Origin of the sequence: Collinsella aerofaciens, assembly GCF_015554145.1 — a bacterium.
GTDB classification, from domain to species: domain Bacteria; phylum Actinomycetota; class Coriobacteriia; order Coriobacteriales; family Coriobacteriaceae; genus Collinsella; species Collinsella aerofaciens_AA.
This window is the reverse complement of sequence record NZ_JADNHZ010000012.1, coordinates 1-57671: the sequence shown is the minus strand read 5'-3', so window position 1 is coordinate 57671 and position 57671 is coordinate 1. Positions and strand designations below refer to the sequence as shown.

48 protein-coding genes (1 of these 48 running past the window's edge) are annotated in these 57671 nt (G+C 61.2%); 37 read left to right on the top strand and 11 right to left on the bottom strand.

Features of this window, described 5'->3' with window-relative positions:
* The 4 genes from I2E13_RS06355 to I2E13_RS06340 form a co-directional block, all read right to left on the bottom strand.
* A protein-coding gene (locus I2E13_RS06355) for a Tex family protein (RefSeq protein WP_195404548.1) crosses the window boundary here: on the bottom strand, nt 1-1571 show its 5' portion. The gene continues 577 nt to the left of window position 1, outside the view; 1571 of the gene's 2148 nt are visible here — the first part of the coding sequence; the start codon lies at nt 1569-1571; the stop codon falls past the left edge of the window.
* Between the two features lie 411 nt (nt 1572-1982).
* Nucleotides 1983-3023, bottom strand: coding sequence for a Gfo/Idh/MocA family protein (locus I2E13_RS06350; protein ID WP_118206225.1), 1041 nt, complete (start codon nt 3021-3023; stop codon nt 1983-1985).
* A gap of 69 nt (nt 3024-3092) precedes the next feature.
* A complete protein-coding gene (locus I2E13_RS06345; protein ID WP_195404547.1) occupies nt 3093-4349 on the bottom strand; it encodes an MFS transporter in 1257 nt (418 codons plus the stop codon).
* 85 nt (nt 4350-4434) lie between these two features.
* Nucleotides 4435-5316, bottom strand: coding sequence for an SDR family NAD(P)-dependent oxidoreductase (locus I2E13_RS06340; RefSeq protein ID WP_117843256.1), 882 nt, complete (start codon nt 5314-5316; stop codon nt 4435-4437).
* A gap of 232 nt (nt 5317-5548) precedes the next feature.
* On the opposite strand from I2E13_RS06340, the gene I2E13_RS06335 reads away from it, so the two are divergent.
* Complete coding sequence (locus tag I2E13_RS06335) at nt 5549-6427, top strand: LysR family transcriptional regulator (protein WP_195404546.1); 879 nt, start codon at nt 5549-5551, stop codon at nt 6425-6427.
* Nucleotides 6428-6547: 120 nt separating this feature from the next.
* Nucleotides 6548-7639, top strand: coding sequence for a GGDEF domain-containing protein (locus tag I2E13_RS11200; RefSeq protein ID WP_271817616.1), 1092 nt, complete (start codon nt 6548-6550; stop codon nt 7637-7639).
* A 220-nt stretch (nt 7640-7859) separates the two neighbouring features.
* Here I2E13_RS11200 and I2E13_RS06325 read toward each other — a convergent pair whose 3' ends face one another.
* The 3 genes from I2E13_RS06325 to I2E13_RS06315 are packed head-to-tail and all read right to left on the bottom strand — an operon-like array spanning nt 7860 to nt 12115.
* Nucleotides 7860-9779, bottom strand: a complete 1920-nt coding sequence (locus I2E13_RS06325; protein ID WP_195404545.1) for an ABC transporter ATP-binding protein — start codon at nt 9777-9779, stop codon at nt 7860-7862.
* Entirely contained in the window at nt 9772-11616 is a 1845-nt protein-coding gene (locus I2E13_RS06320) for an ABC transporter ATP-binding protein (RefSeq protein WP_229057857.1), read from the bottom strand. Before I2E13_RS06320 ends, I2E13_RS06325 begins: the two co-directional genes overlap by 8 nt.
* Complete coding sequence (locus I2E13_RS06315) at nt 11609-12115, bottom strand: MarR family winged helix-turn-helix transcriptional regulator (protein WP_117655367.1); 507 nt, start codon at nt 12113-12115, stop codon at nt 11609-11611. Before I2E13_RS06315 ends, I2E13_RS06320 begins: the two co-directional genes overlap by 8 nt.
* Before the next feature lie 560 nt (nt 12116-12675).
* Between I2E13_RS06315 and I2E13_RS06310 the strand changes: the two genes are divergently transcribed.
* Entirely contained in the window at nt 12676-13500 is an 825-nt protein-coding gene (locus tag I2E13_RS06310; protein WP_195404544.1) for a PfkB family carbohydrate kinase, read from the top strand.
* Complete coding sequence (locus tag I2E13_RS06305; RefSeq protein WP_229057856.1) at nt 13493-13822, top strand: TIGR04076 family protein; 330 nt, start codon at nt 13493-13495, stop codon at nt 13820-13822. The genes I2E13_RS06310 and I2E13_RS06305 overlap by 8 nt, the downstream gene beginning before the upstream one ends.
* A 132-nt stretch (nt 13823-13954) precedes the next feature.
* Here the strand turns inward: I2E13_RS06305 and I2E13_RS06300 are convergent, their stop codons facing one another.
* The gene (locus tag I2E13_RS06300; RefSeq protein WP_195404543.1) at nt 13955-14401 is read right to left on the bottom strand and encodes a low molecular weight protein-tyrosine-phosphatase; all 447 of its coding nucleotides are present in this window, start codon (nt 14399-14401) and stop codon (nt 13955-13957) included.
* A gap of 51 nt (nt 14402-14452) precedes the next feature.
* The gene (locus I2E13_RS06295) at nt 14453-15697 is read right to left on the bottom strand and encodes an MFS transporter (protein WP_271817615.1); all 1245 of its coding nucleotides are present in this window, start codon (nt 15695-15697) and stop codon (nt 14453-14455) included.
* Between the two features lie 152 nt (nt 15698-15849).
* Here I2E13_RS06295 and idi point away from each other — a divergent pair, with 152 nt between their 5' ends.
* From idi to I2E13_RS06235, 12 genes are all read left to right on the top strand, one after another.
* Complete coding sequence (gene idi, locus I2E13_RS06290) at nt 15850-16797, top strand: isopentenyl-diphosphate Delta-isomerase (protein ID WP_195404542.1); 948 nt, start codon at nt 15850-15852, stop codon at nt 16795-16797.
* Nucleotides 16798-17040: 243 nt separating this feature from the next.
* Nucleotides 17041-18498 carry an SLC13 family permease gene (locus tag I2E13_RS06285; protein ID WP_229057854.1) on the top strand — a complete coding sequence of 486 codons (1458 nt, stop codon included), beginning with the start codon at nt 17041-17043 and terminating at the stop codon, nt 18496-18498.
* Nucleotides 18499-18595: 97 nt separating this feature from the next.
* Nucleotides 18596-20083, top strand: a complete 1488-nt coding sequence (locus I2E13_RS06280) for a UbiD family decarboxylase (RefSeq protein WP_195404541.1) — start codon at nt 18596-18598, stop codon at nt 20081-20083.
* 33 nt (nt 20084-20116) lie between these two features.
* Complete coding sequence (locus tag I2E13_RS06275; RefSeq protein ID WP_195404540.1) at nt 20117-20695, top strand: UbiX family flavin prenyltransferase; 579 nt, start codon at nt 20117-20119, stop codon at nt 20693-20695.
* 29 nt (nt 20696-20724) lie between these two features.
* A complete protein-coding gene (locus I2E13_RS06270) occupies nt 20725-21657 on the top strand; it encodes a MerR family transcriptional regulator (RefSeq protein ID WP_229057853.1) in 933 nt (310 codons plus the stop codon).
* 195 nt (nt 21658-21852) lie between these two features.
* Complete coding sequence (locus tag I2E13_RS06265; protein WP_117635557.1) at nt 21853-22728, top strand: hypothetical protein; 876 nt, start codon at nt 21853-21855, stop codon at nt 22726-22728.
* A gap of 79 nt (nt 22729-22807) precedes the next feature.
* Nucleotides 22808-23701 (top strand): aldose 1-epimerase family protein, encoded by an 894-nt coding sequence (locus tag I2E13_RS06260; RefSeq protein ID WP_117770541.1) that lies wholly within the window; start codon nt 22808-22810, stop codon nt 23699-23701.
* A gap of 280 nt (nt 23702-23981) precedes the next feature.
* A complete protein-coding gene (locus I2E13_RS06255; RefSeq protein ID WP_117640968.1) occupies nt 23982-24908 on the top strand; it encodes a transporter substrate-binding domain-containing protein in 927 nt (308 codons plus the stop codon).
* A gap of 9 nt (nt 24909-24917) precedes the next feature.
* Nucleotides 24918-26066 carry an amino acid ABC transporter permease gene (locus tag I2E13_RS06250; protein ID WP_195404538.1) on the top strand — a complete coding sequence of 383 codons (1149 nt, stop codon included), beginning with the start codon at nt 24918-24920 and terminating at the stop codon, nt 26064-26066.
* Between the two features lie 22 nt (nt 26067-26088).
* Nucleotides 26089-26874 carry an amino acid ABC transporter ATP-binding protein gene (locus tag I2E13_RS06245; RefSeq protein ID WP_148331840.1) on the top strand — a complete coding sequence of 262 codons (786 nt, stop codon included), beginning with the start codon at nt 26089-26091 and terminating at the stop codon, nt 26872-26874.
* A 72-nt stretch (nt 26875-26946) separates the two neighbouring features.
* Nucleotides 26947-28374 carry a M20/M25/M40 family metallo-hydrolase gene (locus I2E13_RS06240; RefSeq protein ID WP_195404537.1) on the top strand — a complete coding sequence of 476 codons (1428 nt, stop codon included), beginning with the start codon at nt 26947-26949 and terminating at the stop codon, nt 28372-28374.
* A 295-nt stretch (nt 28375-28669) separates the two neighbouring features.
* Entirely contained in the window at nt 28670-35413 is a 6744-nt protein-coding gene (locus I2E13_RS06235) for a Spy0128 family protein (protein ID WP_195404536.1), read from the top strand.
* An 81-nt stretch (nt 35414-35494) separates the two neighbouring features.
* Here the strand turns inward: I2E13_RS06235 and I2E13_RS10920 are convergent, their stop codons facing one another.
* Nucleotides 35495-35653, bottom strand: coding sequence for a hypothetical protein (locus I2E13_RS10920; RefSeq protein WP_158567811.1), 159 nt, complete (start codon nt 35651-35653; stop codon nt 35495-35497).
* Nucleotides 35654-36161: 508 nt separating this feature from the next.
* On the opposite strand from I2E13_RS10920, the gene prfA reads away from it, so the two are divergent.
* The 18 genes from prfA (at nt 36162) to I2E13_RS06145 (ending at nt 52778) form a co-directional block, all read left to right on the top strand.
* Nucleotides 36162-37229: a peptide chain release factor 1 gene (gene prfA / locus I2E13_RS06230; protein ID WP_055252487.1), complete on the top strand. Its 1068-nt coding sequence runs from the start codon at nt 36162-36164 to the stop codon at nt 37227-37229.
* 589 nt (nt 37230-37818) lie between these two features.
* A complete protein-coding gene (locus tag I2E13_RS06225) occupies nt 37819-39078 on the top strand; it encodes a N5-glutamine methyltransferase family protein (RefSeq protein WP_195404535.1) in 1260 nt (419 codons plus the stop codon).
* A gap of 68 nt (nt 39079-39146) precedes the next feature.
* Nucleotides 39147-39332, top strand: a complete 186-nt coding sequence (locus I2E13_RS11260; protein WP_089573106.1) for a type II toxin-antitoxin system HicA family toxin — start codon at nt 39147-39149, stop codon at nt 39330-39332.
* Nucleotides 39299-39790, top strand: coding sequence for a type II toxin-antitoxin system HicB family antitoxin (locus tag I2E13_RS06215; protein WP_195404534.1), 492 nt, complete (start codon nt 39299-39301; stop codon nt 39788-39790). Before I2E13_RS11260 ends, I2E13_RS06215 begins: the two co-directional genes overlap by 34 nt.
* Nucleotides 39791-39924: 134 nt before the next feature.
* Nucleotides 39925-40668, top strand: coding sequence for an L-threonylcarbamoyladenylate synthase (locus I2E13_RS06210; protein ID WP_089573104.1), 744 nt, complete (start codon nt 39925-39927; stop codon nt 40666-40668).
* A gap of 13 nt (nt 40669-40681) precedes the next feature.
* The gene (gene glpK / locus I2E13_RS06205; RefSeq protein WP_195404533.1) at nt 40682-42223 is read left to right on the top strand and encodes a glycerol kinase GlpK; all 1542 of its coding nucleotides are present in this window, start codon (nt 40682-40684) and stop codon (nt 42221-42223) included.
* Nucleotides 42224-42346: 123 nt separating this feature from the next.
* Nucleotides 42347-42994, top strand: coding sequence for a uracil phosphoribosyltransferase (gene upp, locus I2E13_RS06200; protein WP_040359658.1), 648 nt, complete (start codon nt 42347-42349; stop codon nt 42992-42994).
* Between the two features lie 280 nt (nt 42995-43274).
* On the top strand, nt 43275-43586 hold the full coding sequence (locus I2E13_RS06195) for a hypothetical protein (protein ID WP_117803918.1): 312 nt from the start codon (nt 43275-43277) through the stop codon (nt 43584-43586).
* A gap of 3 nt (nt 43587-43589) precedes the next feature.
* The gene (gene atpB / locus I2E13_RS06190) at nt 43590-44393 is read left to right on the top strand and encodes a F0F1 ATP synthase subunit A (protein WP_022094263.1); all 804 of its coding nucleotides are present in this window, start codon (nt 43590-43592) and stop codon (nt 44391-44393) included.
* A 124-nt stretch (nt 44394-44517) separates the two neighbouring features.
* Nucleotides 44518-44712 (top strand): ATP synthase subunit c family protein, encoded by a 195-nt coding sequence (locus tag I2E13_RS06185; RefSeq protein WP_022094262.1) that lies wholly within the window; start codon nt 44518-44520, stop codon nt 44710-44712.
* A 15-nt stretch (nt 44713-44727) separates the two neighbouring features.
* A complete protein-coding gene (gene atpF / locus I2E13_RS06180; protein ID WP_006235712.1) occupies nt 44728-45330 on the top strand; it encodes a F0F1 ATP synthase subunit B in 603 nt (200 codons plus the stop codon).
* Nucleotides 45320-45796, top strand: a complete 477-nt coding sequence (locus tag I2E13_RS06175) for a F0F1 ATP synthase subunit delta (protein ID WP_006235713.1) — start codon at nt 45320-45322, stop codon at nt 45794-45796. The genes atpF and I2E13_RS06175 overlap by 11 nt, the downstream gene beginning before the upstream one ends.
* Entirely contained in the window at nt 45796-47394 is a 1599-nt protein-coding gene (gene atpA, locus I2E13_RS06170; RefSeq protein ID WP_035138794.1) for a F0F1 ATP synthase subunit alpha, read from the top strand. Before I2E13_RS06175 ends, atpA begins: the two co-directional genes overlap by 1 nt.
* A gap of 5 nt (nt 47395-47399) precedes the next feature.
* Nucleotides 47400-48308, top strand: coding sequence for an ATP synthase F1 subunit gamma (atpG, locus tag I2E13_RS06165; protein WP_006235716.1), 909 nt, complete (start codon nt 47400-47402; stop codon nt 48306-48308).
* Complete coding sequence (atpD, locus tag I2E13_RS06160) at nt 48308-49762, top strand: F0F1 ATP synthase subunit beta (RefSeq protein WP_006235717.1); 1455 nt, start codon at nt 48308-48310, stop codon at nt 49760-49762. The genes atpG and atpD overlap by 1 nt, the downstream gene beginning before the upstream one ends.
* Before the next feature lie 3 nt (nt 49763-49765).
* On the top strand, nt 49766-50158 hold the full coding sequence (atpC, locus tag I2E13_RS06155; RefSeq protein ID WP_006235718.1) for an ATP synthase F1 subunit epsilon: 393 nt from the start codon (nt 49766-49768) through the stop codon (nt 50156-50158).
* A gap of 88 nt (nt 50159-50246) precedes the next feature.
* Nucleotides 50247-51530: a UDP-N-acetylglucosamine 1-carboxyvinyltransferase gene (murA, locus tag I2E13_RS06150; RefSeq protein ID WP_035138796.1), complete on the top strand. Its 1284-nt coding sequence runs from the start codon at nt 50247-50249 to the stop codon at nt 51528-51530.
* Between the two features lie 12 nt (nt 51531-51542).
* The gene (locus I2E13_RS06145; protein ID WP_089573100.1) at nt 51543-52778 is read left to right on the top strand and encodes an LCP family protein; all 1236 of its coding nucleotides are present in this window, start codon (nt 51543-51545) and stop codon (nt 52776-52778) included.
* Nucleotides 52779-53216: 438 nt separating this feature from the next.
* Here I2E13_RS06145 and pepT read toward each other — a convergent pair whose 3' ends face one another.
* The gene (gene pepT / locus I2E13_RS06140; protein WP_118450615.1) at nt 53217-54464 is read right to left on the bottom strand and encodes a peptidase T; all 1248 of its coding nucleotides are present in this window, start codon (nt 54462-54464) and stop codon (nt 53217-53219) included.
* A gap of 120 nt (nt 54465-54584) precedes the next feature.
* On the opposite strand from pepT, the gene I2E13_RS06135 reads away from it, so the two are divergent.
* From I2E13_RS06135 to I2E13_RS06125, 3 genes are all read left to right on the top strand, one after another.
* A complete protein-coding gene (locus I2E13_RS06135) occupies nt 54585-55007 on the top strand; it encodes a metal-dependent transcriptional regulator (protein ID WP_040359600.1) in 423 nt (140 codons plus the stop codon).
* Nucleotides 55008-55017: 10 nt separating this feature from the next.
* Nucleotides 55018-55911: a homocysteine S-methyltransferase family protein gene (locus tag I2E13_RS06130; protein ID WP_055252635.1), complete on the top strand. Its 894-nt coding sequence runs from the start codon at nt 55018-55020 to the stop codon at nt 55909-55911.
* Nucleotides 55912-56070: 159 nt separating this feature from the next.
* Complete coding sequence (locus tag I2E13_RS06125) at nt 56071-57471, top strand: phosphoglucomutase/phosphomannomutase family protein (protein WP_055252637.1); 1401 nt, start codon at nt 56071-56073, stop codon at nt 57469-57471.
* Nucleotides 57472-57671 lie beyond the last annotated feature (200 nt).

The following is a 57671-nucleotide window of genomic DNA, read 5'->3' as shown; positions in this document are numbered from 1 at the left end:
AGCTGGCGGCGATCGGTAAAGGCGCCGTTTTCCTCGCGGTAGGCCACGATGTTCTTGGCCACGTTCGGCGTGATGCCCGATACGTATCCCAGCAGGCTCGCACTCGCGGTGTTCACGTCGACGCCCACACGGTTGACGACGTCCTCCACCACGTGGCCCAGGGTGCGCGAGAGCTCAGCCTGGTCAAGGTCGTGCTGGTACTGGCCCACGCCGATGGACTGGGGCGGAATCTTGACGAGCTCTGCCAGCGGGTCTTGCAGGCGGCGGCCCAGGCTCATGGCGCCACGCACGGTGACGTCCAAATCGGGATATTCCTGGCTGGCGAGCTCGGAAGCGGAGTACACCGACGCGCCGGCCTCGTTAACGATGGTGTAGCGAAGGCTGGGCGCCTGCTCGGCAATGAACTCCGAGACGACTTCCTCGGTCTCGCGGCTGGCGGTGCCGTTGCCGATGACGATGGTGTTGACGCCGTCCTTCTTGACGAGGCGGGCGAGCTCGCGCTTGGTGCCGGCGACGTCGTGGCGCGGCTTGGTGGGGTAGACCACGCCGTGGTCGAGTAACTTGCCGGTCTCGTCCATGACGGCGACCTTGCAGCCGGTGCGGTAGCCCGGGTCGAGCGCGAGCACGCGGGCGCCGCGGACGGGGCGTGCCGAGAGCAGGCCCTCGAGATTCTTCGCAAAGACGTTGATGGCCTCGGTCTGGGCGCGAACGGTGAGCTTGGCGCGGGCCTCGCGCTCCAGTGAGGGGGCCATGAGGCGCTTGTAGCCGTCGCCGATGGCGGCATCGAAGACAGGCGCGAAGACGCCCTGGCGTCGGGGCCAACGGCTGCCGAGGCGTGCCGTGGCGGCGGCGCCGTCGACGTTCACGCGCACGCGGAGCTTGCCCTCGCGCTCACCGCGGTCGATAGCCAGCACACGGTGGTTAGGGATGCGGCGCAGCGGTTCGTCATAGCTGTAGTACGGCTCGTAGGGGGTCTTCTCGGTGGGGTCGGTGGCCTCGACGACGATATCGGCGGTGTTTTGCGTAAAGGCGCGCAGGTCGGCGACGTTCTCAGGGTCTTCGGCCACCGTCTCGGCCACGATGTCGGCGGCGCCGGCGAGCGCCTTCTCGGGCGTGTCGAAGCCGGCCTCCCCGTTGACGTATGCCGTGGCGGCGTCGAGCGCGCTGCCCTTGGCCGAGGCCTGCATGATGATCATATTGGCAAGCGGCTCCAGGCCTGCCTCGCGGGCCTTCTGCGCGCGGGTCATGCGCTTTTTGCGGTAGGGCTTGTAGAGGTCCTCGACACGCTGGAGCTGCGTGGCCTCGCGGATCTGTGCCTCGAGCTCGGGCGTGAGCTTGCCTTGGGCGTCGATGAGCAGAATGACGTCCTCTTTACGCTGCTCAAGATTGCGCAGGTAGGACAGGCGCTCGTCGAGTGCGCGCAGGGCGACGTCGTCCATGCCGCCCGTGGCTTCCTTGCGGTAGCGCGAGATAAATGGGATGGTGTTGCCCTCGTCGATGAGCTTGACGGCCGCCTCGACGTTGGCGGCCTTAAGGTTGAGCTCGCGGGCGAGCTGGGCGATAAGATCCATGGGACTCCTTGCGTTTAAGGTGCGTTTGCAGCACAGGGCTACCAAGGATACCACCCGCCCCAAAAGACTGTTTTGGGGCCGCGCCACGAAAGCGGCCTATCTACTACGTTTGAACCGTATGGGTCGACCATCCCCCGGTTTTCCGAGAATACGCAAGCCGTCTACCTGCGGCTTTTATTTCGCGAAATTTGGCATGGTTAAGGGCGATCGGTTAAACGTAGTAGATAGGCGCGTTTCGTGGCGAACGAATCAAGCCGAGGTGCAAAATAGCCCCCGCCCCAGAAAAATCGTCGGCAAGGTAGCAAAATGCCCCGCGGGCAGGAGGCTGCTCGCGGGGCAAAGAAGAGGGGCTTATTTGTGGCGGACCGAGGGGCTCGGCATGGGGTTTCCGCCGCGGCCGCTCTTAAGGCATTACAGCTCGACGAGCTGACCGGTCTCGGCGGCCTCCTTGATGGCGTTAAGCAGCGTGAGCGTCTTGACGTTGTCGGCGGGGGTCACGACGGGCTCGACCTCGCGGCGGACGACCTTCACAAAGTGCTTGAGCTGCATCTTGTGCGGCAGCGCTGGGTCGACGGCCGGAATCTCCATCTGCAGCGGCTTGTGCCAGTTGGAGGCGCCATCGTAGGAGAACTGGTGCAGGCGGGGCAGCGACAGGGCGCCCTTGGTGCCGCCGATAAAGTAGGCGTCGGCGTCGAAGGGACGGTACTGCGGGTCCTCGCGAGCGGTTGCCTCCCAGTTCCAGGGGCTGGCGGTGGCGTCGGAGATGGTCATGCTCGCGAGCGCGCCATCGGCAAAGCGGACGTTGACCACGGCGGAGTCCTCGGTCTCAAAACCGCGGGCGGCGCTGGACTGCATGCCCTGGACGGCAACGGGCTCGCCCAGCAGGTAACGGAGCAGGTCGACGTCGTGCACTAGGTTGACCAGGATCGGGCCGGCACCCTTCTTGCGGCGCCACTCGACATCGAAGTACTCGTCGTTCTTATAGATCATGTAGTGGAAGCTCGACACGGTGAGCTTACCCAGCTCGCCGGACTCGATGATCTCCTTGGCCTTGTTCACAAACGGGTTGTGGCGACGGTGCTGACCCACGAGCACGGGCACACCGGCGGTCTCGGCCTCGGCGGCGAAGGCCTGGGCATCCTCGAGATCGTTGGAGATCGGCTTTTCGACCAGCGGCACGATGTTGCGCTTAATGGCCTCGCGGGCAACGCCCAGGTGCAGGTCGTTGGGGGTGGCGATGATGACGGCCTCGGGCTTGACCTCGTCCATCATCTGGGCGGGATCGGTAAAGAACGGCACGCCGGCGGCCTCGGCCGTGGCACGGGCGCCCTCAAAGGCGTCGGCGATGGCGACGAGCTCGGCCTCGGGCTCCTCGGTGACAAAGCGGATGTGGTTGCGGCCCATGGCGCCGGCGCCGATGACGGCAATGCGGACGGGGTTGAGCTCAGACATTTCGACTCCTTAATACTGGTGGCTGGCGGAATGCGGCAAAGGGACAGTCCCTTTGCCGCATCGATAAAACTAGGCGGACTTCTTTTTGCTGTCGGAGACCATCATGTAGACGGTGAGCACGACGGCGATGGCGGCGATCACGATGGCGCCGTAGAAGGACTGCTGGTAGGCGGCGCTGCCGGCCTCGGCGTGATACAGCACGGCGGTGATGGGCTGGCTGATCCAGGTAGAAGCGGCGTAGCCCAAAAACATGATGCCGTAGTTGACGCCGATGTTGCTGGTGCCAAAGGCGCCACCGGTGAGCGGCGGGTAGATGACGAGCAGGGCGCCAAAGCTAAAGCCGAGCAGGGCGAGTGCCACAAAGAACATGCTCTGCGTAAAGCTCATCGACATGATGACGAGCGCGACGATGGTGACGACAAGGCTGATGAGCAGCGACTTGTAGGCGCCGAGCTTGTCGATGATCTGGCCAAAGGACAGACGGCCGACCAGGTTGGCGCAGGTGTTGACGGAGACGACCACGCCGCCGAGGGCGACGGCCGCGGCGCTCGTGGGGTCGGCGAAGAGCTGGACAGCGGCGATGGAGGCAACCTTGCCCACAAGCAGGGTGCCCGCGGTGGCGGCGAAGGCGAAGGTGGCGATGAGGACCCAGAAGCGCGGGGTTTTGACCATCTCGCCCGGGGTGAGGTCGCCGAAGGTGCCGGCGTGCGCGCCGCCCTTGGGGGCCTCGAAGCCCTCGGGCAGCCAACCGGCCTCGGGGGCCTTCAGGAACAGGGCGGAGGCGGCGATCGTCACAAAGAAGATGACGCCGAGTGCCTTAAGGGCGCCAAAGATGCCAAGGCTCGGGATGAGCAGCGAGGCGAGCACCGGGGACAGCACGGCGGGGCCGGCGGTCGAAGCGGCCAGGGTGATGCCGGAGGCGAGGCCCTTTTTGTCGATGAACCACTTTTGGCCGGTGGTGAGCGCGGGGTTGTAGCCCAGGCCGTTGCCGATGGCGGCGACGAGCGAGAACCACAGGTAGAACTGCCACGGCTCGGTGACGGTGCCGGACATGAACCAGCCCACGCCGTAGCACACGGCGGCAGCGATCATGACGTTGCGCGGGCCGATCTTATCGGAGATGCGGCCGGCGAAGATGCCCGTCACGGCCATGATGGTCTGAAAGACCGGGAAGGCCCAGGTAAGGGCGCTGGACCACTCGGGGTAGACGGCGAGCAGGTTCTTGGACACGACGGAGTACAGCGCGATGGAGCTGATGAAGAACATGGTGACGCACGCGGCGGAAAGCACGACGGCGCGACCCTTGTTGGAGTTGGTGGAAGCCATGGGACTCTTTCTAATCGATGCGGGGGGAGGGGAGGGGCAAACGCCGCTGAGGTGCTTGCCCCGCGCCCCTTTCTACCGGGTTGGTTTACTGGTCGGTCGGCTTGGCGACGCCGGACTCATCGGACCAAAGCTCGACACCCTTGTTCTTGAGGTAATTGTCGGCATAGGCGCGACGGCCGCCGGGCTTGGCGGTGAGGTCGCCCATCATGTTGGAGAAGCCGCCGTCGACCTTGATGGCGTCGCCGGTGGTAAAGTCTGAGCGCGTGGACGCCAGGAACATGACGGCGTTGGCGATATCGCTGACCTCGCCGATGCGGCGCGTGGCGATCAGACGGCTGCGGCTCTTTTCGACCTCGGGGTCGGCGTAGAAGTTGGCCGACATCGGGGTCTTAACGAAGCAAGGCTCGACGCAGTTAGAGCGCACGCCGTAGGGGCCCCACTCGGCGGCGAGCATCTTGGACATCATGTTGACGCCGGCCTTGGTGGAGCTGTACACGCCCGAGAACGTCTCGGGAGAGTGGCTGGCAACGGTCGAGATGTGCACCAGGCGGCCCTGGCCGGCCTTGATCATCTCGCGACCAAAGCGCTGCGAGGTGATGAAGTAGCCGGTGAGGTTGACGTTGATGACCTCGTTCCAGTCGGAGAGCGGCAGGTCCTCCATGGCTGCGAAGCGCAGGATGCCGGCGGTGTTGACGAGAACGTCGACGCGGCCGAAGTTGGCGATGGTGGCGTCGACGGCGGCCTGAACCTCGGCCTCGTCGGTGGCGTTCATCTTGTAGCCCTCGGCGTGAATGCCAAACTCGGCAGCAAGGTCGGCGGCAGCGGCCTTGACCTTCTCCTCGTCCAGGTCGAGCAGGACGACGTTAGCGCCATTGCGGGCGAACTCTCGGCAAATCTCGACGCCCATGCCGCCGAGCGCGCCAGTCACGGCGCAGACATCGCCCTCGAGCTTAAGCCAATTGCTCATAGGAACTTCCCTTCTTGTGCCTCCCGGTGGGTCGCTCCCATTAACCGACCCACGTGGTTTTCGCTGGTTATCGTATGCTTAGCGTTCGCGCAGGTGAATTGCATATTTGTTAGAATGGCGTAAACCTATGGTTTATAGCTTGCAAGACGACTGGTCCTTATTGAGTGTGTGGCCTGCCAAAACAACCTCCTTCGGCAGCGCATGGACATACGTCTGGAAACGGGAGATTGACGTGTACGATCGACGACTCGAGGCAATAACGGCCGCCGCGGAGCTGGGAAGTTTCTCGCGTGCGGCGGCAAAACTGCGCGTGTCGACCCCGGCGCTTGTCAAACAGGTGTCGGGATTCGAGGCCGAGTTTGGCATCACGCTGTTTGAGCGCTCACATTCGGGCGTCAAGGTGACGCCGGCGGGCGCGCTGCTGGTGGACGACGCGCGCTCGATCATGCGCCAATCCGAGGACGCGCTGCGCCGCGCCCGACGCGCGGCGGGCGATGGCGGTGCCGTGCGCCTGGGTGTGTCGATGATGTGCCCGGGGCGCCAGACGCTGTCGATGTGGTCGGGCATCCACGATCTGGAACCGTCTCTGCGATTTGAGATCGTGCCGGTAAGCGATCTCTATGACGAGCGCGAATCCGTCATGCGCAGCTTGGGCCGCGAGGTGGATGTGGTGCAGTCGAGTTTTTCTACCCCGCGCTGGGGCGACGCCTGCCAAAAGCTTCGCATCGTTAACGTGCCGTTTTATATCGACGTGCCGCGCACGAGCCCGCTGGCGCGCAAGACACGCATTACGGTCGCCGACTTGGAGGGCATGCGCCTGCGCGTGCTCCGCCACGGCAACGACGCTATGGACAGCCTGCGTATCGATCTTTTGGCAGACGGCGGCGTGGACGTGATCGATGTGGATAACTTCGACTTTGCGCTCTTTAACGAAGCCGAGGAAAAGGGTGACGCGGTGCTCACCTGCGGCGCATGGTCGGGTGTGCACCCGGCCTTTGTGGGCGTGCCGTTCCTATGCGGCCGCGAGGTGCCGGTCTTCTTGCACTACCCGCTTGAGCCCACCCTCCAAGTCCAAAAATTCGTCAACGCCATGGCACAACTTCTCAAATAGCTATCGTGTCGATGATTCTTTAATCCCCGTCCTAGAAAAATCATCTGGTAGAGTTGACCTCACGTGAATTTCAGCACACTGCGTATCACCTGTGCTTTTGTCATTTGGGGGAGTGAACTTGTGAATACTTCTGTCGCCAAGAAAGCCAGCCGGGCGATGCGTCTGCTCATGATGGTGCTCACGGCAGTTCTCATCTTCTTCTTCATCAATGTTATGCTGCTCGTCTCCGACATCCAGGGCACGGCGCGCGTGGTCAACTACGCCGGTCTGGTGCGCGGCACCACGCAGCGAATCGTTAAGCTCGAGGACGCAGGCCAGCCACAAGACGACCTGCTCAAGGCCGTTGATTCATACATTAATGGTTTGCGCTACGGAAGCGACGACCTCAATCTCGTCCGTCTGGATGACGATGAGTATCAGGCAAGGATGACCGAACTCGCGAGCTATTTTGACGAGCTTCGAACCGAGATTACCCGCGTGCGCGAAGTCGGCTACGAGAACACCGACATCATTGCCATGAGCGAGGAGTTCTTTGGTATTTGTGACGATGCCACGAGGCTCGCTGAGGACTACTCCCAGGAGAAGGCTACGGCGCTCAACTATCTCGAGGGCTTGGTGATCATCGACATCGTGGGCTTGGTGACGACCTTTGCGGTCGAACTTGTTCGCGCGGTGCGCACTGCCGCACTCAATCGCGAGCTGCAGAGCAAAGTTTATCTCGACGAAGCTACGGGACTGCCCAACAAGAACAAGTGCGAGGAAATCTTGGGCCAGGAGCATCCCGTTTCCGCTGAAGCGCCCGTTGCGCTGTGTGTCTTCGATCTAAATAATCTGCATACGGTCAATAACCGCTTTGGCAACGAGAAAGGCGACGAATACATTCGTTCTTTTGCCCATCAGCTGGGGCGTGTGGCGTCAGAGACCTGCTTTGTGGGTCGCGACGGCGGCGATGAGTTTATCGCGGTGCTGTGGGATGCCGATCGGTCTGCCGTGGAGTCCTGTCTCGCTCGGATTAGTGTGAGCGTGAACGAGTATTCCGAGGCCCACCCCGACATGCCTATCAGCTATGCGGTGGGTTATGCGCTTTCTAGTGATTATGATGAACCGCCCACGATGCGCGAGCTCTTTTCCCAGGCCGACAAAAACATGTACATCGACAAGAACCGCATAAAGACGGCCGAGGCAGCCGGTCCGCAACGCGAGGACCGGTAGCCTGTAACAGAGGACGGCTACAAAAAGAGGCCCTGGCCATTTGGCCAGGGCCTCACAAACTTTCACCCCGTTCTAAATGGCTGGCTGATTGCGCGCAGGAGGGTGCCCCGGGGGCGGCGGGGTATTTCCTCCGCGCGCAGTTTCGCAGCGCAGCGAGAATGTTTGAGCACGGAGGAAATACCCCGCCCGTCCCCGGGGCACCCTCCGTCAGTAATCGGTCCTACTCCAGCTCAAACGCTCCGGTGTAGAGCTGGTAGTAATACCCGCGCTTGGCGATCAGTTCGTCGTGGTTGCCGCGCTCGATGATACGGCCGTGGTCCAGACAGATGATCGCGTCGGAGTTACGCACGGTGGACAGGCGGTGTGCGATGACAAACGTCGTGCGGCCCTCCATGAGCTTATCCATGCCCGCCTGCACGATGGCCTCGGTGCGGGTGTCGATGGAGCTCGTGGCCTCGTCTAGAATCATCGCCGGCGGATCGGCGACGGCGGCGCGGGCGATCGAAATTAGCTGACGCTGGCCCTGCGACAGCTGTGCGCCGTTGCCGGTGAGCATCGTGTCGTAGCCGTCGGGCAGGCGGGTGATAAAGTCGTCTGCGCCCGCGAGCTTGGCCGCCGCGATGCACTCCTCGTCGGTCGCATCCAGGTTGCCGTAGCGGATGTTGTCCATCACGGTGCCGGTGAACAGGTTCACGTCCTGCAGCACGACGCCCAGCGAGCGGCGCAGATCGGCCTTGCGGATCTTATTGACGTTGATGCCGTCGTAGCGAATCTTGCCGTCGGCGATGTCATAGAAGCGGTTGATGAGGTTGGTGATGGTCGTCTTACCGGCACCGGTGGCGCCGACAAACGCGACCTTCTGACCCGGCTTGGCAAACACGGACACGCCGTGCAGGACCTCGTGGTCGGGGGTGTAGCCAAAGTCGACGTTGTCCATGACCAAGTCGCCGCGCAGCGGGACGTACTCGATCTCGCCGGTTGCGCGGTGCGGATGTTTCCACGCCCACATGCCGGTGTGGTGGTCAGCCTCCTCGAACTCCCAAGTCTCGGGGTTCACCTGTGCGTTGACGAGCGTCACGTAGCCTTCGTCGGCCTCGGGCTTCTCGTCGATGAGCTCAAAGATGCGGTCGGCGCCGGCGAGGCCCATGACCACGGCGTTGATCTGCTGCGAGATCTGGCCGATCTGTCCGCAGAACTGCTTGGTCATGTTGAGGAACGGCACCACGACGGCGATGGACAGCGCCATGCCCGAGATGCTCAGGTTGGGCACGCCCAGCGCCAGGAAAATGCCGCCCGCCAGTGCGACCAGCACGTAGAGCAGGTTGCCCAGGTTCATAAGGATGGGCATGAGGATGTTGGCGTACATGTTGGCCTTCTGGGAGACCTCGAAGAGCTTTTCGTTGCGCTCGTCAAAATCGGCCTCGGCGGCAGGCTCGTGGCAGAACGCCTTGACGACCTTCTGGCCGTTCATGACCTCCTCGATATGGCCCTCGACCACGCCGAGCTCGGTCTGCTGCGCAATGAAGAAGCGCGCGGAGTTGGAGCCGAGCAGCTTGGTCATAAAGGTCATAAAGGCGACGCCGGCGATGATGACCAGGCACATCCACACGCTGTAGTACAGCATGATAAAGAACACCGTGACGATGATGATGATCGTCATGAGCAGGTTGGGCAGCGACTGGCTGATCATCTGACGCAGCGTGTCGATGTCGTTGGTGTAGTGGCTCATGATATCGCCGCGCTGGTGCGTGTCGAAGTAGCGGATCGGCAGGTCCTGCATGCGGTTGAACATCATCTCGCGCAGCTTCTCCAGCGAGCCCTGCGTGACGATAGCCATGGCGCGGTTCCAGAAGAGCGAGGACAGGACGCCGACGCCGTAGATGCAGGCGAGGGTGGTCACGAGCTGTGCGATCTTGGGCTGCGCGGCTTCCCAATCGCCCGACTGCCACGATTCGCCAATAATTTGCAGGGCGCTCTGCAGGAAGGTCGCGCCGATGGAGTTGATGATGGCGCAGAGCACCACGCCGGCGACGACGAGGGGCAAAAGCACGGGATAGAAGCCAAAGAGCGTCTTGATGAGGCGCGACATGGTGCCGCCCTTGCGGTTGAGCGCGCGCTCGGCGGTCGTTGCCTTACTCATGGGCCTCGCCTCCTTCCTGGGTCTGAGCTTGCGTTGCGGTCATGTCGGTGTTGTCTGCCGCCGTGTTCGCGTCGCCAGAGACGTCGCCGGCGTCTTGCGTACCTTCGGCAGACATCTTGTTTTGCGAGGTAAAGGTCTCGCGGTAGATCTCGCTCGTCTTGAGCAGCTCTTCGTGGTTGCCGATCTGTGCGATGCGGCCGCCCTCCATGACAATGATGCGGTCTGCGTCCTGCACGGAGCTGATGCGCTGGGCGATGATGATCTTGGTCGTGTTGGGCAGATAGCTTGCCAGACCTGCGCGAATCTTTGCGTCGGTCTTGGTGTCGACGGCGCTGGTGGAGTCGTCCAGGATCAAGATCTTGGGGCGACGCAGCAGGGCGCGTGCAATGCACAGGCGCTGCTTCTGACCGCCCGAAACATTAGAGCCGCCCTGTTCGATCCAGGTGTCGTAGCCCTTGGGGAAACCGTCGACAAACTCGTCGGCGCAGGCCAGATGAGCTGCCTCGCGGACTTCCTCGTCGGTGGCGTTCGGGTCGCCCCAACGCAGGTTCTCGGCGATGGTGCCGCTAAACAGCACGTTTTTCTGCAGCACCATGGCGACCTGGTGACGCAGCGCGTCCAGGTCGTAGTCGCGCACGTCCACGCCGCCCACGCGCACAGCGCCTTCGGTGGTGTCGTACAGGCGGGCGATGAGGTTGACGAGCGTGGACTTGGCCGAGCCGGTGCCGCCGATGATGCCGATGGTCTCGCCGCTCGTAATGTGCAGGTCGATATCGTCGAGCGCCTGGCGCTTCGCATGCTTGGAATACTTAAAACTCACGTGGTCAAAGTCGATGGAACCGTCGGCAACCTCGAGCACGGGCTCGGCGGGATCGGCGATCGTGGGCTCGGCGGCCAGCACCTCGGCAATGCGGTGGGCCGATTCGTCGGCCATGGTCACCATGACAAAGATCATCGACAGCTGCATCAGGCTCATGAGAATCTGGAAACCATAGGTAAAGGTCGAGGAGAGCTGGCCCACGTCGAACAGCGTGCCCTGGCTTGTGATGATGAGCTTGGAGCCCAGGTAGATGATGACGACAAACGCGCCGTTGACGCAGATGTTCATCATGGGGTTGTTAAAGGCGAGCAGCTTCTCGGCGCGGGTGAAGTCCATCTGGACGTCGCGCGCGGCGGTCGCGAACTTCTCCTTCTCAAAGTCTTCGCGCACATAGCTCTTGACCACGCGCATGCCGGTGACGTTTTCCTCGACGGACTCGTTAAGGGCATCGTACTTGTGGAACACGCGCGAGAAGATGGGGCGCACCTTAAAGATGATAAAGAACAGTCCAAAGCCCAGCAGCGGAATGATGACCAGGTAGACCATGGCGACGCTGCCGCCCATGATAAATGCCATGGTAAAGGCGAAGATCAAGACCAGCGGCGCGCGCACGGCGATACGGATGATCATCATAAAGGCCTGCTGAACGTTGTTGATGTCGGTGGTCAGACGCGTGACGAGTGAGGAACTCGAGAACTCATCGATGTTGGCAAAGCTGAACGTCTGGATCTTGTAGAACAGGTCGTGACGCAGGTTCTTGGCGAACCCGCAGCTCGCATGGCTGCAGGTGACGCCGGCCGCGGCGCCAAAAGCAAGCGACGTCAGCGCGATGAGCACCAAAAAGCCTGCGGTGGGAAGCATCTCGGCTACGGTGGCGCCGTCTTTGATAGCGTCGATCAGGTTGGCGGTGATGAATGGAATCAGCATCTCGCAGAGCACCTCGCCAAGCACGAGCAACGGCGTGGCAACGGTGACTTTCATATAGTCGCGGATGCTGCCCATGAGGGTTTTAATCATCCAGTTCCTCCCAGGTTACGCGGATTTTATCGAGCATTTCGGCGAGGTCCTCGCGCTCGTCATGGGTGAGCGCGCTAAAGGCCTGCTCTCTAAAGCGAATGCGGGCTGCCTGCTCTACGTGGGCCTTTTCCCATCCCGCTTCGGTCAGGCGAATGGTGAGCTGCCGCCGGTCTTTGGGATTGCGGCTGCGCTCGATAAGGCCGGCGCATTCGATCTTGGAGAGAATCTCGGAAAGCGAACCGGGCTTAAGATCAAAGTGCAGGCCTAGTTCCTGCTGTGACATCTCGCCGTTTGGCTGCTTGGCGAGCAAGCAGACGATGGGGGCCTTTCCCGAGGCGCCGCCGCCGTGAAAGTGCAGAAAGTGGCCGCAGAAGCCCAGCCCGTTTAGGATGTGCTTGGCGAGCGCGTCTGATTGGGACTGTGCCGCGGGCGCATCTGCGGGTTCATGGGGGTCGCCGCCCGGCGTGTGGGGGCAGAGGCCGATGTGGTCATCGCACATGGTGTCGCTCCTTTCTTTAGTTAGGTAGTGAAATTGTTTTGTGCCTAACTAATTTAGGAGTGCAAGAAATAAATGTCAAGGTACCAAACTTATTAAGTTACGGCGTTTGGTAAAACGCCGTAACCGCTCGACGCTGCAAACGCTCCTAAGCGGCAATCTGATCCCTTGGGGACGAAGGAAAAGGTATCGTTTTGGGCTGCGATGATGCCTTTCGAAGCGGCTTTGCCAAAAACTATGCCTAATTACTACGATGAATCCGGCATCCCCGACCATAACAGCTGTTTCTGAAAAAGCGCAAGCTATCTACCTGCGGTTTTGTTGGAGTGAAATTTGTTGTGGTTGGAGGTGGGCGGTTAAACGTAGTAAATAGGCATAGTTTTGAAATGGCGCTATATGAGTAGTATCAACTAGGCCGTTATGGAGCAAACAGCCCCCATTTCCGAAACCTTTCCGCAACAATTTGCCCTTCGTACCGCTCGCCTCTGCCCACAACGCCTCCTGCGCTACACTTAGTCGCACTGTGGCGCTGCTGCGCCGCGCCCGAAACAAGGGAGACCCTCATGAAGAATACTCAGCTGCTGCTGATTAACGATATGTGCGGCTACGGCAAGGTCGCGCTTTCCGCCATGCTGCCGGTGCTGTCGCACATGGGCTACCGTATCCATAACCTGCCGACGGCACTTGTGTCCGATACGCTCAACTATCCCAAGTTCTACATCCACGACACCACCGAGTACGTGCGCCAGAGCCTCGCCATCTGGGAGGAGCTCGGCTTTGAGTTCGACGCCATCTCCACCGGCTTTATCGTGACCGAGGAAGAGACGCGTATCATCTCGGACTTTTGCCACCGCCGTGCGCAAAAGGGCACCAAGGTGTTCGTCGACCCCATCATGGGCGACAACGGCAAGCTCTATGCCGGTGTGCCCGAGTCCACGATTGGCCTTATGCGGCACCTGCTGGAGTGCGCAGACTACGCGGTGCCCAACTACACCGAGGCCTGTCTGCTCACCGATACGCCTATTGCAGAACAGATCACGCCCGATGAGGCCCGCGCCCTTGTGGACGCCGTGAGCGAGCTGGGTGCCAAGTCGGTGGTCATTACGAGCGCCGTGGTCAATGGCACGAACGCGGTTATCGGTTACGACCATGTGGCGGGGGAGTACTTCACGATCCCCTTCGAGCTGATCCCGGTGTACTTCCCGGGTACGGGCGATACGTTCTCGGCCGTGCTTATGGGTCGCGTGATGAGCGGTTGGACGCTTCAGCGCGCCACGGCCGATGCCATGCGCGTGGTGGCCGAGCTTATCGAGCGCAATGCTGCGCAGGAGGATAAGTCTGCCGGCCTGCCCATCGAGGCCTGCCTGGATGTGATTGACCATGAGTAACGCTGGCGAGGGCGGCGTCAAGCCTGCGGGCGAGAACAGGCCGCTCGGCGCGCCGCGTGGCAAGCGGCCGCGTATCCGCGTGAGCTGCGTGGACCAGCTGGGGACGTGCCGCTGCCACCATGGTCACAAGCCGGGCGACGTCTTTGACTTTGACCGAGACCGCGGCAAGATGTGCGCCATGGCCTGTCACGTGGGCTTTCCCTATATCGATATCCTGCGCTATGGCGGAACCGTGCCTGGCAACGAGCCCGGCACAGCAAAGTTCTGCTGCCCCGAGGTCGATACGCTGAACGTTTGGCTTGCCGAGATCGTCGACGGATAGGTGAGCGTGGATTTTCTCCCGTTTAGAGCGCACTTGAATGCTCAAAGTGGGAGAAAATCCACGCTCATTTTTCATGCGGGAGATTATCCACGCTCGTTTCGCGCCGAAGGCGTGGCCCGCGACCTCGCTTGCCTACAGCTGCTCGAGCATAGCAGTGCAACCGTCGAGTACGCCGCGGTAGGTGGCATCGAAGTTGCCGGTGTACCAGGGATCGGCCACGTCGCCGGGGCGCTCGGTCCAATCGAGCAAGCGCGTAATCTTGCCGTAGGGGTCGTCGCCAAAGATGCGACGCAGGCCGCGCGCGTTCTCAGCATCCATATAGACAATGTGATCCCAGTCGCCATACTCTGCTCGACGCACCTGGCGGGCACGGTGCGCAACGACGGGAATCCCGACTTCGCGCAGCTTGGCGACCGTGCCATGATGCGGCGGGTTGCCGATCTCCTCAGTTGAGGTCGCTGCGGAATCGATGACAAACTCCGCCTCGCGCCCAGCGCGGCGCACGAGCTCGGTAAACACCGACTCAGCCATCGTCGAGCGGCAGATGTTCCCATGGCAGATAAACAGTACACGTTGCATATGCGGTTTCCTTTCGATCGCCATCATCGAGCTCGAGTATCGCATCTGCGCTTACGCCCTCGCTCGCTTGCGCTCCCAGCGAGCCAGCTTAATCGTCACTAGCGCAAGCGCCCAGGCTACGAGCGAGAACGCAGCGCCCACGGCGCCCACGTAGGCAATGCCAACGCTGCTCACCACGGCGCCGCCTACTGCGGTGCCAAACGAAATGCCGACGTTAAACGCCATGGGTTCTACCGAGCTCGCGAGCACCATCGACTTGGGATGGCGGCTGCGCGCCACGTCCATAAAGTGCGTGATGCATGACACCGAGAACAGGTACATGAGCAGCGCTAGGCTAAAGACAAAGACCAGCGCGAGCGGCATGGTGTCGCCCACGGCAAACAGCCCGAGTAACGCCGCAGCTTGCAGCACAAACGTCACAAGCAGCGCCTTCATGCCAAAGCGCGCGTCGATCCATCCGCCCAAGATGTTCGAGACTAGGCAGAACACGCCGTAGGCCATAAGCGTGGTGCTCGCCTGAACAGTGCCCATGCCCAGCACCTGCTCAAGATAAGGCGTCACGTAGCCGTAGAACACATAGACCGATCCCACGCCAAACAAAAAGATGAGCATGCCGGTGATGATGCTCGGTTCGCGTAGCAGACTCGCCTGCTCGCGGAAGGTAGCGGGTTCGTCGGTCTGTCCGGCGCGCGGCATAAACGCCACGAGCGCTCCGCAGATCAAAACGGCAAAGGTCAGCGTACCGTACATGGCCACGTGCCAGTCGAGCGTGTCGGCCACAAGCTTGCCAATCGAGGTCACAAAGACCATCGCCACGGAAAACGCGCCGTACACGACCGAGATGGCAAGCGAAGTTTGCTGCGGGGACAGCAGCTCGGGGATGTACGTCACGCCCACGGCGAGCAGCGCGCCCGAGACGGATCCCAGGACAATGCGCGAGATAAACAGTACCTGGAAGTTGGGCGCCAACGCCATGACCAGATTGCCGAGCACAAAGATAATGCTGTAGCACACGAGCAGCTGGTAACGACGGAAGCGCCCCGTGCTGAGCGCAAGCACCGGCGTCGCGATGGCGTAGACCAGTGCAAAAACGCTGATGAGCTGGCCCGCAGCGGCAAGCGATATGCCGAGTTCCGTCGCCAAGTCACTTTCGATGCCGATGACCACGAACTCGGAGCAGCCGAGCGAGAATCCCAGCAGCACGAGCAGCGCCAGGCAGAGCCTGGTGCGCGCGGGGGAGAGCGCGGCGGCGGTTGACTTACTTTTAGGCGTGGTTGCGGCGGTCAAGGTTGTCACTCCAATGTCGCATGAATAAGCGGGATTCAATCCCTGCAACTCTAACAGAATGTGTCAGGTGCCTGCCTCCTTTGTCGCAGGCTGCGCTTGCCTGTATAGTCGCAATACAGGCGAAGATGGTCTCAGGTACATTGCGGGCGACAGGAGATCCCATGGGTATGCACACGACAAAGGTTGTAGTGGGCGAGGGCAAGTTTGCGCTCGAGGCCCAGTTGACGGTGACGCCGCGAGGTATGGCGGTGTACGCCTGCTCGCCGGAGTTTGCGCACCTGGGCGCCACGGCGCAGGCCATTCCTCGCCCCGAGCCCGGCCGTACGGCGACGGTGAGCATCCTGGCCGTTCCGTGCCATCGAGACGAGATCCCGGCGCACGATATTGCGGCGGCGCTGGCCACGCGCTTTGGCGTGCCGGTAGTTGCAAGCACGGGTTTTCATGTGGAGAACGCGACCGCGGACGACTTGCGGCGCATGCTCGATACCACCAAGGAACTCATCGCCGCGCTCGAGGAGGCCGCAGCCCGCATTCTGCGCGCCGGCTGGGATGAGGGCGGCGCAGGCGCCGAGGTCGTGGCGGTCGATGCTGCGACCGGCGAGGCACTTGGCCCCGTCGATCGCATCGAAGCCCATACGGGGGAGGGCGTCCTGCATCAGGCATTTCTGACGCTTCTGGTCGAGGGCCAGGGCGAAGACGCGCGCCTGCTGCTCTGTCGCCGCAGTCCGCTCAAGCGCCTGTGGGGCGGGGTGCTGGCCGATAGCTGCGCCGGCCATCCGCTCCCCGGGGAAGACGTCGCGGCCGCCACGGCGCGTCGCATCAACGAAGAGCTTGGCATCACGCGCGGGCCCGATCAGCTCAAGCACCTCGGTCACGTGGTGTACCGCGAGGACCACGGCGACGGCCGCTGCGAGTGCGAATGGTGCGAGGTCTACCTTGCCCATGTTGAGCCGGGCGAGCTGCATATCAACCAAGAGGAGATCTCGGAAGTGCGCCGCGTGGCCCCGTCCGAGCTTAAAGGCTACCTGCAGGGTCACCCCGAGCAGCTGGCCCCCTGGCTCCGCGAGGCCCTCAGCGACCCATCCATCCGTACGGATCTCGCTATGTGAAACAAAAGACAGTCCCTTTGCCACATCCAAACCGTCACAACATTCGATGAAAATCTCGAAATCGAGGAAAAGCGTCGAATGTTGTGACGGTTTTGCCCAGAGGATCGCTTCTCATCCAAAAATCCCGCTTGACTGTATTGCCACAACACAGCGCAACGTAAGGGGTGTCCGATAACGGGCGCCCCTTTTCAAGTGGCAACGTGGCCGCGAATCCGGAGCGCCCCCAACAAGAAAGGTGGAGAGATGGAAGCGGAAAAGAAGGCGTTTAAGATCACCAAGCGCGAAATTGGCTTTGTGCTGGGTATCGTTGTCTTTTTGCTGGTGAAGTTTCTTCCTTTGGCGGAGCTGAGCTCGACGGTCGAGCTCACGGTCGGCGCTCAGACCTGTCTGGCACTGACGCTCGCCACGGTGGTGTTCTGGGCATGCGGCGTGGCGCAGCCGGGCTTTGTGGGCCTGCTCTACTGCGCGCTGCTTGTTCTGTTCAAGGTGTGCGTGGACGACACGGGCGCCGCGAGCATCTCGGCGACAGTCGCCTCCACGTTTAGCTCGTGGACCAAAGCCACCATGTGGCTCGTCATTGGTGCCTACCTCATCGCCAGCGCGGTCAAGGAGTCGGGCCTGGGCGAGCGCATCGCCTATGCGTTTATGCTCAAGTTCGTGCGCGACGCCAAGTCGCTCATCATCTCGATCTTCGCTCTCACCTTTGTGCTGTCGCTGCTGATCCCGCATCCGTTCCCCCGCGCCTTCCTCATCCTCGCCGTCGTCTCGGTCATCGCCGAGTCCGCCGGCTACGGTGACGACGACAAGGGTAAGCTCGGCTTCCTCGTGTTTGCCGCTGCTGCCCCGGGCTCCATGTTCTTCCTGACGGGCGACTCCACACTCAACCCGCTCGTTGCGCAGTACAGCGCCGAGGCCGGCGGCATGAGCCCGTCCTTTGTCGACTGGTTCCTGTACATGAGCGTGCCTATGCTGGTCGCGCTGCTGTGCACCCTGTTCTTGGGTCTCTTCCTCTTTAAGCCCAGCAAGGAGCTCGTCTACGATCGCGAGCAGATCGTGGCCAAGCAGGCCGCGCTCGGCAAGCTCTCCGTCAAGGAGATCCGCACCATCGTGTGGCTTGTCATCGCCATCGCGCTGTGGCTCACCGTCTCGGGCGATTACATCGGCTGGGTGACACTTGCCATCGGCGTCGCGCTCGCCATGCCCATCATCGGCGAGGTCCTCACTCCCGCCAGCTGGAACGCTGTCGACATCAAGTCCCTCATGTTCCTGACGGCCGCCATGGCCGTGGGTTCCGTGGGCGGCGCCACCGGCATGAACGCCTGGATCGCCGACGTCGTACTCCCCAGCTCCGTGCCCGAGAACATCTTCCTGTTCGCCCTGCTTGTCGCCGCGCTCTCCATGGTCATCCACATGTTCATGGGCTCGGTCATGGCCGTGCTCGGCGTGTGCGTGCCGGCGTTCATCAGCTTCGCGGCCGGCTCCAGCGTGAGCCCGCTCGCCGTGGCGCTCATCGTCTTCACGTCCATCAACATCCACTACATCCTGCCGTTCCACAACCTGCCGATCCTTATCGGCGAGGGCAAGGACGCCGGCGGCTACACCTCCAAAGAGGCCATGCGCATGGGCATTCCCCTCACCGCGGTCGTCTTTGCCGTCGTGCTGGTCGAGGCCGCCTGGTTCCACCTCTTTGGCCTGATGTAAACGGTCGAGCGCCTCATCTATGAGCGCCGCGGCCCCACTACGTTACCCAGCCCGGCGGCATCCCCGCCGCCGGGCACTCTCCCGAAAGGAGCATGCTATGTCCACTACCGATGCTTCCCAGATCCACGACCTGCGCTCCGCACTCGACTTTTTGCGCGAGATGCCGGGCCAGCTGCTCGAGACCGACACCCAGGTCGACCCGGACGCCGAGGTCTCGGGCGTCTATCGCCACGTCGGTGCCGGCGGCACCGTTATGCGTCCGACCAAAGAGGGTCCGGCGATGGTCTTCAACAACGTCAAGGGCTTTGACGATGCCAAGGTCTGCATCGGCATGCTTGCCAGCCGCAAGCGCGTTGCCGCCCTGCTCGATCTGGACGAGGAGCACCTGGGCCTCGAGATCGGTAAGCGCTTCGAGAACCTGATCGCGCCCGAGCAGATCGCCGAGGGCAAGCATGTCGACTGCCAGGAGGTCGTGTACAAGGCGACCGACGAGGGCTTTGACCTGCGCAAGATCGTTCCCGCTCCCACCAACACGCCCGTCGATGGTGGCCCCTACATCACCATGGGCCTCGCCTACGGCACGAGCCCCGACGGCTCCCAGTCCGACGTGACCATCCACCGCTTCTCCTGCGTCGACAAGGATAAGCTTGCCATGTGGATTACCCCCGGCAGCCGTCACCTGGGCGCGTTCTTTGACGAGTACTGCCAGCGCGGCGAAGACATGCCCATCTCCATCTCCATCGGTTTGGACCCCGCCGTGTACATGTGCTGCGGTTTTGAGGCTCCCACCACACCGCTCGGCTTCAACGAGCTGCAAATTGCCGGCGCCCTGCGCGGCCACGCTGTCGAGCTTGCCGACTGCGTCACCGTTCCGCAGAAGTGCATCGCCAATGCCGAGTACGTGCTCGAGGGCTACCTCATGCACGACGAGACCATCAACGAGGACGTCAACGGCCACGGCTACGCCATGCCCGAGTTCCCCGGCTACACCGGCGGCGCCAAGGTCTGCCCGGTGATCAAGATCACCGCCGTCACCACGCGTGTCAACCCCATTATGGAGAGCTGCATCGGCCCTTCGCACGAGCACGTGTCCATGGCCGGTATCCCCACCGAGGCTTCCATCTACAAGATGGTCGAGACCGCTATCCCGGGCCGCCTGCTCAACGTCCACGCTGCTCCCTGCGGCGGCGGCAAGTTCGTTGCCATCATGCAGTTCAAGAAGTCGAGCAAAAATGACGAGGGCCGTCAGCGCAACGCCGCCATGCTCGCCTTCTCGGCATTCTCCGAGCTCAAGCACGTCATCCTTGTTGACGAGGACGTCGACATCTTCGATATGAGCGACGTGATGTGGGCCATGACCACGCGCTTCCAGGCCGACGTGGACCTCATCACCATCCCCGGCTGCCACTGCCACGTGCTCGATCCGTCCAACGACCCCGCGTTCGACCCTTCGATCCGCGAGCACGGCATTGCCTGCAAGGCCATCTTCGACTGCACGGTCCCGTTCGACCTCAAGAAGAACTTCATCCGCTCGCAGTTCATGGAGATCGACACAGATAAGTGGGCAGCAGAGCTCGCTTTCTAGTACGTAGCCCTGCCAAATAGTTAAGGAGTTGTCATGCCTGAGTCTTCTGTTCGTCCTCGTCGCATTGTCGTTGGCGTTTCTGGTGCCAGCGGCGCTGCGCTGGGTCTCGAGTGTCTCAAGTGCCTGCGTCAGGCCGGTGCCGAGTCGGCGCTTGTCGTCACGCGTGGGGGAGAGATCACCATCGAGCAGGAGCTCGGCATGACGCTCGACGAGTTTGCCGCGCATGCCGATGTGGTCTACGACAACAAGAACATCGGCGCCGCCATCGCAAGCGGAACCTATCCGGTCGACGGCATGATCGTGGCGCCCTGCTCCATGAAGACGCTCGCCGGCATTGCGAGCGGCTATAGCGAAAACCTGTTGCTGCGCGCGGCCGACGTACAGATGAAAGAGCAACGCCGCCTGGTGCTCATGGTGCGCGAGACGCCCTTCAGCGCCATTCACGTCGACAACATGGCGCGCCTGGCGCGCGTGCCGGGTGTCATGCTCATGCCGCCTATGCTTACGTTTTACAACGGCCCCGCCACGCTCGATGACGCGGTGCATCACATCGCCGCCAAGGCGCTCGAGGCCGTCGGCGTGTCGTGTGCAAACTATAAGCGCTGGTCGTAGGCGTTTTTAGGGTAGGATACGAGGGGTGTTTGAGCCCGCTGCCCCTGTGGGCGGCGGGCTTTGTGCGCCAAAAGGATGTGTCGGGAGGACCTATGCAGACGGGCATGTATGCGATTAGCGAGATGGCGAGCCTGTTTAACGTTTCGCGCCAAACGCTCATCTACTACGACAAGATCGGCCTGTTTAAGCCCGCCGTGGTTAACGAAAAGGGCTACCGTTTCTATTCGCCCACGCAGATCCCGCTCATGCGCCTGATCTGCATGCTGCGCGACCTGGGGCTCGAGCTCGATGAGATTGACCGTCTGACCTCGACGTTCGACATCGGCGAGATGACCGATCACCTGCGCTCACGGGTGCAGGCGCTCGACGAGCAGATTGCCGGGCTCAAAGCCGAGCGCGCGAGCGTGCAGGAGCGCCTGAGCTTTTACGACGAGGCGGTTTACTGGCGCGAGCGCGAGGGCAGGCCGGAGCTCAAGCAATTCGAGCGCCGCTACGTGGTCTTTGAAGAGTTTCCGAGCGAAATCGAGCGTGGCCGCTCGATGCTTCACCCCACGCTCATGCGGGCGATACTGCGCATGCGTACGCTGACGGGCACGCGCCCCATGCGCGGTTGGGGAGCTATGTTGCGTCGCGAGGCGCTGCATTCCGACGATCCCATCGCCGGCGCCGGCTCCTTTGCCGTGCTGCCGCGCGGTGCCGAGGAGATGCTGCCGAGCGATCCTGCCGAGCTGGCGGAAATTGGCGTCGAGGTGCTGCCCGAGGGCACGTATCTGTGCATGAGCCGCTGGGGCATGCCGTATGAGCCCGAGGGCATCCGCGCCATCGTGGCTTGCATGGACAAGCACGCGCTCCAGCCCATCGGCAACGCTTTCGACTTTTGCTACCTCGACACCACGAGCTACGACGAGTCCCATCAAGAGGACTTCTGCTGCATCCAAATCCCCGTCGCCCTTCAGATGTGACAAAGGGACAGTCCCTCTGTCACATTCGCGGCATGGCTGCCGCCCAAACCGTCACAACATTCGATGAAAATCTCGAAAACGAGGAAAAGCGTCGAATGTTGTGATGGTTTTCCTATCTGTGCCGGCGAGCCGCCGTGCCGTCTGGGGGTATAAGGCTAGCAAGTGTTTATTTGCGAGGCCAAGGGGGCGCCCCGTATGGATATCGATAGCTTTGAATGGTGGTACAGCGAGGGCGAGGCTCCGGATGAGGTGTGGGACGAGCCCTTGCCAAGTGATGAGTTGAGCGACGGGACCGATGTGGACTCCGATGCTGGCGATGCGCTTGACTCGGATGCCGATTCCGACCCCGCCGAGCCCCTGACCTTCGAGCAGGCCTGGGCCCAGGCCGAGGCCGACGAGGCAAAGGCCGATGCCACGGCCACGCTGGGTGAGCCAGCCGACATGTCCATCTCGCCGGCCAAGACCCCGCAGCCGCGCCACACCATCGACCCCGGCAGCACGGCATCCTTCAGCATACTCGACGTGCCCGCGCAGGGTGCCCAGGCGCCCGCCCCCACGCGTCGCCCCAACCTGGCTCGCGAGGAAGACGCGGCCCGCCGCTCACCGCTCGGCCCCATCCTCATCGCCTTCATGGCCGGCGTCATCGCTTGCTCGGCGATCGGAAATGTCTGGAGCCACGTGGAGCAACAGCGCAAAGACGCCGCCAAGGTCGAGATGTCTGTCGAGCAATCGCTCAGCCGCACGCGCTCGGTGCATGTGTCGGTCGAGGTTAAGGACGGCGCGACGTGGGATACCGCGCGCGGCGATAGCCAAATGCTCATCCATATCGTGGGCCGCACGCTCAAGGGACAAGCAATCGACGAGTATCAATACGTTAATTCCGAAGGTGACGGCATCGAGCTCAAGCCCGGCGACTACGAGCTCACGGTCGATGAGCCGCCCGTCGCCACCGACGGCACGCGTTACCGTGCCTCAAAGCGCATGGTTCCGGTGAGTTTTAATTCACAGGCGCCCGATACGGTCGACAGCACGCCGCAGGGCGGGTTCGACCTTTACGCAATCGTTCAATAACTGTGCCTGTCGCTTCTCCTTGCCGCCAAGAGTGGGACAATAGCCCTCGACACTATTGTTTACTTTTGGAGGAAGTAACATGTCCACCGTCACTACCATCAAGCGCGGCGGCCTCACCGCGGCCATCGATTCCATGGGTGCCCAGCTCACGAGCCTTGCCCTCAACGGCAACGAGTATCTGTGGCAGGGCGACCCCGCCTTTTGGGGCAAGCATGCGCCGATTCTGTTCCCCATCGTGGGATCGCTGCGCAACAACACGGCAACGTCTGCGGCCGGCACCTGCGAGATGCCGCGCCACGGACTCGCGCGCATCGTCGAGCACAAGCTGGTCGAGGTCTCTGAGGACGGCTCGTCTGTCACCTACGAGATCACTGACACGCCTGAGTCGCTCAAGGCGTTCCCCTTCCACTTTAAGCTCAACATGACCTATGCCCTGACCGGCGACGCCACGCTTACCCAGACCTTTGCCGTTACGAACACCGGCGACGTGGACCTGCCGTTCTCGGTGGGCGGCCACCCTGCATTTAACGTGCCCGCCCCCGGTGCCGAGGACGAGGCATTCGAGGATTACGAGCTGGCGTTTACCGAGGCTTGGACCAACGAGGCTCCCATCATCACGCCCGATGGCCTCATGACGTTTGAGGGTAGCTACAAGGCGCCCGATAACTCTGACGTGCTGCCCATCACGCACCGCAGCTTCGATAACGATGCCATCATGTTCACCGATACCCCGGGTTCCACGCTCACGCTGCGCGGACGCAAGTCGGGCCACGGCGTCAAGATCGACTTTGAGGGCTTTAAGTACATCGGCGTGTGGTCTGCCGCCAACGATGCTCCGTTTGTGGCGCTCGAGCCTTGGACCGGTCACACCACCATGGACACCGAGGACGACGTCTTTGAGCACAAGGTCAACACCATTACCTTGGCACCGGGTGAGACGGACGTTCGCAGCTTTAGCGTTACCCTGCTCTAGAGGTTCCGCCGTTCTAACGAACGACGGACCGGTCGACGCTGCGCGCCACCCAGAGCGACAATTTGTCATTCAAAAGGCAAGGCATGACCAGAAGGTCTATGCCTTGCCTTTTTCATGCTAACTTGTTCGCTCTGGGTGGCGCCCGCTGGCATTGCCAAAACATCGACGCTCCCAATGACTACCGTGTGTCTATTAATTTTTCGAGCTTGTGCTGCGCTGCTGGTCGCTGGCGTATATCCTGTTAAGTCGTCAGCATACGATTCAACAGGGAAGGCAGATTATGCATTCTCCCCATCAACGCGACGCGCATCCACAGCCGGTATGCAGCCGTCGCATCTTTTTGGGTAGCGCTCTCGCTGCGAGCGCTTCTGTCGTCGCCGGCGCACTTGCCGGCTGCCAGCGTCCCTCCACGCTGGAAGTAGTTCAGCCCACGACGGGCGGCGGTCGCGATGACCTGTCCGATTCTGTGATCGGCAAGGATAAGATCCGCATCGGCATGGAGGCGGCCTACGCCCCGTACAACTGGCAGGTTTCCGAGGCCAGCGAGTTCACGATCCCCATCGACAACGTGCAGGGCGCCTATGCCGATGGCTACGACGTGCAGATCGCCAAGATCGTCTGCAAGGCTCTCGGCGGCGAGCCCGTTGCCGTCAAGCAGAGCTTCTCGGGCCTTATCGACTCGCTCAACAACGGCCAGATTGACCTCATCATCGCCGGCATGAGCGCCACGCCCGAGCGCGAGGAGTCCGTCGGCTTTTCCGACCCGTACTTCATTGGCTACTTTGGCCTGTTCGTAAAAGAGGGCTCGCCCTACCAAAACGCCACCAAGCTCAGCGACTTCAGCGGTGCCACGGTGCTCGGCCAAAAGGACACCATGCTCGATACCGTCATCGACGAGATTCCGGGCGTTGTGCACAAGAACCCGGTCGATTCGGTCCCCACGGTGTTCTCGAATCTGCTGCAGGGCACGTGCGACGCCGTGACCTACAACACGGAGAACGAAAAGGGCTATATGGCCCAAAATCCCGGTATCGTCCCCATCCACTTTGCCGAGGGCGAGGGCTTTAAGCAGGAGGTCACGGCAAATGTCGGTTGCCGCAAGGGCTCGGACAAACTGCTTAAGCTCATCGACAAGACACTCAAGGGCATCAGCCAGGAGGAGCGCGACCAGATGTGGGACGCGTGCCTCGACCGTCAGCCGGCATAGGGAGGCAGCATGAAAGGCATCAATCGTCTGGCCTCCTTTATCAAGGCCGACCACCGTTATGTGTACCTGGGCACGAGCGTTATCGCGGCGCTCGGCTTGGCATTTAGCCAGCGCAACCCCACGCCGCTGAGCTTTTTGGCGCCCACCGGCATCTTCCAAGATTGCCTTTGGGCGATTCTTTGGGCCTGGATCGTCGTGTCGGCGGCAGCGCTCGTCACCAAGGTTATGCACTGGAGCGACTATCGCGAAAAGTCACCGTTTGCATCCGAGCGTTTCCGTCGCGGCGCGCGCCTGGGCAGCTATGTCGTGGTCGTCATCGCGGCGATCTTCTTTGTCGACCGCTGCGTCATGTCGTTTATCGACCTGGTGCAGGTGAGTATTGTCTCGGACTCCAACCCCAGCGACTTTTTGTCGAGCCTGGTCTACATGACCTACAAGAGCGGGGACTTCTTTATCCGCGGCATCGAGATCACCATCGCACTTGCGACCTTCGGTACCGTCATCGCTTTTTTCCTTGCGCTGCTCTTTGTGTTTTTGCGCATTCAGACCTTCGATCGCGTGGACAACGACTTGGTGCGCTTCTTTAAGAGCATTGGCCGAGGCTTTGCGACCATCTACTCCACCATCGTGCGTGGCACGCCCATGATGGTCCAGGGCCTACTCATCTATTACGCGGGCTTCACCGTTTTGCGCGGCATGGGCTTCGAGACCGCCCAGGCCAACCAGATCTGGAGTACCTTCACTGCTGGCCTCGTCACCATCTCGCTCAACTCTACCGCCTACATGATGGAGGTCCTGCGCGGCGGCATCGAGTCCATCGATCCCGGCCAGGCCGAGGCTGCGCGCTCGCTGGGCCTGTCGCAGTGGCAGGCTATGCGCAAGGTCGTGTTCCCTCAGGGCATTAAAAACGCGATCCCCGCGCTCACCAACGAGCTCATCATCAACATCAAGGACTCGTCGGTGCTTTCGGTCATCGGCGTGTTCGACCTCATGTACGCCACCACCACCGTCGCCGGCGTCTACTACCGCCAGATGGAGGTCTACTGCGTGGCGCTCGTGGTCTATCTGATCCTGACGCTCGTGGCGAGCCGCCTGCTCGAGGCCTTTGGCAAAAAGCTCGGCGCCGCGGCCCCGGCCACGCTGCCCAGCTCCAACTAGGCTCAAGACGAGGAGAATCATCATGGCAGATACCGCCACTACCGGCGCCGCGGCCGCCGCACAAAACCAAGAGCCGCTCATCCGCGTCGAGGGCCTGCGCAAGAGCTTCGGCTCGCTCGAGGTGCTCAAGGGCATCGACCTTGCCGTCAATCCCGGCGAGGTCGTCACCATCATCGGCGCCTCGGGCTCGGGCAAGTCGACCTTCCTGCGCTGCCTCAACCTGCTCGAGACTCCGGACGCGGGTCACATCTGGTTCCACGGCCAGGACCTCACAGCCGAGCGCTGCAATATCAACAAGCTGCGCGAGGACATCGGTATGGTGTTCCAGGGCTTTAACCTGTTCAACAACATGGACGTGCTCGACAACTGCACGCTCGCGCCCGTCACGCTCAAAAAGATGGGCAAGGCCGAGGCCGAAAAGGTCGCTATGGAGCATCTGACGAGCGTGGGACTCGAAAAGTTCGCGCATGCCGCCGTGGGTCGCCTGTCCGGTGGCCAAAAGCAGCGCGTGGCCATCGCGCGTGCCCTGTGCATGAACCCGCAGATCATGCTGTTCGACGAGCCGACCTCCGCGCTCGACCCCGAGATCGTGGGCGAGGTGCTCGAGGTCATGCGCAAGCTCGCCGCCGATGGTATGACCATGGTTGTCGTCACGCACGAGATGGCCTTTGCCCGCACCGTGTCCGACCGCGTGGTCTTTATGGACAAGGGCGTGGTGCTCGAGGACGCGGCACCGGCCGAACTCTTCGGCAACCCCAAACACCAGCGCACCCGCGAGTTCCTCTCTCGCTATCTCGAGGACAAGTAACCGACCGCAAACACGTGAACGACAGGGCCGCTCCGGTGGGGCGGCCCTCGTTGTCACAATCGAAAGGATGTCATGGCCGAGGTTTGGCGCTTTTTTGCGCATGAGGACGATTTTGCCGATTTGGATGAGGCTGGTGCGTGCGAGCGCTTGGGCCGCGTCCTGTCGTTTCCGACGATTTCGAGCATGGATGCCGAGGCGGTGGACTGGCAGCCGTTTTCCGATTTGCGTGCCTATATGCAGCAGGCCTGGCCGCGCGTGTTCGCGGCGGGCGAGGTTGAGCTTATCGACCATTCGCTGTTGGTGACGCTTGCCGGCTCCGACCCCGCGCTCAATCCCGTCATGCTCATGGGCCACATGGACGTGGTCCCCGTGGTGCCGGGCACCGAGGAGGACTGGACACACGCTCCCTTTAGCGGGCACGTGGACGACACCTACATTTGGGGCCGCGGCGCCATCGACATGAAAGACCAGGTCGCGGGCATTCTCGAGGCGGTGGAGTATGCACTGGCGCACGGTTGGCAGCACGAGCGCACGCTGCTGCTGGCCTTTGGCCAGGACGAGGAGACCACACAGTACGGCGCGGGTGCCATCGGCCGCGTGCTCGAGGAGCGCGGTATTGAGCTTGAGTACCTGATCGACGAGGGCGACTACCGCATCGTTCCGGCTGCCGAGTATGCTGCGGGCGAGGGCTGGCTCATGCACGCAGACCTGGCCGAGAAGGGCTATGCCGACGTTGTGCTCAAGACGAAGAGCGAAGGTGGGCACTCGTCCAATCCCTACGGCGGCACGTCTCTCGAGGTGCTCAGCCGCGCCATCGCGTCGATCTGCGATATCGAGTGGCCGACGCGCGTGACCGACCTGCTTGCCGCACAGCTTGGCGAGCTGGGGCTCTACACGGTCGACGAGATCGCCTCCAACAAGGACGCCATCGTACGCGATTGCCTCGCTAGCAAAAAGCTCTATCCGCTCGTAACGACCACCTGCGCGCCGACCCAGATCGAGGGCGGCAGCACCGGAGCCAACGTAATGCCGCAGGACATGTGGGCCAACATCAACTTCCGCATGCTCGAGGGCACGAGCGTGGCCGACGTCGTGGCGCGCTGTCGCGAGGCTGTTGCCGCGGCGGGGCTCGCCGGCCGTGTCGAAGTGGAGCTCGGCCCCGGTAGCTCCGAACCCTCGCCGTCCCCGCGCGTGGGCGGTCCGGGGCTCGAGGCCGTCCGCGCCATCGCCGCCCGCTATTTCCGTGATCCCAAGCCGACGGAGGAAAACGGATCGTCTGCGGTGGGCCAAGAGCCGATGAGCATCGTGCCCTCGACCGTGATTGGTGCAACCGATGCCGCCAACTACCAGCGCATTTGCCACGAGTGCATCCGCTTCTCCGCCTTTGTGGTCGACGATGACGAATGCGACCGCGGCGTCCACGGCACCAACGAGCGCATCACCCGTCGCGCCTACCTCCAAGGCATCCGCTTCCTCATCGCCCTGCTCCACACGCTCTAGCATGTGACAAAGGGACTGAGCCGATTTCATCGGTAATGAGACAAAAACTGTCATAGAATAAGACTAAGATATCTTAAGAGACATATGCTGGGGTTGGTATTCCTTGAACGACTGCGGGCATGTGCCAGACTGCCTCGGCCCCCGGGGAGCACTCGGGCAGGTCGCCGTGTGACTGGGGAGGAAATTATGCAGGAGCTCAGAGAGACGACGTCTCGACTCGTGAATAATGCTACCGGGGGGGTGTCTAAGCAGGGAACTTCCTGGTGAACACCGGCCGCGCGAGCGGTGGTCCGTCATGTCTTATGGCCGTCGTCGTGGGCTGCGCCCGGTCTCGCCATATGTGATTGTTTTGGCCCTCGCCGTCGCGCTGACGGCGAGTTTCTTCCTGCCGACCCGTGCGGAAGCGGCGTTTTCGGACCACACGGTTACGACGATTTCGCCTTCGGGGACAACAATCAACCTGTTTGATTACTGGGTGAATCCCGATAACCATCTGTCGGTTTCCGGCAACGGCGGCGTCAACGCAGGCCACAAGTTCCAGTTTAACGACGGCAAGGGTGATGGGCCGCTCAACAATTGGACGGGCGGCACGAGCCCGCGGCCCGGCATCGTCAACAACACGCTTTCAGATGGCTACCCGAAGCTTTCCGAAGCCTTGGGCGACGAGTCCCTCCGCTACCTATTCGATTCCTCTGCCCAGACCGGCAAGACATCCCATTTTGGCGTGACGGGCCTCCTTAAGGTTCAGGACGGCTACTACGTCTATGACAGCTCCGAAAACTACGCAGCCTACAACGCTGACAAGAATGCCTTTGACATCTATGACACCTGGGGCATTGACAAAGTGGGCGATTCGTCCCACCAGGGTCAGTTCTTCCCGTTCGACGCGGCAGACAAGGTGTTCAAAGAGGAAAACGACAGGCTCGTCCAAAACGGCATCAAGGCAGACAACACCGGTGATTCGCGCTACAACGGCGGCAAACCCGTCAACCACCACTTCGGTCTCTCAATGTCCACGCGATTCGTGCAGCCCAACGGCGGCCTGACGAACAATAATAATGACATGACCTTCGAGTTCGCCGGCGACGACGACGTCTGGGTGTTCATTGACGATGTCCTTGTGGGCGACATTGGCGGCATTCACAACCGCGCGAGTCTGAGCATCAACTTTCGTACGGGCGACATTAAGGTAAACGACAATTACAACGGCACACTGCTGACCAAGTACCAGGAGGCGGGCAAGGCCGACGACACGAGCTGGAAAGGCAACACCTTCGCCGACGACACCAACCACACCCTCAAGTTCTTCTACCTGGAGCGCGGCGCCACCGACTCCAACATGGAGCTCAAGTTCAACCTCGTGACGGTGCCCGAGTCCGACATTATCAAGTTCGACCAGGATGGCAAGTTCGTACAGGGTGCCGAGTTCGCGCTGTACAAAACAGACGGGAGCTTTACAGATACGACCAATAACGAGAACGCGCTTCTCGGCTCCGGTACCACGGACGAGGCCGGCCACCTAACGCTCACGAACGACGTGGACAACGGCGTCATCAACTTCGACGATCTCTACAACAAGGATCACGACAACAACAAGTACTACCTCCTGAAGGAGACGCGCGTACCCGAGGGATACCGCTCGAGTCTCGCGGCGACGGGTGGTAGCATGCAGCTCGAGTACGTGCCCGCGAGCGCTGAGAACGGCGCGGGCGGCGTCATCATCAACCGCGGCGGTATGGACGCGGGCAGCGTCGTGTGGAAGACCGGTGCGTTCGCCGCCGCGAAGGAGACCATCACCGCGCCGTCGACCGTGTACAAGGCAAATAATGACCTGACGAAGTCCGACAAGACCGTCAATCTGGACTCCGGCATACTGTTCGCTGTGGTGCTCAAGCGCGACAAAAGCGCAGGCACAGGTATCAAAGATCCGAGCAATTGGTACGCCGTGTCGGGCGACCCATCGACGGGAGCGGGATACACCCTCGCCAAGGAGCCGGGCATGACCGGTGCTATCGAGGCGGCGAAGAAGGACCTGCACGCCTTCACGCTCAACACAAGCGGCCAGTACCAGGTAGAGATTCAAAATCTGCCCGGTGACATCTCCAAGTACTACTACCTGCTGAGCGGTGATGCCCGCAAGGATGCCGAGTACACGGTGGCCATCTGCCACACAACGGCGAGCTCGATCGGCGACGCGACGCCTAAGAACACAGTCCACGTGTACAGCGACGACATCGCAGACGGCACGAACTTCAAGCGGCAGTTCGCCACGCGCCTGCTCGTCACGAACATCCAGAATCGCCTGTTCGTGCAGAAGACCGATACCGAGGGTAAGCCCGTTGACGGGGCGAAGTTCGGCCTTTACAAGTCCACCCAGGTGACTACGGATGCGAACGGCAAGGCCGTGCTCGATGGCGACCAGGCCTCCTACGACACCCTGACGACGAGGTCGGTCGCCAACCCGGTCAAGCTCGAAGGGGCGGGCGTATTCCCGTCTACGAGCGACAGTAGCGAGCCGCTCGTGAAGGGTACCTACTTCCTGAAGGAGGTCTCGGCGCCCAATGGCTTCCTGCTTAATGACAGGCTCATCAAGGTGATTGTGGACGATTACGGCGTCCACGCCGATGCTGGTACAGTTGATGACGGCGTTTCGACGTTCGTGGGCGTGGGCTCGCTCATGAAGAGCCTGGGCCAGTTTGGCGCAGAGGGCGACATTGACAACACGCTCACGTGGATCAAGGGCCAGCGCCAGACGTCCGACGGGACGCTCGACGGCAACGGCAATCTTTCCTGGAACAATGACGCCAAGGGCGGCGAGAATGAGGTACATCTTAAGTACGGCGCCAATGGACGTGTCTACCAGTATGGGCCCACCAAGAAGGACGAACCTTACCGCCTGGAGACCGAGACGGGCTGGATACGTATGGGCATCACGCAGGATGAACCTGGTGTCACTAATGCGAAGGGCGCCCGCGCCGATCTGGGCGACATGAACCTGAATGCCCTGTTCACGGGCGCCACCTGCGTGCGCGTGGCGAACGAACGCGAGGCGAGCCTCGAGGTGACGAAGAAGGTTGACGTGCCCGATGGCCTGACGGGCAATAAGGACGCGGGGTTCACCTTCAAGTTCACCGTGCCCGAGGGGAAGACCTACAAGGCTGCAGTGTTCGAGAAGGCGGGGACTGCGGGCGAGCGGCGGGTCGGCAACGTGTTCAACCTGACGAACGGCTATTCACAAACCATCACGGCCGACCAGACGATCCGCGTGTACGGTCTCGCCGAGGGTGACCAGTACGCGGTGCAGGAGCTGACCGGCGCAGACAAGATGCCCGCGGGCTATAAGCTGACCGGCCGCAAGCAGGGTGACAAGAATCTGACTGAAGAAGGCGATAGCATCTCGGGCAGGATTGCCCCGCAGAATTCCGACGGCACGGTGGCCAAAGACAACAAGCTGGTGTTCACCAACAGCTACAGCGTGAAGTCTTCGGTGACGCTCACAGGCATCAAGGCGAAGAAGAAGTTCACCGGCCGTGAGTGGACTAGCGCCGACAGCTTCGAGCTTTGCCTGCGCGCCGCCGATGGAACGCCGATGCCTGATGGTGCCACGGCAGCGCCCGTGGCCGGCATGAAGCAGGTCGAGAAGACCGTTACGAGCGCCGAAGAATTTAGCTTCGGAGAGATTAAGTATGAGAAGCCTGGCAAGTACACCTACTACATTGCCGAGACTACGCCCGCCAAGAGCGATCCCAGTTGGCTGGGCGGTGTCAGCTACTCCAGCGCCGAATACAAAGTGACCGTAACGGTGAAGGATGACGGCAAGGGAAATCTGACCGAGCCAGTCGTCAAAATGGAGCAGATCTATAAGGATGATGGCACCGCCACATCTCAGGTGATCGACGATCAGATTGCGGTGATCACGAACACGTACCGCCCGAAGGAGACCTCGGTAACGCTCAAGGCGACGAAGCGCTTCACGGGCGGCGAGCTCGCGGGGAGTGACTTCACGTTCCAGCTGCTCGACAAGGACGGCAGCGTGGTCCAGACTGTCCAAAACGAGAAGGACGGCAAGGTCGCCTTTGCAGCCATCGACTACGCTACGCCGGGCGACCACGACTACACCATCAAGGAGGTGAAGGGCGCCGACTCGACCGTCGTCTACGACGCGAAGGGCGTGAAGGTCCACGTCAAGGTCACCGACGAAAAGGGCGAGCTGAAGGCGACCGTCACCTACGACGGTGAGAAGGCCGTGCCGACCTTCACCAACACGAAGCCGACGGCGGACGTCACCGTTGAGGCCACGAAAGTTCTCGCGGGCAAGGACCTGACGGCCGATGCGTTCACCTTCGGCTTGTACGACCAGGACGGCAATGAGGACGCTCGCGGCACCAACGATAAGAATGGCAAGGTCAAGCTGACCGTCAAGGGCCTGAACCTGGGCGAGTACGACTACACGCTCAAGGAGGAGAAGGCCGGCCAGTCCGTCGACGGCGTGGCCTACGACGCCAAGGAAGTCAAGGTCCACGTCAAGGTAGAGCAGAACCAGGACGACAACAACAAGACGAAGGTGACCGTCACCTATGACGGTACCGCTACGGCTCCCACCTTCAACAACACCTACACCGCAAAGGGATCCGTGGAGCTGACGGCGACCAAGACCATCAAGGTTGCGGACGGCTTCGATCACACGACGAAGCCTGCGGACGGCGAGTTCACCTTCGACCTGAAGGACGCTGCCGGCAACGTGATCGCCACCGCGAAGAACGATGCAAACGGCAAGGTCTGCTTCACGCGCGAGTTCCAGCTCTCCGACTTGGACGGTGCCGCGAGCAAGGACTTCACCTACACCATCGTGGAGCAGCCGGGCGCGGAGCCGGGCATGGTCTATGACAATCATGCCCTCACCTATACGGTGACGGTCACAGACGGCGGGAACGGAGCACTGAATGCGAAGGCGATCGTGACGAGCGCATCCGGCTCGGATACCTTCACCAACACCTACCAGCCGGCCGCGACCGGTCTGGCCCTCGGTGCGCAGAAGAGCTATGTGAAGAAGGACGACAACACGCCGATCGTCCCCAAGGACGGCGAGTTCACCTTCGATGTGTACGAGGGCAAAATGACTGCTGAGCAGCTTGCCGGGGCCAAGCCCGTCCGGACCGCGACCAACGGCGCGGACGGAAGCGTTAACTTCGACGCCTTCTCCTACGCGAAGCCGGGCACGTACGAGTACACTATCGTGGAGCGGAAGGGTGATCTGGCCTACGTGACCTACGACGACGCGGTGCATCATGCCGTGGTGACGGTTGTGGACAATGCCGGCACGCTGCAGGCGAGCGTCGCCTACGACGGCGCGGACGCCACGAAGCCCACCTTCACCAACACCTACAAGGCGAAGGCGACGAACTCCGGCGCGATCGCCCTCACCAAGAGCGTTGACGTGCACGACGGCAGCTATCAGCTAAAGGCGGGAGACTTCGCCTTCGAGCTGGTGGGGTCTGACGGTACGGTGCTCCAGACCCAGAAGAACGACGCCAAGGGCAAGGTTTACTTTAACGAGCTGACCTTCGACCATGCGGGCACCTTTCCCTTCACGGTCCGTGAGGTGCAGCCGACGGACGGCGCGCCGGGCGTGCCGGGCGTGACCTACACCGGCAAGACGTACACCCTGACCTACGTGGTGAAGGACAACAACGACGGCAAGCTGGTGGTAGAGAGCTCTACGGTGAAACCGAGCGAGGGCACCGAGAACGGCGTCACCCCCAATACCATGACGTTTGCGAACAGCTATCAGCCGGGTCAGACCTCCTACCAGATCTCTGGCACCAAGGTGCTTGAGAATGCCGACCCGGCCACCACGCGGACGCCCGCCGATGGCGAGTTCACATTCGCGCTGATTGACGTGGCCACCGGGCAGGAGATCGACCGGACCACGAACGTGGGTAAAGCGTTTACCTTCAAGGCCATCTCGTACACCGCAACTGGTTCGCATGCGTACCAGGTGAAGGAGGTTGCGGGCCAAGATGGCACCATCACTTACAGCGATGCGGTGCTGGACGTAACGGTGAACGTGACCGATGACGGCAGCGGCCAGCTGACCGCGACGGCGAACAAGACGGCTGCGGATCTGACCTTCACCAACACCTACACGCCGACGGCAACGACGGCGACGATTACCGGAACGAAGGCTCTGACCGGCCGCGACCTGGCCGAGGGTGAGTTCTTCTTCAACCTGAAGGACGCCGACGGTAACGTGGTGCAGACGGTGCAGAACGGCGCCGACGGCACGTTCGGCTTCGCGCCGCTGCAGCTGGACAAGGTGGGGACGTACGTCTACACCGTGTCCGAGCGGGCAGGGGCGACGGCGAACGGCGTCACCTACGACACGACGGTCTTTACCGCGACGGTGACGGTGACGGAGAATGCGGAGACGCACGCGCTGGAGGCGCAGGTTGCCTACAGCAAGGGCGGCAAGGCTGCGGATGCGGTGGCGTTCAGCAACAGTTACGCGCCGGCCGCGACTGAGGTGAAGCTGGGGGCCTCCAAGGTGCTGAGCGGCGAGGACCTGAAGGAAGGGCAGTTCTCCTTCCAGCTGAAGGATGCCGACGGCAAGGTGCTGCAGACCGCAAAGAACGCGGCGGACGGCACGGTGGGCTTCGAGGCGATCTCGTACGACAAGCCCGGAACGTACGCCTACAGCATCTCCGAGGTGGACGACGGTCAGAAGAACGTGACGTACGACGCGGCCGAGCACCGGGTAACGGTGACGGTGACAGACGACGGTGCGGGCCATCTGGTGGCGACGGTAACCTATGACGGCGCCGTGGCGCCGGTGTTCAAGAACACGTACACGCCGCCGACCACCCCGCCGACGGAGCCGCCCACCAATCCGCCGGGCAAGTCACCGGTGCCGAAGGAGGAGAAGCCGGGTCTGCCGTATACGGGCGATACCAGCTTGTCGCCGATGGCCCTGGGTGGCATCGCGGGCGGCGCGGTGGTGCTGATCGCCGCAGGCGTTATCCTGCGGCGCCGGAACCGGTAGCTACGGCGGCCGAGAAGGGCTTTGATTGAGGGCGGGTGGTCGCAGGGCGCGGCCGCTCGCCCTTTTTGGTGAAAGGCTATGTTAACCCGCCGTTTGCACGTCCGGCTCCAGATGGAACTCGTACTCCGGCTCCATCATCTTCTTCCGGATCTTTTCGTAGCGCCCGTCGTCGAGCTGCTCGCGCATGAGCGACGTCCTGTCCCCGACGCGTGCGGCCTCGCGCAGCCATCTGAACCACATCAGGCAGCTGTGGAGCCTGCGGGTCGATACGCCCTTGAACCTCTCGAGGAAGTGGCCGAGCGAACCCTGCGCTTCAGCATCCTCTGGACCGTGTCCCGCTCGTACCCGGTGAGCCTGCCGTGGGTCCTCGGGACCGCCCTCGCGGCGCCCTTCCCGCCCTTTCCGGACATGGCGTCCTCCGATCTCCCGGGGCCGGCCGATCCGGCCCTCAGGGTATCGGATTCCCAAATTTATCCGTATATGTGCGGATGAATGCGGGAGGCGTTCGGATGAAGTTGTATTCAAGGAAAGAGACTGACCCTTTGTCGCATTCCGTGCGGGTTATATGCAGGTATGCCTGCGCACGCTATCATGTATGGGTTAGATCGCAACTATGTACCCCATACGCGAAGGGATGCGCATGTATCTGAAGATCGACATGTTCTAGCCGGGCTTACCCCCGTAGTGGCGCCGCGCGCCCCATCAACTCTGCCGATTTTCACCTTCACGCATATAAAGGAGTCCCGCCATGCGCGACAAGCTCGAAAAGATTATCAAGGCCTACGAGGAGCTCGAGAAGAAGCTCTCCGACCCGGCCGTCGCCTCTGATATCAAGGAGTTCACGCGTCTCAACAAGGAGTACGCGCACCAGTCCGACCTCATCGCCGCTTCGCGTGAGTACATCGGCGCGCTCGATGACATCGAGGCCGCCAAGGAGATGCTCCACGATACCACCGATGCCGATGAGAAGGAGATGCTCCAGATGGACATCTCCGAAAACGAGGCCAAGCTTCCCCAGCTCGAGGAAGACATCAAGTACATGCTCATCCCGAGCGACCCCAACGACGACAAGAACACCATCGTCGAGATCCGCTCCGCCGCCGGTGGCGACGAGGCGGCCATCTTTGCCGGCGACCTGTACAAGATGTATCAGCGCTTCTGCGAGTCGCGCGGCTGGAAGACCACCGTGCTCGACTCCAGCCCCAGCGAGGCCGGTGGCTTTAAGTCCATCGAGTTCAAGGTCGAGGGCGACCGCGTCTACTCCGTCATGAAGTTCGAGTCCGGCGTGCACCGTGTCCAGCGCGTCCCCAAGACCGAGTCCCAGGGTCGCATCCAGACCTCCACGGCAACCGTCGCCGTGCTTCCCGAGGCCGAGGAGATCGACGTTCAGATCAACCAGTCCGACCTGCGCATCGATACCTACTGCGCCTCCGGCCCTGGCGGTCAGTGCGTTAACACCACCTACTCCGCCGTGCGCATCACCCACCTGCCCACCAACACCGTGGTGCAGTCGCAGGAGCAGCGTTCCCAGATCCAGAACCGCGAGGTCTGCATGCAGATGCTGCGCGCTCGTCTGTACGAGATGGAGCTCGAGAAGCAGCAGGCAGAGCTCGGTGCCGAGCGCCAGAGTCAGATCGGCCACGGCAACCGTTCCGAAAAGATTCGTACCTACAACCAGCCCCAGGACCGCGTGACCGATCACCGCATCGGTTTCAACTCCACCTACAATGGCGTCCTCCTGGGCGACCAGCTCGGCACCGTCATCGAGGCACTCGCCGCCGCCGAGCGAGCCGAGAAGCTGGCACAGGCTGTTTAGGTTCCGCCGTTCTACCGAACGGCGGACCGGTTGACGCTGCGCGCCGCCCAGGGCGACAATTTGTCATTCAAAAGGCAAGGCATGACCAGAAGGTCAATGCCTTGCCTTTTTCATGCCAACTTGTTCGCCCTGGACGTCGCTCGCTGACATTGCCAAAACATCGGCGTTTCCTTGGTTGTCAAATGATCCGTAGGGAGTCATTGGTGACATTGCCTTGATATTTTATTCAGTCGGCTGTGATGGCATTTGAGCTTCTTACCTGCTTAAAGCAATTGACGGCATGTATTCGCTATCGAAAATATTGCTCGAAAAAGCGTCCGAGAAGTCGCGGAGCGATTTTTGATGGGTCGTGCGTCAAGCGATGTGGCAAGTTCTTGGTTAGATATTGGTCAGTTTTGGGGCAACCTTGCCAAAAGCTTGACGAATGCAAATTTAGACGTCAGCGAATGAACACTTTGAGCGAGCTCGGTGCAAAATTCTGGGCTGATTCTCGATAATCGCCTTCAATCGCCCCTTGCCAGGCGCTGGCCTCGCTTACAATCTGCTCCGACATTCGCGCGCCGCCCGGCGCTTAAGAGGGGAGGGCCCCATGGCAAACGAGATCTGGACCATCAAGCGTTGTCTCGAGTGGACCAAGGAGTACCTGGCCGAGCGCGGCGAGGAGCATCCCCGTCTTTCTGCCGAGTGGCTGCTGTGCGCCGCCACGGGCCTGGCGCGCATTGACCTATATATGCGTATGGACGAGACGCTTAACGCGGCCCAGCTCGAGACCATGCATGCGGCCGTTGTCCGCCGCGCTAAGGGCGAGCCGCTGCAATACATCACGGGCAGCACGCAGTTTCGCATGATCGACGTCGCGTGCGCCCCCGGTGTGCTCATTCCGCGCCCCGAGACCGAGATGCTCGTCGAGGAAGTCCTCAATTATCTGGATGCCGAGGTACTGAGCCCCGAGGCCGCTGCCCGTCAGCGTGTTGAGCTGCCTTGGAACGATGAGGTCGAGGAGGCACGCAAGGCCGAGGCCGCATTGGCCGACGAGCGAGCGACGGCCGAGCGCCGTGCCGCCAACCTCACAGCTGCCGACGAGGCGGCGCTAGGCGGCGATGTGCTGGGCAGTCGCGCTTATGCCGAGGAACTGGCCGATCGCGAGGCCGAGGAAGCCGCCGCGCAGGCGGCAGAAGCAGAGGCCATGGAAACCCCCGAGCCCGAGCTCGACGAATACGGCATCGCCATTGAGGACAACGACCAACAGGCGACTCCCGCGCAAGATGCCGCCGAGGCCAACGTATCTGCCCCAGCTGAGCCCCGCACTGCCCGCGTTCTCGAGGTCGGCTGCGGCACGGGCTGCATTTCGCTCTCCCTTGCCTGGGAGCGCCGCGGCCACGTTACCTGCACTGCTACCGATATCGAGCCGCGCGCCATCGACCTTGCTACCAAGAACCGTGATGCGCTTGGCCTCACGTCCGACGAGGTTGCCTTCAGCCTCACAAACCTGGTGAGCTCCATTCCCCGCGAAGAGTGGGGCACCTTTGACGTACTCGTCTCCAACCCGCCCTACATCCCCACCGATGTCATGCGCTCGCTGCCGCACGAGGTCAAGGACTTTGAGCCCGATCTGGCGCTCGAGGGTGGCGCCGACGGCCTCGATATCTTCCGCCGCCTGCTCAACGCGGCGCCCTACATGTTGCGCGCCGGCGGCCTCTTTGCCTGCGAGCTCTACGAGGGCGCGCTCGACGCTGCGGCCGAGCTCTGCCGCCAAGCGGGTCTGTCGGACGTGCGCATCGTCCACGACCTCACCGATCGCCCCCGCATCGTCCGAGCCATCGTCACCGAGCCCAAACAGCGCCAGTAATATTTATTAACTGGTTAGCAAAAATTATAAAGTAGTTTATAATTAGGACGGCTGAAAGAGGTCGGCCCATGCAACCTCCTACCTTTCGGGAAATCATTGCCCTACTCAAGCACGATGGATTCGTGAAGGTCGCGCAAGTCGGTAGTCATGCTAAGTATGTTTCTGGTGACCGCGTTGTCACCGTGAACGGCTCTGGTGGTGATCGACCAAAGAAGGGCACGTGGGCAAGTATTCGTCGCCAAGCTGGATGGTAGTTGGAGGCAAAATGAGGCAGCGATTTACCTATGACTGCGTTCTCATAAAAGAAGACGATGGTTACTGCGCTAGCTTCCCGCAGATTCCCGGCGCCTTTGCCGATGGCGATACGCGCGAAGAAGCGATTGCCCATGCCACCGAGGCGCTGATGGCGTTTTTGGCCGACGACCTCAACAACGGTTTGACTCCGGCAGGGTACGAACGCTCGGCCGAGGTCGTGGCCCTTTCAGTCGAAATCGACCACGAGGACGCTCGGGAAGCGGCGTGCCGAACATTTAAAGACGCAGCGCTGGACCTCAAAGTCTCCGCTCCGCGGATTACCGCGCTGGTCAAAGCCGGAAAGCTCGATGTTGAACTCGTCGACGGCCGTCGGATGATAACGATAGGCAGCATCGAGCGCTACGCCGCCCAAGAACGCCACGCCGGCAGGCCAAAGAAGTTCGTCGCAGTCCAATAACCCCCTCACTTTCACCGACTACTAGAGCCGCTCACCAAACCAACATGCGCTCTGGGCAAATAGGTTGAACGTTTCGTGCGAGAATGCCCCACAGTAAACAAACTTGCACCAGAGCGTAAGGGGCTGGCATACACATGCAGACGGTCTATCGGGTATACGAGGGAACGCGCGAGCCGCATCGGCTTGCCGTCGAGCGCACGGCCGAGGTGCTCGGCCGCGGCGGCCTGGCTTTGATCCCGACCGAGACCGTCTACGGTGTCGCCGTGGCAGTCAACGCCTTCTCGGACGCCGTGCCCCAAGATACAAGCGAATTCCCATCGTGGCCGCGCGATCCGCAGGCTGCCGTCAATGGCGCCGCAGTCCCTGCGCTCGGCACCGGCTATCGCCGTATCTTCACTCTCAAGCAACGTGAACTCACGCAAACCGTCGCTTGGCTGGTCGATGGCGTCGAAGCACTCGACCGCTATGGCGTGGATATCCCGGAAGATGCCCGCATACTCGCGCGACGATGCTGGCCGGGAGCCCTGACTATCGTGGTCAAGGCAGCTCCCTGCGTGCCGACCTTTATGCGCGCTGCCGACGACACGGTGGCACTTCGCGCTTCGGCCTCGCCCGTGGTGCAGGCGCTCATTCGCGCCTGTGGCAGCCCCCTTGCCTGCACCAGCGCCAACACGCATGGCGCGCCCGCGCCGGCAAGTTTTATCACGGTGGAGGGTCGCATCCTGGAGGGGGTCGATGTTGCCGTCGACGCCGGTGAGACCCCGTGTCGCGACGCCTCGACCATCGTGTCGTTTCAGCACGGCGAGCTCCAGATCCTGCGCCAAGGCGCACTTCCCGCATCAGAGATCGAACGGGTCCTGTCCGACCCGATGCAATAGAAAGGTTTAAGCGATGTCGTTGAATCTGGGCAGCCTGGGCATGGAAGATGCCTCGTTTGACTTTGGCGGTTCCTACATCATGGCGCTCGACTGCGGCACCACCTCGGTACTTGCGACCATCGTCGACGAGTACGGCTGCATCGTCGCGCAGGCACGTCGCAGCGTCAAAACCAGCTTTCCGCGTCCCGGCTGGGTGGAGCAAGACCCCATGGCGGTCCTTGCTAGCCAGATCGCCGTCATGATGGAAGTCCAGTTTAAGAGCGGTATCCACTCCGACCGCATTGCCGCCATCGGCATCTCCAACCAGCGCGAGACCACGGTGGTCTGGGATCGCGTGGGCGGTCAGCCGATCTATAACGCTATCGTATGGCAGTGCCGCCGTACCGCACCTCTGATCGACGAGCTTGTCGAGCAGGGCGCAGAAGGGCTGGTGCGCTCCCGCACGGGACTCACGCTCGACCCGTATTTCTCGGCCTCCAAGGTGCAGTGGATTCTCGACAACGTCGACGGCGCACGCGAAAGCGCGGCGGCGGGCGACCTCATGTTTGGCACCATCGACACCTGGCTCATCTACAACCTCACCGGCGGCCAGGTCTTTGCCACCGACTACACCAATGCCAGCCGCACGGCGCTCTTTAATATCCATACGCTCGATTGGGACGACGACCTGCTGGCACTCTTTGACGTTCCACGTTCCATGATGCCCGAGGTTCGCTGGAGCTCGGGCGACTACGGCCGCGTCGCGAGCGACATCATGACCAACATGCCGCCCATCATGGGCGTGGCGGGTGACCAACAGGCGTCGCTATTCGGCCACTGCTGTTTCCGTCCCGGCCAGACCAAAAACACCTATGGCACGGGTTGCTTTATGCTCATGAACACCGGCGACGAGATCGTCGAATCCAAGAATGGCCTGGTCTCCACCATCGGTATCGCTGCGGACGGCAAAGTCAGCTATGCGCTCGAGGGCTCTATTTTTGCCGCCGGCTCAACGATGAACTGGCTTCGCAACAACATGGGCATCATCTCGAGCGTGAGCGAGTCGGCACAACTCGCCGCTTCGATTAACGACAACGAGGGCTGCTACTTCGTTCCCGCCTTTGCGGGTTTGGGCGCTCCCTGGTGGGATCCGCATGCCCGCGGTATCGTGTGCGGTCTGACCGGCGCCTCGAGCCGTGCGACCATCGTGCGCGCCGCCTGCGAATCCATGGCATATCAGAGCTACGACGTGCTGCGCGCCATGGAGCAGGACGTGGGGCTTTCGATCGAGCGCCTGTCTGTCGATGGCGGTGCCTCGCGCAACGAGTTCATCATGCAATTCCAGGCCGACCTGCTGGATATCCCCGTGCTGCAATGCGAGACGGTGGAGACCACGGCAATCGGTGCCGCGTACTTGGCGGGTCTTGCCGTCGGCTATTGGGAAGACCTGGAAGAGCTGGAGCAAAATGCCCAGATCGTTAGGACCTTCCTTCCCCACATGTCCGCCGAGCGCCGCGAGCAAAACCTTGCGGGCTGGCGTGATGCAGTCAAGCGTTCGCTCAGCACCTCACAGTAGGGCTGCGATGGGCTGCTCGATACAACAAACCGCTAAACTAATGCATGGCGTGCGGCGGCAACATTGCTGCACACCTTGTCAGCAAGGCCGTTTTGCGGCCGCAACGAAAGGGGCAATCAACCCATGACCGTCACCTACGATGCGTCCCGTGTGACGCTTGTTGATCATCCGCTCGTTCAGCACAAGCTGTCGATCCTGCGCGATAAAAACACCGGCACCAACCAGTTCCGCCAGCTCGTGCGCGAACTCGCGCTTTTTGACGGCTACGAGGCCATGCGCGACCTGCCCATGGAAGACGTCGAGGTCGAGACCCCCATCACCACCGCCACGTTTAAGCAGCTTGCCGGCAAAAAGCTCGCCATCGTTCCCATCCTTCGTGCAGGCCTTGGCATGGTCGACGGCATCCTCGACCTGGTACCCTCTGCCCGCGTGGGCCACATCGGCATGGAGCGCGACGAGGTCACCCACGAGCCGCATGAGTACTACTGCAAGATGCCCAAGGATATCGACCAACGCATCTGCCTGGTTGTCGACCCCATGCTCGCCACGGGCGGTTCGGCCGAGATGGCTATCAGCTACTTGCGCGAGCGCGGTGTCAAGGACATCCGCATGCTGTGCATCGTGGCGGCCCCCGAGGGTCTCAAATCACTGACCGAAAAGGACCCCGACGTACATATTTATACGTGCGCCATCGATGACCATCTCAACGAGGCCGCCTACATCGTTCCCGGCCTGGGCGACGCCGGCGACCGCATCTACGGCACGCTCTAGTCGCTGGGCTAAACGGCCGCGGCTGCAAATACGAAGAAACGGTGCGCGCGGACGAACAAAAGGCGACCGCGCGCACTCCCGTTAACGGACGTTTTGCCCTGCAGGGTTCGAGAAAAACGTATTACCTACCTGCGGCATAAAGAAGGTCTTAAGAAAACGAACAGGTGCGTATTAACCGATGCTTTTTCGGTTGTACTTTAGCGATTGGCTCGTACAATAGTCACCAATGTTTGGCGGGAACTGTTCTGGGAAGCGTTAAAGAGGGAAAGTGAGGACGCCAGTGTTTCAGATAGCCGATCTGCTCGCTATCGTTGCAGGCGTCATCGCGGGCGCGGTCGCCTTTCTTCCCTTTGTTTTTACGCTCAAGCCGGTTCTTGACGATAAGCAGAATGCGGACATGCTCAAGGGCATGGTGAGTCTGGCGGTCTCGGCAATCGCCCTACTCGTCTTTACCTTGGTTGTGTTTGTGTTGTTCGGAGAGGCATTTCGCATGTTCCTCCTGGGCGAGGCGATCGGCTTCGTGGCCTTTATGGCTGCCTGCACGGTGCGTGTCGTCAAGGCGCTGCGAGATCCTCATGAGGTCGAAAGGTAAGTCGTGGAAATTTTTGAAAAGCTGCCTGATGAGATTAATCATCTGGTCAGCGAGTTCAGCTCCACCCCTGTCGTGGGCGATCTGAGCTGCGGCATCACGCAGTACTCGTTTTGGCTGATCGTCTCCACGATCGTGCTCCTGATCGTCCTGGCCGTGTTCAAGAAGAAGCAGACCCTGGTCCCCAAGGGCTTCTTCGTCAACGGTTTCGAGTACATCATCGAGTACGTCGAGAACGATATCGGCAAGGGCGTCGTGGGTGAGAACTGGAAGAAGCACTTCCCGTTCCTGTGCTCGCTTTTCCTGTTCATCCTGATCAATAACATGATCGGCCTGATTCCGGGAATGAAGCCCGGCACCGGTGCAATCGGCTCCACCGCCGCGCTCGCCATCTTCGCCTTCGTGTACTTCATCTACTACGGATGCAAGGCTCACGGCGTGATCGGCTACATCAAGAGCCTCGCCCCGCAGGGCGTGAGCTTCCCGATGAACGTGCTTGTGTGGGTCGTCGAGCTTTTCTCGACCTTCCTGCGCCTCATCACGCTCGCCGTCCGTCTGTTCTGCAACATGTTCGCAGGACACGTGGTCATGGGCTCGTTCGCCATCATGGCGAGCATGTTCATGCAGCCACTGCTTCAGCAGGTTTCCGCGGCCCACGCCGTCGGCGCCCTGCCTTCGCTGGCCTGGCTTGCCATCCTCATCCTGATCTATGCGATCGAGCTTGTGGTCGGCGCCATCCAGGCTTACGTCTTCACGGTCCTTACCGCCGTGTATGTCTCCGAGGCAGAGGAGGTCGCGGAGGAGGAGTAGCCTTCCGTTCGCGCCTTAAAGGTAAGGCAATTCGTTAAACCGCCGGTGCCCGTACCCATGGAGCCCGGCAGTTATAAAAAGGTTATCCTGCGTGAAATAAGACACGCACGACAAAGGAGGAATCGTGGGAGTTATCGGTTACGGTCTCGGTGTTATCGGCGCTGGTCTTGCTATCGGCCTGTCTGCTCTGGGTGCTACGGGTGCTATGGCCCGTCAGCCTGAGGTCCAGGGCCGCGTGTTCACCGTCTTCATCATGGGCTCCGCCTTCGGCGAGGCTCTGGCTCTGATCGGCTTCGTTGTCGCGCTGATCGTTAAATAGCACGGAGCGTCAAGTATGAATCTTTCATCCCAGAAGAGCGCGATCGCACTCTCCGCGTCCGCGGCCGCGCTGCTCATGCCGGTTTCCGCGTTCGCTGAGGACGGCGCTGCCGGTGCGGACATCCTCATCCCTAAGATGGCGGAGTTCATCCCGGCGCTTATCGCCTTCCTGATTATCTGGATCGTGCTGGCCAAGGTCGCCCTGCCGGGCATCATGAAAACCATGGAGGAGCGCGGCAAGAAGATCGAGGAGAGCCTCGACGAGGCCGAGAAGACCAAGCAGGAGGCTATCGCCAAGCGCGCTGAGTCCGACTCGATCGTCACCGACGCCCGTCGTCAGGCTGCCGACATCGTTCTCGAGGCCCGTAAGGACGCCGAGTCCGAGCGCGCCCGTATCATCGAGGCTGCTCACAAGGAGGCCGAGGAGATCATCGCCAAGGCCCATACGACCGTCGAGGACGAGCGCAAGTCCATTTACGCCGGTGCCGCGAGCTCCATCGCCGACCTGTCCGTTGCCGTCGCCACCAAGATCGTGGGCGAGGCACTCGAGGACGATGCCGAGCAGAAGAAGCTCATCGAGCGCTACATCCAGGAAGCAGGTAGCCTGAATGCCGACTAGCCGCTATCAGGACAAGGTGCTCGAGACCTACGCGCGCTCCCTTCTGGAAGCCGCTAAGGCCGAGAACCATGTGTTCGAGGACCTCGAGATGATCGAGCGCTTGGCTTCTGCCAGCCCCGAGATCATCGCCGTGCTCGACACCATGTCCAAGCGCGACCAGCTCGACCTTCTTCCCAAGGTGGCAGCTGCCTTTAAGTATGTTGCCGAGGAAGACGAGGATGTAGTGGGCGTGACCGTCACCACGGCGATCCCGCTCGACGACGAGCTGCGTCAAACCATCACTAAGAAATGCGAGCAGGACTTCGGCCGCAAGGTATTCCTTATCGAGCAGGTCGACCCGTCTATCGTGGGCGGCCTGGTGCTCGAGGCCCGCGGCGAGCGTCGTGACATTTCCGTCAAGACGCAGCTGCGCATCGCGCAGGAGACCCTCGCAAACTCTGCTAATTCGTACGGAGGTGAAGCCTAATGTCCGAAACCCTCAATGCCCAGGATATCGCCAAGAAACTGCAGGAGCAGCTCACGAGCCTCTCCGCGACGGTCGATACGCATGAGGTTTCAACGGTCGACGAGGTAGGCGACGGCATCGCGCGCGTCTCCGGCCTCAAGAGCGCCATGGCAGGCGAGCTTCTGGAGTTCAAGAGCTCCGATACCGGTGAGACCGTCTTCGGCCTTGCCCAGAACCTTGACCGTGACGAGGTCGGCGCCGTTCTGTTCGGTGCCGTCGACTCCATCAAGGAAGGCGACGAGTGCCGCACTACTGGCCGCATTATGGATATCCCCGTGAGTCGTGCCATGCTCGGCCGCGTCGTCAATCCGCTCGGCCAGCCCATCGACGGCCTGGGCGACATCGTCGCCACGCACCGTCGCCCCATCGAGTTCAAGGCTCCCGGCGTCATCGATCGTACCCCGGTGTGCGAGCCGGTTCAGACCGGTCTGCTCGCTATCGACTCCATGGTGCCTATTGGCCGCGGTCAGCGCGAGCTCATCATCGGCGACCGTAAGACCGGCAAGACCGCCATCGCCATCGACGCTATCCTCAACCAGCGCGGCAAGGGCATGGTCTGCATCTATGTCGCCATCGGCCAGAAGGCCTCCACGGTTGCCAACATCCGCGAGACCCTCGCTCAGCACGGTGCGCTCGACTACACCATCATCGTTTCGGCCACCGCTGCCGATTCCGCCCCTATGCAGTACATCGCGCCTATGGCCGGTGCCGCTATCGGCGAGTTCTTCATGTACAACGGCGAGGACGGCAAGCCTGCCAGCGAGACCAACCCCGGCGGCCACGTGCTCGTCATCTACGACGACCTGTCCAAGCAGGCTGTGGCTTACCGTCAGATGTCGCTGACGCTGCATCGTCCGCCCGGACGCGAGGCCTATCCTGGCGACATCTTCTACCTGCACTCTCGTCTGCTCGAGCGTGCCGTCAAGATGTCCAAGAAGAACGGTTATGGCTCCATGACGGCTCTTCCGATCATCGAGACCCAGGACGGCGACGTCTCGGCCTACATTCCGACCAACGTCATTTCCATTACCGATGGTCAGATCTACCTGCAGTCCGAGCTCTTCTTCCAGGGCCAGCGCCCGGCAGTCGACGTGGGCATTTCCGTGTCCCGCGTCGGTGGCGACGCACAGACCAAGGCCATGAAGCAGGTCGCCGGCAACCTCCGTCTGGACCTTGCTTCGTACCAGGAGCTCGCCGGCTTCACGCAGTTCGGCTCCGACCTCGACGAGGCCACGCAAAAGCAGCTTACCCACGGCGCTCGCATGACCGAGCTCCTGAAGCAGCCGCGTTACAAGCCGTTTGAGGTTGGCGAGCAGATCGTTACGCTGTTCGCTGGCAACGAGGGCTTCCTGGATGACCTGGAGATCGCCGACGTGCTGCCCTTCCGTGCCGAGCTCATCGAGTACATGGACAATGGCTTTGGTTCGCTGCTCGACAAGGTTCGCGCCAAGAAGATCGATGATGACACCAAGGCTGAGCTCTTGCGCGTCATCGGCGACTTCAAGCAGCAGTTCATGGCCAAGCACCATTCGGATGTTTCTGGATCAGAGGAGAACTAAGCCCCATGGCCAACCTTCGCGACATTAAGAAGCGAATCTCCTCGGTTACCACGACCAAGCAGATCACGCGCACGATGGAGATGGTCTCTACGGCCAAGATCCGTCGTGCCCTCGATCGCTCCAAGCAGGCCGAGCCCTATAAGGAGGCGCTGACCGACGTCATGTTGACGGTCGCCGGCGACGCTTCCTGTTCGGGCACCGATCCCATGCTGCAGAAGCATGAGAGCGTCAAGCATGGCCTGATTGTCGTTATTGCCTCGGACCGCGGCCTTGCCGGCGGTTTCAATACGACGGTGGAGCGCACGGCCGAAAAGCTCGCCGCTTCTTGGGCGAACGACGGCATCGAGTGCGAGATCATCGCGTGTGGGCGCAAACCGGCCACGTATTTCCGTGACCGCGCAAACGTTGTCATGCACTTTGAGGGCAATTCCTCCGAGCCCGATTTCAATCAGGCCCGCATGATCTCCTCTCATATCTGCGATGCGTATCGTGCCGGTGAGCTTGACCGTGTCGAGCTTGTCTACCACCACGCCAAGAACCGCGTGGATCAGGAGCTTCGCGTCGAGCATCTGTTGCCGCTCGACCCCGAGATGATCGCTATGGCCCACGGTCCGCGTAAGAACGAGACCGACGCCCCTAAGCGCATCTCGTCCACGTTCGAGTTCGTGCCCTCTCCCGAGCATGTTCTCGGCAAGCTTGTGCCGTCTTATATCCTGACGGTCATCTACCAGGCCCTGATCGATTCGGCGGCTGCCGAGCAGGGTGCACGCCGCAAGGCCATGCACTCCGCGACGGAAAACGCCACCGCGATCATCTCGACCCTTACCCGCACGTATAGTCGCGTGCGCCAGGCTTCGATCACGACCGAGATTAACGAGATCGTCGGCGGAGCCTCAGCATTGGAGGAACAGTAATGGCTAATAACACCGTAAAGCTTGCGGTCGAGGAAGCCACCAAGAAGACGACTGCCGGTGATGGTCGCATCGTGCGAATCATCGGCCCTGTCGTCGACGTCAAGTTTGACGGCGCGGTGCCCCCGATCTACAACGCGCTCACGGTCGAGGCCGAGACCCCGATCGGTCATCTGAGCACGATCCTCGAGGTCGAGAGCCAGCTTCCGGGCGGCGTCGTCCGCACGGTCGCCATGTCCTCGACCGACGGCCTGCAGCGCGGCCTCATCGCTACCGATACCGGTGAGCCCATGAAGATGCCCGTTGGCCCCAAGACGCTCGGCCGCATTTGGAACGTTATGGGCAAGCCCGTCGACGGCAAGCCCATGCCCGAGGTGGAGGAGTTCTACCCCATCCACCATGCAGCGCCCCGTTTCGACGAGCTCACCACCAAGACCGAGATCTTCGAGACCGGCATCAAGGCCGTCGACCTGCTCGAGCCCTACATCCGTGGCGGCAAGACGGGCCTGTTCGGCGGCGCCGGCGTCGGCAAGACCGTTCTGATTCAGGAGCTCATCAACAACCTCGCCCAGGAGCACGGCGGCACCTCGGTGTTCACCGGCGTCGGCGAGCGTACCCGCGAGGGCACCGACCTGTTCCTCGAGATGAGCGAGTCTGGCGTTATCGACAAGACCTGCTTAGTCTATGGTCAGATGAACGAGCCGCCCGGAGCGCGTCTGCGCATCGGTCTGGCCGGCCTTACCACCGCTGAGTACTTCCGCGATCGCGGCCAGGACGTTCTGCTGTTCATCGACAACATCTTCCGCTTCTCCCAGGCGGGTTCCGAGGTTTCCGCACTGCTGGGCCGTATGCCGTCCGCCGTTGGTTACCAGCCCACGCTGGCAACCGAGATGGGCGACCTCCAGGAGCGCATTACCTCGACCAAGACGGGCTCCATTACCTCCGTCCAGGCTGTCTACGTCCCCGCAGACGACCTGACCGACCCGGCGCCTGCCACGACGTTTACGCACCTCGACGCCACCACGGTTCTTTCGCGTAGCATTTCGTCGCTCGGCCTGTTCCCGGCTATCGACCCGCTCGCGTCTTCCTCCGACGCTCTCGATCCCTCGATCGTCGGCGAGGAGCACTACCGTGTCGCCGTCAAGGTCCAGGAGCTCCTGCAGGAGTACTCCGACCTTCAGGACATCATCGCCATTCTGGGTATGGACGAGCTGTCCGAGGAGCAGCGCCTTACGGTCAACCGTGCCCGTAAGATTCAGCAGTTCCTCTCGCAGTCCTTCCACGTCGCCGAGAAGTTCACCGGCAACCCCGGTGTCTACGTCCGCGTCGAGGATACCGTCCGCTCTTTCGCCGAGATTGTCGACGGCAAGGCCGATGACCTGCCCGAGCAGGCTTTCCGCTATGCTTCCACGATTGAGGACGTGCGCGAGCGCGCCCGCAAGATGGGGGAGAAGTAGGTTATGCGTATCCGCATCGTGTGCCCCGTGAGCTGCGCCTATGAGGGCGACGCTGCGTTTGTGTCGATTCCGTCCACGGATGGCGAGTTTGGCGTTCTGCCTGCTCACTCCAGCGAGATCTGCACGATCGACCGCGGTTACGTTCGCGTTTCCGATAAGGCCATGGGCACTGTCGACCACACGTTTGCCGTGGCCGGCGGCTATGCCCAGGTTGCGGACGATGTCGTGACCGTTCTCGCCGAGCGCGCTTGCGATTTGGCGACCGTCGATGCCGACAAGCTTAAAGCTGATATTCAAGGTTTTGAAGAGAAGCTGGGTAATTTGTCGGAGGATGATGCACGCCGCGCCTACCTCTATAATGAAATCGCATGGTGTAAGCTCAAGCTTGCCCAATAGTCAAACGATTTAGCGTTCGACCATTTGCGAACACATCATGCCCGGGATGGCCCAGCCACCCCGGGCATGCTTTTTGAAAGGGTAGACCTTGGATATTATCCGCGTTGAGGGTGGCCACGCCATCGGAGGCTCCGTGCCCGTCTCGGGCGCCAAGAACTCCGCGCTCAAACTCATGGCGGCAACGCTTCTGGCGCCGGGCAAGACGACGCTGCAGAACGTGCCCGATATTTCCGATGTCCACGTGATGGGCAAGGTGCTCAAGGGCATGGGCGCTACGATCGATGTTCTCGACGAGCACACGCTCGAGATTGATACCTCTCAGGTCGATTCTTGGGAGGCCCCTTACGAGCTCGTTGCCAAGATGCGTGCTTCCACCGCCGTCATGGGACCCCTGCTGGGCCGCTTCCATCGCGCCAAGATTGCCATGCCGGGCGGCTGCAACCTGGGTGCTCGCAAGATCGATATGCACATTCTGGGTCTCGAGGCCCTGGGCGTTGAGTTTGATACCGCCCACGGTTACATCAACGCTAATGCGCCCCAAGGTCTGCGCGGTACCACCGTCACGCTCGAGTTCGCCAGCGTCGGTGCGACCGAGAACCTCATCATGGCCTCTGTGCGCGCACAGGGCACCACGGTTATCGACAATGCCGCCCGCGAGCCCGAGATTGTCGATCTCGCCAACATGCTCAACGAGATGGGCGCCAAGATTGTAGGCGCCGGTACGCCCGTCGTGACTATCGAAGGCGTGGAAGAGCTCCATCCCGTTACCCATCGCGTGGTGGGCGACCGCATCGAGGCCGGTACCTTTATCGTTGCCGGTGCGTTGATGGCCGACGATCGCGGTGTCGATGTCACGGGCTTTTGCCCCATTCACTTGGGCATGGTGCTCAAGAAGATGGAGCTCATGGGTATCGACTGCGAGCGCGTCGAGGATGGCGTCCATGTGAACCGTGCCGAGCGTATCAAGCCGGTCGACATCCAGACGCTTCCGTTCCCCGGCTTCCCGACGGACATGCAGGCGCAGATTATGGTACTCTCCGCCCTTGCCGATGGCAGCTCCGTTATCACCGAGAACATCTTCGAGAATCGTTTTATGTTCGCATCAGAGCTGGTGCGCATGGGTGCCGACATTCGTATCGAGAGCCATCATGCCATGATTCATGGCGTCAAGGGCTTCTCGGGTGCACAGGTTACCTCGCCCGATCTGCGCGGCGGAGCGGCCCTCGTTGTAGCGGGCTTGATCGCCGACGGGACGACCGAGGTTTCGGCTATCCATCACATCAAGCGCGGCTACGAGCAGTTTGTCGAAAAGCTGCAGGCGCTCGGCGCGCATGTCGAGCATGCTACCGTCCCCGATCCCGTCATCTACTAATACAGGTTGCCTATGTTTAATAAAAAGCCCCTCGCGGATACCACCACCCGAAGACCCTCAACTGGTGCGCAGGCCAAGATCTACAGTCGCGATAACGTGGCTCGCTATTCCGAGCGCGCTCGTCAACGTCGCCGTAGCCACACGATTCGTCACGTCGCGCTCATTGTCGTGCTTGGCGTGCTGCTGAGTGCCACTACCGCTGCCGGCCTGTGGTTTGCCACCATTATGGGCAAGCTCGGCGATTCTAATGTCATTACCGACAATCTGCGTCGGGTTCTGGTTGACACCGATGAGGCAAAGGATCCGTTCTACGTGCTGCTTCTTGGCACCGACGGCCGTCCGGGCGAGGATACGTATCGTGCCGACTCGATTATCCTGGCACGCATCGACCCCACGCAAAAGCAGGCGACGCTCATTTCCGTTCCGCGCGACACCAAGGTCGAGTACAAGGGCGAGACCATGAAGATCAACGCCTGCCATACCGTTGGCGGCGCCGAGGCCATGGTCGAGGCGGTCAACGAGCTGTGCGGTGTTCAGATTTCCCACTATGCCGAGGTCAGCTTCGACGGAATGCAGGCGCTGATTGATTCGGTTGGCGGTATCGACATTAACGCAACCGATGATGTTGACGACCCCGAGCACCTGGATATTAAGATTACCGCTGGCCAGCAGCATATGGACGGTGCCACCGCCCTTACCTATGCCCGCTGCCGCTACACCTATGCCGACGGCGATTACACGCGCATGCGCCACCAGCGTCAGGTGCTTGGCGCCCTTGCCAACCAGATTCTCAATAACTTCGATGCCACGAAGATCTTTGGCCTGGTTAATTCGCTGTCTGATATGCTCGTAACCGATATGAGCGTTCAGGATATCGTGGCTACGGTCAATGCCATGCGCGGTATGGATGTCGACGGTATCTACTCGGCCAACCTGCCCTCGTACGCCGACGACAGCACCATGATCGACGGTGTGAGCTACGTCTTTGTCTACGAGGACGAGCTCAAGGAAATGATGGAGCGCGTCGACGCCGGCAAGGATCCCAAGGGTCCCAACACCATGGGTCTTTCCGACGGTTCGAGCTCTACGATCGGCGACCTGAACAACAACACGTCTGACGACTACGCGAACGGTACCGCAACCTCATCGGTCAGCTCTGACGATTCCGATGACTCAAGCGATTCGAGCGATTCGGACTACTACGAAGAGCCCACCGGCGACGGCAACGGCTACGAAGCCAATTATTAGGGTTACGCGGGCTTACCAGCCCGCGTAACCAGTTGACGCTGCAAACCCGCCAGAGCGGCAATCTGCCTTTCAACTTCGGCGGCATGATCAAAAAAGATCAATGCCGCCTCGTTTCAAGGCACCTTGCTCGCTCTGGCGGGTTTTCGCTGTCGTTGCCAAAACATCGGCGTTGCCTTGGTCCGGACTAGTCGTTGGGTAGTCATTGGGGACGTTTTTAAACGACTAGTCAAACAAGAACCTCCCCAATGACTACCCACAAAGCGAGAGTGGATGTCGTCATTTTGCGGCACTTGGGGACGTTCCTTTTGTGCCGGCAGTTTGGGACACTCCTTGCGTTAAGAGGCTGGCGTGCGTCAACCTGTTCTCATTGCAGCAAAAAATCGCCCCGTTCTCGGTTGAGGACGGGGCGATTCGTCTTTTGGACTTGTGCAGCCAGGCTTATGCAAAGCGGGAGACGAGCTCCTGGAGCACGTCGGTCATCTTGACGAGCGAACTGACCGGGACGAATTCGTTGACGCCGTGGTAGCAATAGCCGCCGGTGGAAAGGTTGGGGCAGGGCAGACCGCGGAACGACAGCTGCGCGCCGTCGGTGCCGCCGCGAATCGGCAGCACTTGGGGCTCAACGCCGCAGGCAAGGTAGGCTTCCTTGGCAACATCAATAAGCTCGGGAAAGTCACAAACGATCTCGGCCATATTTCGATATTGCTGCTTAATCTCGACCGTCACGCGCTCCTCACCCAGACGCTGGTTGAGCATCGAGGCGGCGGCATCAATAAGGTCGAGTTTCTGCTGGAACTTGGCGGCGTCGTGGTCGCGGACGATGTAGCGCGCCGTGGCGTGGTCGACGGTTGCAGATACACCCTCAAGGTGATAAAAGCCCTCGTAGCCTTCCGTATACTCCGGGCGCTGCACGTAGGGGAGCAACGCGTTGAAGTCGCAGAACAGATTGCCTGCGTTGACCATACGGCCCTTGGCGTCGCCCGGGTGGATGGACTGGCCCTCAAAGCGGACGGTCGCCTCGGCGGCGTTAAAGCACTCCCACTCCAGCTCGCCGATGGGGCCGCCGTCGACCGTGTAGGCGTACTTGCAGCCAAAGGTATCGATATCCAACAGCTCGGCTCCGTGGCCGATCTCCTCGTCAGGGCAGAAGCAAATGCCGAGTGCGGGATGGGGCAGAGAAGGGTCCTGAGCGATACGTGCGACAAGCGACATGATCTCGGCGACGCCTGCCTTGTCGTCCGCGCCCAGCAGTGTGGTGCCATCGCTGCAGACCAGGTCCTCACCCGCGAGGTCGTTCAGGGCGGGAAGCTTGACGGTACTCATGGCAACGGGCTTACCGTCAACCGTGCCGCAGACCAGGTCGCCGCCTTCGTAGTGTACGATGTGCGGCTTCACGCCGGCGCCCGGTGCAACTTCGGTGGTGTCGAGATGGGCGATCAGGCCCAGGGCGGGCTTGTCCTCAGCGCCCGCACTTGCGGGGATATGCGCGCAGACATAGGCATGCTCGGTCACGTGGGCATCTTCCGCACCAAGCTCGCGCAGCTCTTCAGCCAGCACGTTGGCAAGGTCAAACTGAACGGCGCTCGAAGGTACCTGGTCGCAGTTTGCATCCTCGGACTGCGTGTTGATCTGGACGTAGCGCAAAAAGCGCTCGAGGACATCGGGGTTCGTGGTGGTGTTTTCCATAAAGACCGCTCCAATCTTGGTCGTCGTGTGCAACAAGAACTCTAGCACGGTATGCCACGGCATACCGCGACGCTTGGATGGGGTAGAATCAGCCATTGAATGCAGAAGGGACGGAAGATCATGGATACGACAAATAGCTCGCGCGAACTACATCTGACGGTGGCGAACGAAGACTACTTGGAGTGCATGGTTCGCATTGAAAGCGAAGAGGGGGAAACCAACGGCGTGCGATCGGTCGACATCGCGCAGCGCCTTGGCGTCTCCAAGGCATCGGTCAATAAAGCGGTTTCGGCGCTCAAGGCATCCGAGCTTGTCGAGCAATCGCACTATGGCAAGGTAATCCTGACCGATCGCGGCCGCGAGGTTGGCACGGCTATCTGGTACCGTCATCGCCTCATCCGTACGTTTTTGGTTCAGGAGCTCGGTGTCGAATTTGAGCGAGCCGATTCCGAGGCCTGCATGATGGAGCATGCGCTATCCGAGGACACGATGAGCCGCTGGCTCGCCTATCTCGAAAAGCAGGGAATCAGCGTCGAGGAATAGCGGGATATATATGGATACGAGTTATTACAACCGCTTTGGTGCCGAGGAACTTACGCGCCGCTTGTCGAGCGAGACCTTGTTGGCGCAGGGCCCCATGGGCAGTGTTCTGTTGAGTGAGTACGACGCCGCCGATATTCCACCGGCGTTTTGGAATCTGGCGGAGCCGCAGACCGTTTCTCGTATCCATCGCTTGTATGTCGCCGCCGGTGCGCAGGTGCTCATTACCAATACCTTTCAGGCATCAAGCTATGCCCTCAAGCACGACCAGATTGCGCCGTCCGTGGCGGAGGTCAATCGCGGGGCCGTCGACGATGCCCGCCAGGCGCACCCTCAGCTGCTGCTGGGCTCGATGGGTCCGATCGGTATTGAGTGGTTTGCCGAGGACTCTGCCGAGTTTCGTGAGATCCGAGGCATTGCGCGCGAACAGGCGCACGCCTTGCTCAATGCTGGTGTTGATGGTCTGCTGATCGAGACGGTGACGTCTATCCGTAATTTGCAGCCCATGCTTGCCGGCGCTCGAGATGCCGCTGACGGCATGCCTGTCCTGGTGAGTTTTGTCGTTGATGACAAAGGCGACCTGTTGGGCGATGGCCTCAACATCGAGGCAGCCGTTTTGTACGCCGAAAAACACGGCGCAAACTCGGTTGGTGTTAATTGCTGTTCGCTTGCGGCCGCGAACGCGGCGGTGCCTAGGATGGTTGCATCGGCGACTACTCCCGTCACGGTGCGTCCCAACGTGGGCGATCCGGTCCAGACTCAGGATGGCCCCGTATGGCACGAGAACCCCGAAGCTTTCGCGCGCGCATGCATCGAATGGAGACATGCCGGTGCCGCAATGGTGGGCAGTTGCTGTGGAACCACGGCAATCACTACGGCAGCGATGGCCGAGGCGCTCGATATATAAAGGGCAAAACCGCTCCATACGGGGCGGTTTTTTTTATTGCCTGCATGTCCTCGGCAGCATTTGCCCAAATGGTGAATGCTGGTGCCGGCAGGTTGCCGAGCGTGTATCGCGGGTATACCTCATGCGTACCATGATCCAAACACTGTGAGGTGTCTGCGCGTGTGCGCGATAATTCATTTTGGAACTGACGGTTGGCGCGCTCGCGTCGATGAGGACTTCACTGCCGATAACGTTGCCCGTATCGCCGATGCCGTCGGCGAGTTGTGGCAAAAGACCAATCCGGGCAAAACGGTATATATAGGGTTCGACACTCGGCCCCTGGCGCGCGAGTTCGCTGAGCTTGCGGCGGGTGTGCTAGCAGCGCACGGGCTAGACGCCGTGCTCGCTTCGCGACCTGTTCCGACCCCTGCCCTTACGTGGGCGGCGGCTTATGACGGTGAGGCGTGCGGCGCGCTCATGGTGACGGGGTCCCATCATCCGCAGGGTTATCTGTGTCTCAAGATTCGCATGGGTGACGGCTCGACCGCCAACCAGGATGTCATCGAAGAGCTCGAAGAGACCATGGCTCCCGAGCCAATGGGGATCGAGGGGCAATATCGCACCGCGGATATCATTCCTGACTATATGCAAGCGGTGGCATCGTTTGTCGATGCCGAAGCCATCCGCGCCGCGCACCTGCGCGTGGTTGTTGACCCCATGGGCGGCGCAGCCCAGGGCTATCTAGCCGACTTGCTGCGCGAGCTTGGCGTTGAGGTGCACGAGATTCACGCCGGGCAGGCGCCTGACCAAGAAGATATCTGCCCCGACCCCGTTGAGCCGTGGGTGGACGCTTGCGAGCATACGGTTATCGAGGACGGAGCTTGCGCTGGCCTGGTGACCGACGGCGACGCCGACCGTATCGGCGCGGTTGACGAGCGCGGCAGATATATACATCCGCATCAGATCATGGCGCTCGTTTTGGGCGACTTGGTTCAATTTCGTAATTTGGAGGGGCGCGTCGTCGTCAATCTTTCGTGCTCGACGCTCGTGCGTCGCATTGCCGAGGCGCTTGGCTGCCGCGTGACCGTCAAACCAGTCGGTTTCAAATATATAGCGGCGGAGATGAAGAAGGGCGGCGTCCTCATGGGCGGCGAAGAAGCCGGTGGTATCGGCATCGCCGCGCATATGCCCGAGCGCGATGGAATCCTCGCCTGTCTGATTCTGTGTGAGCTTATGGCAAAGACGGACGCGCCTTTGGGCGTTCTGGTCGACCAACTCGAGGACAGTTTTGGTAAGACGAGTTACGGTCGACGCGATTTGCGCCTTGAGGCCGAAGATGCCGAAACGTTACGAACGCTGCTGCCGGGCGTAAACCCCAAGTCGATTTGTGGCAAGGTGCCGCAAAACGTTAGTCATATGGATGGCTTGCGTTTGGCATTCGAGGATGACACGTGGCTGCTGGTCCGTCCTAGCGGGACCGAACCAGTGGTGCGCGTCTACGCCGAGGGGTTCTCGGTGGAAGAGCGTGATGAGTTGCTCGATGCTGGCTGTGCTTTAGCTAGGGGAACGTATCCGCTTTAACCATGAGACTGCCTTATATAAAGAGATGCTCGGCGAGCGGTAGTTAACGGCTGGCAAACGTTAGTCGGATCCCAAATTGTGTAGGAAATGTGTATGCCCAGATTCCCGCCCACGGCGCCCCTCCGGTCTGGCAATATATCTCCTTGCCGCGCGGCCCGGTCGGACCGGATCAGCCGCCAGGCGTGCACCTTGAGAACCGG

Bases quoted from the DNA above. Each gene is read 5' to 3' on its own strand.
- I2E13_RS06350 (WP_118206225.1), bottom strand. From the start codon at position 3,023: ATGTCTGAGCTCAACCCCGTCCGCATTGCCGTCATCGGCGCCGGCGCC.
- I2E13_RS06345 (WP_195404547.1), bottom strand. From the start codon at position 4,349: ATGGCTTCCACCAACTCCAACAAGGGTCGCGCCGTCGTGCTTTCCGCC.
- I2E13_RS06340 (WP_117843256.1), bottom strand. From the start codon at position 5,316: ATGAGCAATTGGCTTAAGCTCGAGGGCGATGTCTGCGCCGTGACTGGC.
- I2E13_RS06325 (WP_195404545.1), bottom strand. From the start codon at position 9,779: ATGAGTAAGGCAACGACCGCCGAGCGCGCGCTCAACCGCAAGGGCGGC.
- I2E13_RS06320 (WP_229057857.1), bottom strand. From the start codon at position 11,616: ATGATTAAAACCCTCATGGGCAGCATCCGCGACTATATGAAAGTCACC.
- I2E13_RS06315 (WP_117655367.1), bottom strand. From the start codon at position 12,115: ATGTGCGATGACCACATCGGCCTCTGCCCCCACACGCCGGGCGGCGAC.
- I2E13_RS06310 (WP_195404544.1), top strand. From the start codon at position 12,676: ATGAAGAATACTCAGCTGCTGCTGATTAACGATATGTGCGGCTACGGC.
- I2E13_RS06305 (WP_229057856.1), top strand. From the start codon at position 13,493: ATGAGTAACGCTGGCGAGGGCGGCGTCAAGCCTGCGGGCGAGAACAGG.
- I2E13_RS06300 (WP_195404543.1), bottom strand. From the start codon at position 14,401: ATGCAACGTGTACTGTTTATCTGCCATGGGAACATCTGCCGCTCGACG.
- idi (WP_195404542.1), top strand. From the start codon at position 15,850: ATGGGTATGCACACGACAAAGGTTGTAGTGGGCGAGGGCAAGTTTGCG.
- I2E13_RS06285 (WP_229057854.1), top strand. From the start codon at position 17,041: ATGGAAGCGGAAAAGAAGGCGTTTAAGATCACCAAGCGCGAAATTGGC.
- I2E13_RS06280 (WP_195404541.1), top strand. From the start codon at position 18,596: ATGTCCACTACCGATGCTTCCCAGATCCACGACCTGCGCTCCGCACTC.
- I2E13_RS06275 (WP_195404540.1), top strand. From the start codon at position 20,117: ATGCCTGAGTCTTCTGTTCGTCCTCGTCGCATTGTCGTTGGCGTTTCT.
- I2E13_RS06265 (WP_117635557.1), top strand. From the start codon at position 21,853: ATGGATATCGATAGCTTTGAATGGTGGTACAGCGAGGGCGAGGCTCCG.
- I2E13_RS06260 (WP_117770541.1), top strand. From the start codon at position 22,808: ATGTCCACCGTCACTACCATCAAGCGCGGCGGCCTCACCGCGGCCATC.
- I2E13_RS06255 (WP_117640968.1), top strand. From the start codon at position 23,982: ATGCATTCTCCCCATCAACGCGACGCGCATCCACAGCCGGTATGCAGC.
- I2E13_RS06250 (WP_195404538.1), top strand. From the start codon at position 24,918: ATGAAAGGCATCAATCGTCTGGCCTCCTTTATCAAGGCCGACCACCGT.
- I2E13_RS06245 (WP_148331840.1), top strand. From the start codon at position 26,089: ATGGCAGATACCGCCACTACCGGCGCCGCGGCCGCCGCACAAAACCAA.
- I2E13_RS06240 (WP_195404537.1), top strand. From the start codon at position 26,947: ATGGCCGAGGTTTGGCGCTTTTTTGCGCATGAGGACGATTTTGCCGAT.
- I2E13_RS06235 (WP_195404536.1), top strand. From the start codon at position 28,670: ATGTCTTATGGCCGTCGTCGTGGGCTGCGCCCGGTCTCGCCATATGTG.
- I2E13_RS10920 (WP_158567811.1), bottom strand. From the start codon at position 35,653: ATGTGGTTCAGATGGCTGCGCGAGGCCGCACGCGTCGGGGACAGGACG.
- prfA (WP_055252487.1), top strand. From the start codon at position 36,162: ATGCGCGACAAGCTCGAAAAGATTATCAAGGCCTACGAGGAGCTCGAG.
- I2E13_RS06225 (WP_195404535.1), top strand. From the start codon at position 37,819: ATGGCAAACGAGATCTGGACCATCAAGCGTTGTCTCGAGTGGACCAAG.
- I2E13_RS11260 (WP_089573106.1), top strand. From the start codon at position 39,147: ATGCAACCTCCTACCTTTCGGGAAATCATTGCCCTACTCAAGCACGAT.
- I2E13_RS06210 (WP_089573104.1), top strand. From the start codon at position 39,925: ATGCAGACGGTCTATCGGGTATACGAGGGAACGCGCGAGCCGCATCGG.
- glpK (WP_195404533.1), top strand. From the start codon at position 40,682: ATGTCGTTGAATCTGGGCAGCCTGGGCATGGAAGATGCCTCGTTTGAC.
- upp (WP_040359658.1), top strand. From the start codon at position 42,347: ATGACCGTCACCTACGATGCGTCCCGTGTGACGCTTGTTGATCATCCG.
- atpF (WP_006235712.1), top strand. From the start codon at position 44,728: ATGAATCTTTCATCCCAGAAGAGCGCGATCGCACTCTCCGCGTCCGCG.
- I2E13_RS06175 (WP_006235713.1), top strand. From the start codon at position 45,320: ATGCCGACTAGCCGCTATCAGGACAAGGTGCTCGAGACCTACGCGCGC.
- atpA (WP_035138794.1), top strand. From the start codon at position 45,796: ATGTCCGAAACCCTCAATGCCCAGGATATCGCCAAGAAACTGCAGGAG.
- atpG (WP_006235716.1), top strand. From the start codon at position 47,400: ATGGCCAACCTTCGCGACATTAAGAAGCGAATCTCCTCGGTTACCACG.
- atpD (WP_006235717.1), top strand. From the start codon at position 48,308: ATGGCTAATAACACCGTAAAGCTTGCGGTCGAGGAAGCCACCAAGAAG.
- atpC (WP_006235718.1), top strand. From the start codon at position 49,766: ATGCGTATCCGCATCGTGTGCCCCGTGAGCTGCGCCTATGAGGGCGAC.
- I2E13_RS06145 (WP_089573100.1), top strand. From the start codon at position 51,543: ATGTTTAATAAAAAGCCCCTCGCGGATACCACCACCCGAAGACCCTCA.
- pepT (WP_118450615.1), bottom strand. From the start codon at position 54,464: ATGGAAAACACCACCACGAACCCCGATGTCCTCGAGCGCTTTTTGCGC.
- I2E13_RS06135 (WP_040359600.1), top strand. From the start codon at position 54,585: ATGGATACGACAAATAGCTCGCGCGAACTACATCTGACGGTGGCGAAC.
- I2E13_RS06130 (WP_055252635.1), top strand. From the start codon at position 55,018: ATGGATACGAGTTATTACAACCGCTTTGGTGCCGAGGAACTTACGCGC.